At 63.2% G+C, this 56243-nt stretch carries 53 protein-coding genes (2 of these 53 cut by a window edge); 27 read left to right on the top strand and 26 right to left on the bottom strand.

All coding sequences use genetic code 11. The features are described from left to right. The 4 genes from FJV77_RS02265 to FJV77_RS02250 all read left to right on the top strand — a co-directional run. Positions 1–212, top strand: partial view of a cytosine deaminase gene (locus FJV77_RS02265; RefSeq protein ID WP_246691113.1) — the 3' portion only. 1099 nt of this gene lie to the left of the window's left edge; 212 of the gene's 1311 nt are visible here — the last part of the coding sequence; its start codon lies off the left edge, out of view; its stop codon occupies positions 210–212. Next, complete coding sequence (locus FJV77_RS02260; RefSeq protein WP_142865223.1) at positions 212–1615, top strand: FAD-binding oxidoreductase; 1404 nt, start codon at positions 212–214, stop codon at positions 1613–1615. The genes FJV77_RS02265 and FJV77_RS02260 overlap by 1 nt, the downstream gene beginning before the upstream one ends. A 229-nt stretch (positions 1616–1844) precedes the next feature. Then, complete coding sequence (locus FJV77_RS02255) at positions 1845–2426, top strand: NAD(P)H-dependent oxidoreductase (RefSeq protein ID WP_142865222.1); 582 nt, start codon at positions 1845–1847, stop codon at positions 2424–2426. Further along, entirely contained in the window at positions 2426–3013 is a 588-nt protein-coding gene (locus FJV77_RS02250) for an NAD(P)H-dependent oxidoreductase (RefSeq protein ID WP_142865221.1), read from the top strand. Before FJV77_RS02255 ends, FJV77_RS02250 begins: the two co-directional genes overlap by 1 nt. Before the next feature lie 145 nt (positions 3014–3158). Here FJV77_RS02250 and FJV77_RS02245 read toward each other — a convergent pair whose 3' ends face one another. Genes FJV77_RS02245 through FJV77_RS02225 form a run of 5 tightly spaced genes read right to left on the bottom strand, consistent with a single transcriptional unit; the run spans position 3159 to position 10705 of the window. Next, complete coding sequence (locus FJV77_RS02245) at positions 3159–5621, bottom strand: FAD-dependent oxidoreductase (RefSeq protein WP_142865220.1); 2463 nt, start codon at positions 5619–5621, stop codon at positions 3159–3161. After that, positions 5618–6799 (bottom strand): pyridoxal phosphate-dependent aminotransferase, encoded by a 1182-nt coding sequence (locus FJV77_RS02240; RefSeq protein ID WP_142865219.1) that lies wholly within the window; start codon positions 6797–6799, stop codon positions 5618–5620. The genes FJV77_RS02245 and FJV77_RS02240 overlap by 4 nt, the downstream gene beginning before the upstream one ends. Then, entirely contained in the window at positions 6799–7698 is a 900-nt protein-coding gene (locus FJV77_RS02235; RefSeq protein ID WP_142865218.1) for a homocysteine S-methyltransferase family protein, read from the bottom strand. Before FJV77_RS02235 ends, FJV77_RS02240 begins: the two co-directional genes overlap by 1 nt. Next, the gene (locus FJV77_RS02230) at positions 7695–10148 is read right to left on the bottom strand and encodes an FAD-dependent oxidoreductase (protein ID WP_142865217.1); all 2454 of its coding nucleotides are present in this window, start codon (positions 10146–10148) and stop codon (positions 7695–7697) included. The genes FJV77_RS02235 and FJV77_RS02230 overlap by 4 nt, the downstream gene beginning before the upstream one ends. 14 nt (positions 10149–10162) lie before the next feature. Next, the gene (locus tag FJV77_RS02225) at positions 10163–10705 is read right to left on the bottom strand and encodes an XRE family transcriptional regulator (protein WP_185970177.1); all 543 of its coding nucleotides are present in this window, start codon (positions 10703–10705) and stop codon (positions 10163–10165) included. Between the two features lie 283 nt (positions 10706–10988). Between FJV77_RS02225 and FJV77_RS02220 the strand changes: the two genes are divergently transcribed. Further along, positions 10989–11693, top strand: a complete 705-nt coding sequence (locus tag FJV77_RS02220) for a nitroreductase (RefSeq protein ID WP_142865215.1) — start codon at positions 10989–10991, stop codon at positions 11691–11693. Positions 11694–11715: 22 nt separating this feature from the next. Here the strand turns inward: FJV77_RS02220 and FJV77_RS02215 are convergent, their stop codons facing one another. The 5 genes from FJV77_RS02215 to FJV77_RS02195 all read right to left on the bottom strand — a co-directional run bounded on the left by FJV77_RS02215 (position 11716) and on the right by FJV77_RS02195 (position 18472). Next, a complete protein-coding gene (locus FJV77_RS02215; protein ID WP_142865214.1) occupies positions 11716–13158 on the bottom strand; it encodes an MFS transporter in 1443 nt (480 codons plus the stop codon). Between the two features lie 158 nt (positions 13159–13316). Further along, complete coding sequence (locus tag FJV77_RS02210; protein ID WP_142865213.1) at positions 13317–13919, bottom strand: sarcosine oxidase subunit gamma; 603 nt, start codon at positions 13917–13919, stop codon at positions 13317–13319. After that, positions 13912–16908, bottom strand: coding sequence for a sarcosine oxidase subunit alpha (locus FJV77_RS02205; RefSeq protein WP_142865212.1), 2997 nt, complete (start codon positions 16906–16908; stop codon positions 13912–13914). The genes FJV77_RS02210 and FJV77_RS02205 overlap by 8 nt, the downstream gene beginning before the upstream one ends. Next, positions 16905–17201, bottom strand: coding sequence for a sarcosine oxidase subunit delta (locus FJV77_RS02200; protein WP_142865211.1), 297 nt, complete (start codon positions 17199–17201; stop codon positions 16905–16907). Before FJV77_RS02200 ends, FJV77_RS02205 begins: the two co-directional genes overlap by 4 nt. Positions 17202–17212: 11 nt before the next feature. Continuing rightward, positions 17213–18472, bottom strand: coding sequence for a sarcosine oxidase subunit beta (locus tag FJV77_RS02195; protein WP_142865210.1), 1260 nt, complete (start codon positions 18470–18472; stop codon positions 17213–17215). A gap of 184 nt (positions 18473–18656) precedes the next feature. Between FJV77_RS02195 and FJV77_RS02190 the strand changes: the two genes are divergently transcribed. The 14 genes from FJV77_RS02190 (at position 18657) to FJV77_RS02125 (ending at position 36003) form a co-directional block, all read left to right on the top strand. Continuing rightward, the gene (locus tag FJV77_RS02190; RefSeq protein WP_142865209.1) at positions 18657–21146 is read left to right on the top strand and encodes a mechanosensitive ion channel family protein; all 2490 of its coding nucleotides are present in this window, start codon (positions 18657–18659) and stop codon (positions 21144–21146) included. A 144-nt stretch (positions 21147–21290) separates the two neighbouring features. Further along, positions 21291–21554 (top strand): hypothetical protein, encoded by a 264-nt coding sequence (locus FJV77_RS02185; protein WP_023670370.1) that lies wholly within the window; start codon positions 21291–21293, stop codon positions 21552–21554. 208 nt (positions 21555–21762) lie between these two features. Beyond that, entirely contained in the window at positions 21763–23196 is a 1434-nt protein-coding gene (locus FJV77_RS02180) for a UbiA family prenyltransferase (RefSeq protein ID WP_142865208.1), read from the top strand. Between the two features lie 2 nt (positions 23197–23198). Next, complete coding sequence (locus tag FJV77_RS02175; protein WP_142865207.1) at positions 23199–24566, top strand: FAD-binding oxidoreductase; 1368 nt, start codon at positions 23199–23201, stop codon at positions 24564–24566. 107 nt (positions 24567–24673) lie between these two features. Beyond that, positions 24674–25108 carry an EamA family transporter gene (locus tag FJV77_RS02170; RefSeq protein ID WP_112565444.1) on the top strand — a complete coding sequence of 145 codons (435 nt, stop codon included), beginning with the start codon at positions 24674–24676 and terminating at the stop codon, positions 25106–25108. Next, the gene (locus tag FJV77_RS02165) at positions 25105–26112 is read left to right on the top strand and encodes an NAD(P)-dependent oxidoreductase (RefSeq protein WP_142865206.1); all 1008 of its coding nucleotides are present in this window, start codon (positions 25105–25107) and stop codon (positions 26110–26112) included. The genes FJV77_RS02170 and FJV77_RS02165 overlap by 4 nt, the downstream gene beginning before the upstream one ends. A gap of 68 nt (positions 26113–26180) precedes the next feature. Beyond that, a complete protein-coding gene (locus tag FJV77_RS02160; protein ID WP_246691128.1) occupies positions 26181–27611 on the top strand; it encodes an aspartate aminotransferase family protein in 1431 nt (476 codons plus the stop codon). A 15-nt stretch (positions 27612–27626) separates the two neighbouring features. Then, positions 27627–28862, top strand: coding sequence for a hypothetical protein (locus FJV77_RS02155; protein WP_142865204.1), 1236 nt, complete (start codon positions 27627–27629; stop codon positions 28860–28862). Continuing rightward, complete coding sequence (locus tag FJV77_RS02150) at positions 28859–29617, top strand: FkbM family methyltransferase (protein ID WP_142865203.1); 759 nt, start codon at positions 28859–28861, stop codon at positions 29615–29617. The genes FJV77_RS02155 and FJV77_RS02150 overlap by 4 nt, the downstream gene beginning before the upstream one ends. Positions 29618–29772: 155 nt before the next feature. Further along, positions 29773–32334, top strand: coding sequence for an FAD-dependent oxidoreductase (locus FJV77_RS02145; protein ID WP_142865202.1), 2562 nt, complete (start codon positions 29773–29775; stop codon positions 32332–32334). A gap of 101 nt (positions 32335–32435) precedes the next feature. Next, entirely contained in the window at positions 32436–33284 is an 849-nt protein-coding gene (locus FJV77_RS02140; protein ID WP_142865201.1) for a DUF1194 domain-containing protein, read from the top strand. A gap of 98 nt (positions 33285–33382) precedes the next feature. After that, positions 33383–34333, top strand: coding sequence for an ABC transporter substrate-binding protein (locus tag FJV77_RS02135; RefSeq protein WP_142865200.1), 951 nt, complete (start codon positions 33383–33385; stop codon positions 34331–34333). Positions 34334–34435: 102 nt separating this feature from the next. Continuing rightward, positions 34436–35209, top strand: coding sequence for an ABC transporter permease (locus FJV77_RS02130; RefSeq protein ID WP_142865199.1), 774 nt, complete (start codon positions 34436–34438; stop codon positions 35207–35209). Beyond that, positions 35206–36003 (top strand): ABC transporter ATP-binding protein, encoded by a 798-nt coding sequence (locus FJV77_RS02125; protein WP_142865198.1) that lies wholly within the window; start codon positions 35206–35208, stop codon positions 36001–36003. Before FJV77_RS02130 ends, FJV77_RS02125 begins: the two co-directional genes overlap by 4 nt. 10 nt (positions 36004–36013) lie before the next feature. Here the strand turns inward: FJV77_RS02125 and FJV77_RS02120 are convergent, their stop codons facing one another. The 3 genes from FJV77_RS02120 to FJV77_RS02110 all read right to left on the bottom strand — a co-directional run bounded on the left by FJV77_RS02120 (position 36014) and on the right by FJV77_RS02110 (position 37971). Continuing rightward, positions 36014–36952 carry a GlxA family transcriptional regulator gene (locus tag FJV77_RS02120; RefSeq protein WP_348643807.1) on the bottom strand — a complete coding sequence of 313 codons (939 nt, stop codon included), beginning with the start codon at positions 36950–36952 and terminating at the stop codon, positions 36014–36016. Between the two features lie 341 nt (positions 36953–37293). Next, positions 37294–37428 (bottom strand): hypothetical protein, encoded by a 135-nt coding sequence (locus FJV77_RS33220; RefSeq protein WP_112565447.1) that lies wholly within the window; start codon positions 37426–37428, stop codon positions 37294–37296. A gap of 357 nt (positions 37429–37785) precedes the next feature. Continuing rightward, positions 37786–37971, bottom strand: coding sequence for a hypothetical protein (locus FJV77_RS02110; protein ID WP_142865196.1), 186 nt, complete (start codon positions 37969–37971; stop codon positions 37786–37788). Between the two features lie 203 nt (positions 37972–38174). Here FJV77_RS02110 and FJV77_RS02105 point away from each other — a divergent pair, with 203 nt between their 5' ends. Next, on the top strand, positions 38175–39074 hold the full coding sequence (locus FJV77_RS02105; protein WP_023670389.1) for a LysR substrate-binding domain-containing protein: 900 nt from the start codon (positions 38175–38177) through the stop codon (positions 39072–39074). Positions 39075–39134: 60 nt separating this feature from the next. Here FJV77_RS02105 and FJV77_RS02100 read toward each other — a convergent pair whose 3' ends face one another. From FJV77_RS02100 to FJV77_RS02050, 12 genes are all read right to left on the bottom strand, one after another. Further along, the gene (locus FJV77_RS02100) at positions 39135–40100 is read right to left on the bottom strand and encodes an alpha/beta hydrolase (protein WP_142865195.1); all 966 of its coding nucleotides are present in this window, start codon (positions 40098–40100) and stop codon (positions 39135–39137) included. 251 nt (positions 40101–40351) lie between these two features. After that, on the bottom strand, positions 40352–40525 hold the full coding sequence (locus FJV77_RS32195; RefSeq protein ID WP_185970170.1) for a hypothetical protein: 174 nt from the start codon (positions 40523–40525) through the stop codon (positions 40352–40354). A gap of 185 nt (positions 40526–40710) precedes the next feature. After that, the gene (locus FJV77_RS02095; protein ID WP_142865514.1) at positions 40711–42840 is read right to left on the bottom strand and encodes an ASKHA domain-containing protein; all 2130 of its coding nucleotides are present in this window, start codon (positions 42838–42840) and stop codon (positions 40711–40713) included. Next, positions 42791–43765, bottom strand: coding sequence for a methyltetrahydrofolate cobalamin methyltransferase (locus tag FJV77_RS02090; protein ID WP_142865194.1), 975 nt, complete (start codon positions 43763–43765; stop codon positions 42791–42793). The genes FJV77_RS02095 and FJV77_RS02090 overlap by 50 nt, the downstream gene beginning before the upstream one ends. Positions 43766–43842: 77 nt before the next feature. Next, positions 43843–44934, bottom strand: coding sequence for a methylenetetrahydrofolate reductase (locus tag FJV77_RS02085; protein ID WP_142865193.1), 1092 nt, complete (start codon positions 44932–44934; stop codon positions 43843–43845). Further along, the gene (locus tag FJV77_RS02080; protein WP_142865192.1) at positions 44931–45527 is read right to left on the bottom strand and encodes a methylenetetrahydrofolate reductase C-terminal domain-containing protein; all 597 of its coding nucleotides are present in this window, start codon (positions 45525–45527) and stop codon (positions 44931–44933) included. Before FJV77_RS02080 ends, FJV77_RS02085 begins: the two co-directional genes overlap by 4 nt. Further along, the gene (locus FJV77_RS02075) at positions 45520–45822 is read right to left on the bottom strand and encodes a virulence factor (RefSeq protein WP_142865191.1); all 303 of its coding nucleotides are present in this window, start codon (positions 45820–45822) and stop codon (positions 45520–45522) included. Before FJV77_RS02075 ends, FJV77_RS02080 begins: the two co-directional genes overlap by 8 nt. A 277-nt stretch (positions 45823–46099) precedes the next feature. Continuing rightward, a complete protein-coding gene (locus tag FJV77_RS02070) occupies positions 46100–46615 on the bottom strand; it encodes a GNAT family N-acetyltransferase (RefSeq protein ID WP_142865190.1) in 516 nt (171 codons plus the stop codon). Beyond that, complete coding sequence (locus FJV77_RS02065) at positions 46603–46869, bottom strand: DUF6290 family protein (RefSeq protein ID WP_142865189.1); 267 nt, start codon at positions 46867–46869, stop codon at positions 46603–46605. Before FJV77_RS02065 ends, FJV77_RS02070 begins: the two co-directional genes overlap by 13 nt. 56 nt (positions 46870–46925) lie before the next feature. Next, on the bottom strand, positions 46926–47708 hold the full coding sequence (locus FJV77_RS02060; protein WP_142865188.1) for a formyl transferase: 783 nt from the start codon (positions 47706–47708) through the stop codon (positions 46926–46928). 120 nt (positions 47709–47828) lie between these two features. Beyond that, a complete protein-coding gene (locus tag FJV77_RS02055) occupies positions 47829–48404 on the bottom strand; it encodes a DUF4893 domain-containing protein (protein WP_142865187.1) in 576 nt (191 codons plus the stop codon). A 115-nt stretch (positions 48405–48519) separates the two neighbouring features. Next, the gene (locus tag FJV77_RS02050; protein ID WP_142865186.1) at positions 48520–49149 is read right to left on the bottom strand and encodes a DUF1638 domain-containing protein; all 630 of its coding nucleotides are present in this window, start codon (positions 49147–49149) and stop codon (positions 48520–48522) included. Positions 49150–49214: 65 nt separating this feature from the next. Between FJV77_RS02050 and FJV77_RS02045 the strand changes: the two genes are divergently transcribed. After that, complete coding sequence (locus tag FJV77_RS02045) at positions 49215–49355, top strand: entericidin A/B family lipoprotein (RefSeq protein WP_112565267.1); 141 nt, start codon at positions 49215–49217, stop codon at positions 49353–49355. 88 nt (positions 49356–49443) lie between these two features. Here the strand turns inward: FJV77_RS02045 and FJV77_RS02040 are convergent, their stop codons facing one another. Next, a complete protein-coding gene (locus FJV77_RS02040) occupies positions 49444–50142 on the bottom strand; it encodes a cobalamin-binding protein (RefSeq protein ID WP_013531175.1) in 699 nt (232 codons plus the stop codon). 261 nt (positions 50143–50403) lie between these two features. Between FJV77_RS02040 and FJV77_RS02035 the strand changes: the two genes are divergently transcribed. From FJV77_RS02035 to FJV77_RS02010, 6 genes are all read left to right on the top strand, one after another. After that, the gene (locus FJV77_RS02035) at positions 50404–51978 is read left to right on the top strand and encodes a trimethylamine methyltransferase family protein (protein ID WP_142865185.1); all 1575 of its coding nucleotides are present in this window, start codon (positions 50404–50406) and stop codon (positions 51976–51978) included. A 95-nt stretch (positions 51979–52073) separates the two neighbouring features. Further along, positions 52074–52751, top strand: coding sequence for a hypothetical protein (locus FJV77_RS02030; RefSeq protein WP_185970176.1), 678 nt, complete (start codon positions 52074–52076; stop codon positions 52749–52751). 112 nt (positions 52752–52863) lie between these two features. Next, on the top strand, positions 52864–53595 hold the full coding sequence (locus FJV77_RS02025; protein WP_142865183.1) for a dienelactone hydrolase family protein: 732 nt from the start codon (positions 52864–52866) through the stop codon (positions 53593–53595). A gap of 160 nt (positions 53596–53755) precedes the next feature. Continuing rightward, a complete protein-coding gene (locus tag FJV77_RS02020) occupies positions 53756–54934 on the top strand; it encodes an NAD(P)/FAD-dependent oxidoreductase (RefSeq protein WP_142865182.1) in 1179 nt (392 codons plus the stop codon). Positions 54935–55159: 225 nt separating this feature from the next. Further along, positions 55160–55720, top strand: a complete 561-nt coding sequence (locus FJV77_RS02015) for an RNA polymerase sigma factor (RefSeq protein ID WP_142865181.1) — start codon at positions 55160–55162, stop codon at positions 55718–55720. A gap of 2 nt (positions 55721–55722) precedes the next feature. After that, a protein-coding gene (locus tag FJV77_RS02010; RefSeq protein ID WP_142865180.1) for a VWA domain-containing protein crosses the window boundary here: on the top strand, positions 55723–56243 show its beginning. It continues 1618 nt past the right edge of the window; 521 of the gene's 2139 nt are visible here — the first part of the coding sequence; it begins with the start codon at positions 55723–55725; its stop codon lies beyond the right edge, outside the window.

The raw sequence follows: 56243 nt of genomic DNA, 5'->3' as shown, positions 1-56243 counted from the left end.
CGGTGGCGGCGACGCCGGCCAAGGTGATGCGGCTCGATGGTGCCGGCACGCTAACTGCCGGCGGCAGCGCCGACTTCATCATCTTCAAAGGGCGGAGCTGGACGGAATTGCTGTCGCGGCCCGAATCGGATCGCATCGTCGTGCGCGACGGCAAGGCGATCGACCGCCAATTGCCCGACTATGCCGAGCTCGACGAACTGATGGTGGACTAATGGATGTTTCGGCGCTCAAACGCGATCTCGATGGGATAAAGCTCGATGACAATCCGGCCATCGTCCAGCAGAAGAGCCGCGACTTCTACTGGTACAGCCCGGTGCTGAAACAGCAGCTCGACCATGTCACCGGCGACTTGATCGTGACGCCGAAGAACGAGGCCGAACTGATCCGCGTGCTCGCCGCCTGCCACCGGCATGGCGTGCCGGTGACGCCGCGCGGCAGCGGCACCGGCAATTACGGCCAGGCGATGCCGCTATCAGGCGGCGTGGTGCTCAATCTGGCCGAGATGAACGAGATCAAGGCCATCGCGCCGGGCCGCGTCGTCACCGGGCCGGGCGCGATCCTCGCCGACATCGACAGAGCGACGCGGGCGCATTCCGGGCAGGAGCTCAGGCTGTCGCCCTCGACCTACAACACGGCGTCGATCGGCGGCTTCATCGCCGGCGGGTCAGGCGGCGTCGGCTCGATCAATTTCGGCGGCTTGCGCGATTTCGGCAATGTGCTGCGCCTGCGCGTCGTCACCATGGAGGCCGAGCCGAAGGCGCTCGAACTCACCGGCGAGGATCTGCACAAGGTGACCCACGCCTATGGCACCAATGGCATCATCGCGGAAGTCGAGATGCCGCTGACGGCGGCCTATGAGTGGATCGACGTCATCGTCGGCTTCGACGCTTTCATGCCGGCAGCCCGTTACGGCAATGCGCTGGCCTGTCAGGACGGCATCCTGACCAAGCTGATCACGCCGATAGCCGCGCCCGTGCCGCAGCTCTATTTCAAGCGGCACCAGAAGTTTTTCAGGGAAGGGCAGAGCATCTGCGTGGCGATGGTTGCAAAGCATGGGCTCGACGCTTTCCTCGCGTTCACCCGTCGCGCCGGCGGCGAAATCATCTTCAATGCGGCAACAGTAACGGACGAGGAGAAGAAGGGCCTGCCGCCGGGCTTCGAACTGGCCTGGAACCACACCACGCTGCGGGCGCTGCGCGTCGATCCCGCGATCACTTACCTGCAGTCGCTCTATCCGTTTCCCAACCAGCTGGCGCTGGTCGAGAAGATGGATGCGATGTTTCCGGGCGAGGTTTTTTCGCATCTCGAATTCGTGCGGCTCGACGGCAATATCACCTGCTTCGGCTTGCCGCTGGTCAAATTCACCACGGAGGCGCGGCTCGACGAAATCATCCGGCTGCATGAGGAGAATGGCTGCCCGATCTTCAACCCGCATCGCTACACGCTGGAAGAAGGCGGCATGAAGCAGACCGACGAAATCCAGCTCGCCTTCAAGCGCGAGACCGATCCGCAAGGCCTGCTCAACCCCGGCAAAATGATCGCCTGGGAAAATCCGGATTATGACTATCGCTCGGGCCGGACTTTTTTGTTCAAGGGCCTGCAAAGGGCAGGGTGATGAGAGGGTTGCGCGCGCCCACCCCCCTCTGGCCTGGCGATTGGCGAAAGCTGCGGCGACGTCGAATCTCCCCCCTTGAGGGGGAGATGGCCGGCAGGCCAGAAGGGGTCGGTTCGGTTGGCGCGACGCGGTCCGGCATTTCGAAGAAAAAGAAAGTTGGCGTTCCACGCGAGACGACCCCCTCTGTCGCCTTCGGCGACCCTCCCCCTCAAGGGGGGGAGATTCTCCCATGAAAGTCCTCGTCCTCCATGCGCATCCGGTGGAGACCAGCTTCAATGCCGGTCTGCACCGCGCGATCGTCGAGCGGCTGACGGCGGCCGGCCATGACGTCGATGACTGCGACCTCTATGCCGAGGATTTCGACCCCAGGCTGACGCGCGGGGAGAGGCTGGACTATCACAACCAGCGCAGCCCCGCGGACCCGGCCGCACCCTATGTCGAGCGCCTGCTCAAGGCCGAGGCGCTGGTGCTGTCCTACCCCGTCTGGAATTATGGCTTTCCGGCCATCCTGAAAGGCTTTTTCGACCGCGTCTTCCTGCCTGGAGTGTCGTTCAAGCTGGTCGACGGCAAGGCGCAGCCGTCGCTGCACAACATCGGCAAGCTCGCGGCGATAACCACCTATGGCGGCAGCCGGTTCCGCGCCATGCTGATGGGCGATCCGCCACGCCGGCTGGTCAAGCGGATGCTGCGCGCGACGATCAAGCCCGGCGCTTCCGTGTCCTATCTCGCGCATTATTCGATGAACCTGTCGACCAATGAGACGCGGGCGGCCTTCATGGCCAAGGTCGCGGCCGGGATGGATGAATTCTGATGCGCGTGCTGGTGGTCTATTGCCATCCGGTGCCCGAAAGTTTTTGCGCGGCCATCCGCGACACAGCGGTCGACGTGCTGAAGGCCCGTGATTGGGAGGTTCGGGTGCTCGACCTCTATGCGGAAAAGTTCGATCCGGTGATGGGAAGCGAGGAGCGGCGCGTCTACAATGACCGCGCGCCTCAGGATCCCGCGCTGAAGCCGCATTTCGAGCATCTCGCCTGGGCGCAGGCGATCCTCTTCATATACCCGACCTGGTGGTACGGCCTTCCGGCGATGCTGAAGGGCTGGCTCGACCGGGTGTGGGCGACCGATGTCGCCTTCAAGCTGCCGGCGGGCAAGGGACGGATCCAGTCGCTGATGACCCATGTCACCAAGGTCGGCGTCATCACCACCTGCGGCGCGCCGACCTGGTGGAGCGTCGTCGTCGGCCAGCCCGGCCGCAAGACCTTGCTTCGCGGCATGCGCGCGCTGTGCGCTCGCCGCTGCCGGACGTTTTTCCTGGCGCATTACCTGATGGATGCCTCGACGCCGAAAAGCCGGGCAGCGTTTCTGGGGAAGGTGCGGGCGAAGCTTGAGCGGTTTTGAGGTTAGCCTTCTTCGCCCCGTTTACGGGGAGAAGATGCCGGCAGGCAGATGAGGGGCAGAGCGAACTTTCGAATGCTAGCGCCGCCCCTCATCCGGCCCTTCGGGCCACCTTCTCCCCGTGAACGGGGAGAAGGAAGAGGGCGCGCTACATCTTCGTCCGTTCCGCCTTCGGGTCGTACATCGGCTTCAGCGAGGCCTCGGCCGCAAAACGCTCGCCGGCGATCTCGATCTCGTAGGATGAGGAAAGCACGTCCGCCTCGCTCTCGCCCTTGCTTGGCACATAACCCAACCCAATTGCGCTGCCAAGATAATGGCCGTAATTGCCTGAGGTGATCGGGCCGACGATCTTGCCGTCGCGCAGGATTGCCTCATTGTGGAAGAGCAGGGGCTCCGGGTCTTTCAGGCGGAACTGCACCAGCCGGCGTGACAGGCCGGCGTCCTTTTTCTTGAGCACGGCGTCGCGGCCGATGAAGTCGCCCTTGGCGGTCTTGACCGCAAAGCCGAGGCCGGCTTCCAGCACATTGTCCTCGTCGGTGATGTCGTGGCCGAAATGGCGGAAGGCCTTTTCGATGCGACAGGAATCCAGCGTATGCAGGCCGCAGAGTTTCAGGCCGACATCCGCGCCGGCCTCGTCGATCGCCTCGAAGACGTGCGCTGCCTGATCGGTCGAGACATAGAGTTCCCAGCCGAGTTCGCCGACATAGGTGACGCGGTGGGCGCGGGCGAGGCCCATGCCGATCTCGATTTCCTGGAAGGTGCCGAACGGATTGTTCTCGTTGGAGAAATCGTTGGGGCTGACCTTCTGGATCAACTTCCGCGCATCCGGCCCCATCAGGCAGAGCACGCTTTCAGCTGCGGTCACATCGGTGATGACGACAAATTCCTCGCCGACATGCCGGCGCAGCCAGGCGAGGTCGCGCTGCAGCGTGGCGCCGGGAACGACGAGGAAATAGGTTGTCTCCGACAGGCGCGACACGGTCAGATCGCTTTCGATGCCGCCGCGCTGGTTGAGCATCTGGGTATAGACGATCTTGCCCGGCGCCACGTCCATGTCGTTGGCGCAGAGTCTTTGCAGGAAGGCGCAGGCGTCGCGGCCCTCGACGCGGATCTTGCCAAACGAGGTCATGTCGAACAGACCGACCCCGTTGCGGACCGCCAGGTGCTCCTCGCGCTGGTTGCCGAACCAGTTCTGCCGCTTCCAGGAATAGCGGTATTCGCGCTCCTGTCCCTCCCGGGCGAACCAGTTGGCGCGCTCCCAGCCGGCGACCTCGCCGAACACGGCGCCGCGCGCCTTCAGATGTTCGTGCAGCGGCGAGCGCCTGACATTGCGCGACGTCGCCATCTGCCGGTAAGGAAAATGGTCGGCATAGAGAAGGCCGAGCGTTTCGGAGACGCGCTCCCTGAGATAGCGGCGGTTCTTCTGGAACGGCTGGGCGCGGCGGATGTCGACTTCCCAGAGATCGAACGGCGCCTCGCCATCGTTGATCCATTGCGCTAGCGCCATGCCGGCGCCGCCGGAGGAGACGATGCCGATCGAGTTATAGCCGGTCGCCATCCAATATCCCGATAACTCCGGCGCCTCGCCGAGATAGTAGCGGTCGTCCGGGGTAAAGCTTTCGGGGCCGTTGAAGAAGGTATGGATGCCGGCTGTCGCCAGCATCGGCATGCGGTTGACGCCCATTTCGAGGATCGGCTCGAAGTGCTCCATGTCCTCGGGCAACTGGTCGAAGCAGAAATCCTCGCGGATGCCGTCCATGCCCCAGGGTTTGGCCACCGGCTCGAAGGCGCCGAGCATCATCTTGCCGGCATCTTCCTTGTAGTAGGCGCATTCGTCGGGAACGCGCAGCACCGGCAGGCGACCGAGGCCGGTGATGGGCTCGGTGACGAGGTAAAAATGCTCGCAGGCATGCAGTGGGATGGTGACGCCGTTCTGTGCGCCGAGCTCACGCGCCCACATGCCGGCGCAGTTGACGACGATGTCGGCCTCGATCGTGCCCTGGTCCTCGCCTTGCGCCCACGACACGCCGGTGACGCGGCCGGCCCTGGTGTGGACCTTGGTGACCTTCACATTCTCGACGATGGTAGCGCCGCGCTGGCGGGCGCCCTTGGCCAGCGCCATGGCGATGTTGGCGGGATCGCACTGGCCGTCGAGCGGCAGGTGCACGGCGCCGACGACATCGGCCACGTTGAGATGCGGATACATCTGTTTGACTTCGTTCGGCGAAATCTCGCGCACATCGACATCGAAGGCGCGAGCCAGAGATGCCTGCCGGTAGATCTCGTGCTTGCGCTCCTCGGTCAGCGCCACGGTGATCGAGCCGACCTGGCGCATGCCGGTGCCAACTTCGGTCTCGGCCTCGAGCTTGACGTAGAGGTCGGCCGAATACTTCGCCAGCCGCGTCATGTTCTGCGAGCCGCGCAACTGGCCGATCAGGCCCGCGGCATGCCAGGTCGTGCCCGATGTGAGCTGCTTGCGTTCGAGCAGCACGATGTCGGTCCAGCCGAGCTTGGCCAGATGATAGGCGACCGAACAGCCGGAAACGCCGCCACCGATGATGACCGCCCTCGCTTTACCAGGAATGGCTTTGGTCGGGACTGTCTTGGTCATGCGGCCTCGCGGCGATAGCTGGATGCGAAGCGGCGCAGGCGTAGTGCTGCCTCCTTAAGAACCGGTTCAGGCTGGCAGAGGCTGATGCGGATATGGCCCGCGGCGGCATGGCCGAAGCTGGAGCCAGGCATGACGCCGACATTCTCCTTGTCGAGAAAAGCCCAGGCGAATTTCTCGTCGTCGGGCTCGACGGCAGAGATGTCCAGCATGACATACATGCCGCCCTCAGAGCCGTGCACGCTGACATTGTTCATGCCGCGCACCGCATCGAGCAGGACGGTACGCCGGGCCGCATAGCGTTCGGCAATTTCCTTGACGCCGTAGCGGTTCTCCAGCGCCTCGGCGCATGCGATCGAGATGAAGGCCGGCAGGCCGTAGGTCGTCACCAGGTTGAGGTTGGTCAACAGCGTGATCATCTCAGCCGGGCCGGTCAGCCAGCCCATGCGCCAACCGGTCATGCCATGGCTCTTGGACATGGAATTGATGACCAGCGTGCGCTCGGCCATCCCGGGCAGGCCGCGGGGCGAGATGTGCTCGCCACCGCCCAGCGTCCAGTAGACCTCGTCCGACAAAAGCCAGAGATCATGCTCGCGGCAGATTTCGGCCAGTTCCTCCAGCCGCTCGCGCGAATAGACAGCACCGGTCGGATTGTTGGGCGTGTTGATCAGGATGGCGCGCGTGTTGGGCTTCAGTGCCGCGCGGATCCTGTCGGCGCGTGGCTGGAAGCCGTCCTCGGCTGGGGTCTCTACTACGGTGAAGCTGGCGCCGGCGGCGCTGAACGTGTTGGGGTAGGTGGCGTAGTAGGGCGCCACGACGATGGCGTGGTCGCCCTGGTCGAGCACGGCCTGCACGGCGGCGTAAAGTGCTGCCTGGCCGCCTGGGGTGGCGATCACCTGGTCGGGGCCGGTCTCGATGCCGGTGCAGGCGGTCGATGCCGCCGCCATTGCCCTGCGCAGGCGCGGAACACCGGGAAGCGGGGTGTAGTGGTGATTGCTGCCGCGCACCGCCGTCACGCAGGCTTCGATCGTCTGGCTCGGCGTGTCGAAATCATGGTCGCCGACCGACAGCATGATGATGTCCTGGCCGGCCTCCTTGCGGGCCCAGGCCTCGGTGTGAACCTCCCAGCCATCCTTGCCTGAAGGCACGATGCCGGAAATGCGCTTTGACGGTCTGGGCATCATTGAACTCCCGAAATCTGGTAACCGGCCTGTTCGAGCCGGTCACGCAAGGCAGCGATGTGGGCAGGGCCGACTTCGCAGCATCCGCCGACGATGCTGGCGCCGGCCCCGACCCAGCCGAGCGCCTGGTCGGCATAGGCATCAGGACCAAGGTCGTGGCGGGCGTGCAGCACATCGACGGTGCCGCCATGCTTGAGCGCTTCGGTAGAGGTGAAGCCGTTGGCATAGGCGCCGACCGGGCCGCCGAGATCGATCAACTCGGGCAGTGCCGCGGCGATCGCTTCGGGCCGACAGCAATTGACCAGCCGTGCTGCGAGCTGCAGGCCGTCGAGTGCACGGGAGGCCGTGGCGATCGCTTCGCCGCTTCGCAGGCGCGGGGTACCGTGGTCAGCCAGCGTCCATGACACCCAGACCGGCTTGCCGCTTTCCGATGCCGCCGTGACGGCCGCGCGCGCTTCATCGGCGGAGGCCATGGTTTCGCACAGAAAGAGATCGACGCCGTCCACCTGCTCGGCAACGATGCGGCGGTAGATGTCGAGTGTGTCCTGATAGGAAATGGTCAGTGCCGGCGCATAGCTGCCGAACAGCGGCGACAGGCAGCCGGCGATGGTTGCCTCTCCGGCTTGCTCGCAAGCTTGCCTTGCAAGCTCGATGCCGCGCTTCTGCAGCGGCTTGAACAGTTCCTCCGCGCCCTCGCGCGCCAGCCGCTCCGGCGTGGCCGAATAGGTGTTGATGGTAATGACGCGCGCGCCGGCACGGATGAATTCCGCATGCAGGTCGCGCACCAGATCCGGTTCGTCGATCAGCACCCTGGCCGACCACAGCGGCGTCGGCTCGGATTTGCTGCGGCGGACCAGCTCCTGGCCCATACCGCCATCGGTGAGAATAACAGTCTTCACGCCCGCAGCCTCTCGTTCTTCGGATCCCACAGCGGCTCATCCTTCTGCACGACCGCCTTGAAGCGGTCGCCGAAGATTTCAATCTCGATGGCGGTATCGGGCTCAGCCAGGTCGGCGCGCAGCATGCCGAGCGCGATCGACTTGTCGATACGATGACCCCAGCCGCCCGAGGTCGTCTCGCCGACGATCTTGCCGTCATGCCACAGTGTCGACACCGACGGCGCGTCGCAATCGCCGGGGTTTTCGACGACCAGGGTGACGAAGCGCTTCTTCACGCCTTGCTGCTTCTCGTTTTGCAAGGCTGCCTTGCCGCGGAAGTCGGGCTTGTCCCATTTGACGAAGCGCTCGAGCCCGCCCTGCAGGATCGTGTAGTCGGTCGACAGGTCTCCCTTCCAGGTGCGGTAGCCTTTTTCGAGACGCAGCGAATCCAGCGCATACATGCCGAACGGTTTCAGCCCATGTTTTTGTCCCGCCGCCCAGACGGCATCGAAGATGGCGGCGGTGTCTTCCACCTTGGTGTGGATTTCCCAGCCGAGTTCGCCGGCAAAGGAGACGCGCACAAGCTTCGCCCAACGGTCGGCGATCGTGGTTTCCTGATGCGTCAGCCAGGGCAGCGAGAGATCCGCGTCGCAGACCTCGGCCAGGATCTCGCGGGAGTTGGGACCGGCGAGGATTTGCGTCGAATAGTCTTCGGTCCTGTCGGTGAGCGTGAAAGCCGCGTCCCTCGGCATGCGCAACTTCAGACATTCGAAATCGTGCCACTGCGCTACCGCCGCGGTGATCAGCGTCATCTGCTCTTCGGCATGGCGCACCACCGACATCTCGGTGACGATGCGGCCCTTGTCGTCGGCGAAATAGACGAGGCCGATGCGGCCGGGCTTGGGCACCAGGCCGGTGACCTGCAGCGCCAGCCATTCGGCTGCGCCAGGGCCTTCGAGGTTGAAGCGCGAGAAGCCGGGCAGGTCCAAGATGCCGGCGGCATCGCGCACCACCAGACACTCCTCGCGGACGCGGTGTTGCCAGGGTCCGTCGCGGCGGAAGGTGAGCGTCGCTTCCTCGGACGTGTCATCGCCCGGCTGCGCATACCAGGTGGCGCGCTCCCAGCCATTGTAAGCGTCAAACTGGGCGCCGAGCGCCTTGATGCGATCGTGGATCGGGGACAGCTTGCGGTCGCGGCCTGCCGGCCAGGCGTGGCGCGGGAACTGGATGGCGTATTCGTTGCCGTAGATCTCCATGCCCTTGGCGACGCTGTAGTCTTGTGCGGCGGCAAAGGCGGTGAAACGGCGCGGATCGCAGGACCACATGTCCCATTCGGTCTGGCCCTGCGTCACCCATTCGGCCAGCACCTTGCCGGCGCCGCCGCCCTGCGCGATGCCGAAGGTGAAGACGCAGGCCTCGAAAGCGTTGGGGACGCCCGGCATCGGCCCGATCAGCGGGTTGCCGTCCGGCGCGTAGGGGATCGGTCCGTTGATGACCTTGGACAGGCCGGCAGTGCCGAGGATCGGTACGCGGGCGACGGCGTCGGCGAGATAGTGCTCGAGACGGTCGAGATCGTCGGGGAACAGCTGGAAGGAAAAATCCTCCGGCATCGGATCGTTATGCGTCGCCCAATGCGCGCGGCAATTGCGCTCATAGGGGCCGAGGTTCATGCCGTTCTTTTCCTGGCGCAGATAGTAGGAGGTGTCGACGTCGCGCAGCAACGGCAGCTTCTTGCCCTGTTCCTTCGACCAGGCCATCAGTTCGGGGATTTCCTCGAACAACATGTACTGATGGCTCATCACCATCATCGGCACGTCGCGGCCGAACATTTTGCCGACTTCAGCGGCACGGTAGCCGGCGGCGTTGATGACGATCTCGCAGCGGATCTCGCCCTGCGGCGTCTCGACCACCCACTCGTCATTCTCGCGGCGCACGCCTGACACGGGGCAGAAGCGGACGATCTTGGCGCCCATGTCGCGCGCGCCCTTGGCCAACGCCTGCGTCAACTGTGCCGGATCGATATCGCCGTCGCTCGGGTCGTAGAGCGCGCCCTTGAGATCATGCGTTTCGATAAAGGGGTAGCGGCGCTTGATCTCGTCGGGGCCGACAATGTCGATGTCCATGCCCTGGTAGCGGCCCATGCCCTTGGCGCGCTGGAATTCCTGCATGCGCTCCTTTGAGTGGGCGAGCCGCAGCGAGCCGGTGACGTGATAGTTCATGGGATAGTCGACCGCGTCGGCGAGACCGCGATAGAGCTCGGTCGAATAGCGCTGCATGTTCATCAGCGACCAGGAGGACGAAAAGGTCGGCACATTGCCGGCGGCATGCCAGGTCGAGCCCGATGTCAGTTCGTTCTTTTCCAAGAGCACGCAGTCGGTCCAGCCCGCGTTGCAAAGGTGGTAGAGCGAGGAGGTGCCGACGACACCGCCTCCGATGATCACCACGCGTGCCGTGGTCGGCAAACCGGCCATATCAACCCCCTCATTCAATAAACAGGTGGTGAAACCACCCAGATGACCACGGCCGGCTCGGTGCCGGGATTGCGCCAGCGGTACGGCTTGCGCTCGAAGCGGAAGGAATCGCCTTCGACTAGACGGTGCCAGACGCCGGCGATCTCGATCTCGAAAATGCCCGAGGCGATGTAGCCGGCTTCCTCGGTCGGCCGCAGCTGCTCGCTCTTCATCTCCGCGCCCGGCGCGAAGATCGAGCGCACCATCTCGAAACTACCGCCGAGATCGGGCGATAGAAGCTCCTCCACCAGGCCGGATTCGCTTGTGCCAAGCGTGCGCCGGCTGCCTGCGCGCACGACAACGCCGCGCTCCTTCTCGATCGGCACATCGTGGCTGAAGAACAGGCTGAGCGGCACGCCGAACAGGTCGGCGAAGGCCCTGAGGTCGCCGAGTGAAGGGATCGACAGCCCGCGCTCGACCTGGCTGACCCAGCCGACTGAGCGGCCTAGCTTCAGCGCGATCTCGGCCAGCGTCAGCCCGCGCGCCTTGCGTAGCGCACGGATATCGCTCGCCAACAGGCGCTCGTCAGGTCCCTGCAATGTTCCTGTTATAGCTGGGGGCAAAACGCTCACATGATGAAAATCTGAAAGTGAATTTCATGAGAGGCCACGCTCGTGAAAAAATCAAGGGGATTTTCATGAGGCCACAAGATTTGCTTGCACGATTTTGACGGTTCATGCAAAGGCTCGGCCACGAAAGGCGGGTGTGGGGACGTCCGGTCGGCGACCAAGGATTGAAATCTGCGCAAGGTCTTCTCCGATAGCCGCAACGGCTCTCCGGGTATGCGCAAAGGGACGGCCCATGTTGGAAAAGAACGCCCTGAGCGCTGAGGAAGCCGCTGTTGTCGACGAGGCGATCCTGACGCGTCGCTCCGTGCGCGCGTTTCTGCCCGATATGGTCGATGATGAGACGATCCGCGCCATCCTGTCCGTCGCCGCGCGGGCGCCTTCGGGCACCAACATGCAGCCCTGGCGCGTCTATGTGACCAAGGGCGAGGTCAAGCAGCAGATCACGGACGCCATTCTCAATTCCGGCATTCGCGCCGAAAAGGCCGATTGGGACGAGTATCGCTATTATCCCACCCAGTTCTTCGAGCCTTATCTCACTCGCCGGCGCGCCAACGGCTTCGGGCTCTACGGCGCGCTCGGCATCGGCCGCCGCGAGGTCGACAAGATGCGCGCCCAGCACGACCGCAACTTCGTCTTCTTCGATGCGCCGGTCGGCATGATCTTCACCATCGACCGGCGGCTGAACCAGGGCTCGTGGATCGACTACGGCATGTTTTTGCAGAACATCATGGTGGCGGCGCGGGGCAGGGGCCTGCACACCTGCCCGCAGGCGGCCTTTGCGCCCTATCACCGGCAGATCCGGCCGGTGCTCAACATTCCCGACGAGGAGATCGTCGTCTGCGGCATGGCGCTCGGCCATGAGGACACGTCCAAGCCCGAAAACGACTTCCGCACCGATCGCGTGCCGCTGGAAGAGTGGGTGACGTTCAGCGAGTAAGGCGAGCTTCGGCTTACTGGTTCTAGTCTACGCCCAATTGCGCGCCGTGGCCGCTGACATGGGCGCCGTCCTGCGGCGTCAGCTTGAGATAGGCAATCAGCGCGCACAGCGTGATGACGCCCTCGACCACGAACAGGATGCGGAAATCGTTGGTCACGGCCGGCCCGCCGCCGGCCAGGAACGACAGCAGTGCAGCTGCCAGGCCGACGCTGATCGCCACCGCCAGCTGCCAGCGAATGTAGTAGGGGGCGCTGAAGCGGGCGAGTTGGTCGGGCGCAATGTCGGAATAGGCGAGATTGCCCGTCGAAGCCCATTGCGCCGAGCGCAGAACACCGAAGGCGAAGATATAGGCAAGCACGATCCAGACCGGCGTGGTTGCCTCTATCAAGGCGAAGCCCGCAACCATGGCGGCGACGATCGGCGTGTTGACGACCAGCACGCGGCGAAAGCCGAAGCGGTTGAGCAGGGGCGGCATGAAGACACGCATGATCAGCGAGCCGATCGCCGCGACGAAGGTCAGCGAGCCCGCCTGCACCGCGCTCATGCCGAAGCCGAGCTGGAACATCAGCGGCAGCAGGAAGACGACGGAGCTGAGACCAATCGTGTCCAGCCCGCCGCCGGTGAGGAAGGAGATGCGGAAGGTGCGGATGCGCAAGAGTTTCAGGTCAAGCAAAGGGTTGCGGGCACGCAGGCAGTAGAAGGAGGCAACCATCAGGATAACGATCGCCAGCGATAGCTCGGCCGCGATCATGCTGCCGGTGGCATCCTTGGCGGCAAGCGAATCCATGCCGAAGACCAGCAGGACCATGCCGGTGCCGACCAGCAGGAAACCCGGAAAATCGAACGGCGTGCGCACCGGTTTGGTGACCGTCGGAAACAGCGAGGCGGCAAGGACAGCCGCCGCCAGCGCGAACGGTACGTTGATGAAGAAGATCCAGCGCCAGGAGATGTAGGTGGTCAGCGCGCCGCCGACGAGCGGCCCCACAAGCGGTCCGGACTGTCCGGCGAGCGATATATACATGTTGATCTTCAGCGTCCGGCTGCGCGGGAAGGTCGACAGGATGACGACCTGGCCGAGCGTCCCCATCAGGGCGCCGCCGAACCCTTGCAGCGCGCGGGCGCCGACCAGCGTCCAGATGTCGTTGGACAGCCCGCAGAGCGCCGATGACGCCGCGAACACCAGCAAGGCGAAGCAGTAGACATTGCGCAGGCCGAAGCGGTCGGCGGCCCAGCCGCCGAGCGGCATCGAGATGATCAGGCTGGCGACATAGACGGTGATCAGCAGGCCGAGCTGGCTGGGCGGGCGGCCGAGGCTTTCGCTGATACCGGGCAGCGCGGTGACCACGACATTCTGGTCGAGGCTGGTCATGAACACGCCGCAGGCGACCGTCAGCGGCAGTAGGAGCAAGGCTCTGGCCGACACATCGGCGCGATCCGTGGCGCCGGCGGATAGTTCTGCGGTCATGGGGATGTTCGAACCAAACGACTATGCCGACTCTGAGACGGGATTTCTTGATCCCTTGGACCGGTTGGGCGGTCACATCTTCTACCATGGGCGCACGCGGCAGGATTCTCTAGCGGCAGAACCGGCTGGCCTTGATGCCAGAACGGCTATTCGGCCACCTACTGCACCTCGTAGCCGACTTCCTCACTGGCGTGACAAAGCGCCTTCCAGAACGAACGGGCGAAGGAGCGGAAGACATAGATGTCGAACTGGTCGGCGCCGGTGCGCTGGATCTGGGCGAAGACGTCGTGATGCGTGGTCGAGCGGCCGGCGCCGACGGGGAAGGCGGGCAGCGCGAAGTCGATGGCGAAGAATTTCGCCAGCACCCATTCGGCCTTCGGCCCGGCGATGCGGATGGCGGTGCGGCCATGCGACAGGTCGGTGACGGTGCCAACGGCCGGGGTGACGGTCTTGGCAAAGGCCGAAGCCAGCCCCTCGGCTTCATCGACGACCGTGAATTTTCCGGGCGCGAAGCCGAATACGGCCTTGCCGTCCTTCGCGACACCGCCGCCGGCGCCATCGGGCAGAGCGAGGCCGGTGACACTGCGGATAGCGGCCATGAGCTTCTTCTCCTCGCCCGGCCATGCGGCGAGCTGGAGGATCGAGCCCGGCCTGGTCTCGGTCAGGATGACATCGACGCCATGCTCGAAATTGCCATGCGAGCCCGGATGAAATACCGGCTCGAGCGGCGAAAGGCGTTCGGGTGATTGGCGCTCAGCCATGCATGCGGCTCCCGTCCGGGTCGTAGAAATGGTTGGAGACGATCTCGACCGGCCCGAAACGCTTGCGCAGCGGATCGGAAACGAAGGCGCGCGTGCCGTGCCGCGCCTTGCCGCCCTCGACCAGCGCCAGCGCGATGTGCTTGCCCAGCGCCGGTGAGTAGCAGCAGGCGGTGATGTGGCCGAGCGAATCGTGCGGGTTGGCCTCGTCCAGCTCCGCCACGATGTGGGCGCCGCCGTTGAGCGGCAGATTGTCTAGCGAGACCAGGCCGACCAGCTGCAGCCGGTCGGGCGCGATCAGGCCTTCGCGGTCCATCATCGCCGAGCCAATGAACGGCTTCTTCTTCGACAGCATCCAGTCGAGATGCAGGTCGCGCGCCGTGGTGCGGCCGTCGATCTCGGCGCCGGTGACGTGGCCCTTTTCGATACGCATCGTGCCCAGCGCCTCCAGCCCATAGGTGACTAGGCCGAACGGCTTGCCGGCTTCGACCAGCGCTTCCCAGACATGGGTGCCGTGGCCGGCGCCGGAATAGACCTCGAAGGCCATCTCGCCGGAGAAAGACAGCCGGCAAATCATCACCGGAACGCCGGCAATTTGCCCGTGCACGATGCCCATGAAGGGCAGGGCTGTGTTGTCGACGGCAGTGCCGGTGACGCAGGCGGCAAGGATAGCCCGCGCCTTCGGCCCGCCGATGGCGGCACCCGCCCATTCGTCGGTCACCGAGGTGACGTGCACCTTGAGATCCGGCCAGATGACGTCGAGGAAATATTCCAGATGCTGCATCACCTTGCCGGCGTTGGCCGTGGTGGTGGTCATCAGGAAATCCTGTTCGGCGAGCCGCCAGGTGGTGCCGTCATCGAAGGCGAGGCCATCCTCGCGCAGCATGAGCCCATAGCGGGCCTTGCCGACGGCAAGCGTGGAAAACATGTTGGTGTAGACGCGGTCGAGGAATTCGGCCGCATCCGGTCCCTGCACGGCGATCTTGCCCAGCGTCGAGACATCGACGATGCCGGCACTTTCGCGCGTCGCCTTGGCTTCGCGGACATAGGCCTGCTCGATCGTTTCGCCGGCATGGCCGTAGATCATCGGCCGGAACCAGAGGCCGGCCGAATACATCGTCGCGCCATTGGCCAAATGCCAGTCATGCATCGGCGTTAGCCGCTCTGGCTTCAAATCGCCGAAACGTTCGGCGGCGAGCGAGCCGATCGACACCGCCGAATAGGGCGGACGGAAGCGCGTCGTGCCGACTTCCGGGATCGGTTTGCCCAGCGCCTCGGCCATGATGGCGAGGCCCGGAACATTGGAGTTCTTGCCCTGGTCGGTCGCCATGCCGAGCGTGGTGTAACGCTTCAAATGCTCGACCGAGACAAAGCCTTCGCGATGCGCCAGCCGCACGTCCTCGGCGGTCACGTCATGCTGGAAGTCGACAAAGCTTTTGCCTTTCGCCCTGATCTCGAACACCGGCGCCGGATTGGGATCCCCAGGGGCTGCTTCGACATCGGGCAAGGCTGCCGGCGCGCTTGCGCCGCCTGCCGCGGACAGGCCGGCGGCGCGGCCCTCATTGATGGCCTCGACGGTCGAAAAGCTGCCGTTGAAAGCGCCGGCGCCGATCCAGCGCTGTTGCGTTGGCTTCGGCGGCAGGAAGGCCTGGCGGTCGGCGTTCCATTCTGCCCTGGCGCCAGCCTGGCTGGCGAGATGGATGGTCGGCGACCAGCCGCCCGACATCAGCAGGCAATCGGCGTGGATGCTGCGGGCGTCTCCGCTCAGCGTGCCGGAGTTCATGTCGAAGCGCTGCACCTTGAGACCGGAGAGCGCCTTGCCGCCCTCGGTGGCGACCACGGCATGGCCGGAGAGGATTTCGGCTTCGGCCTCGGTGGCCAGGCTGCGCATCTCAGAGGAAAGCTCGGGGCGCACGTCGACGATGGCGACAATAGCCGCGCCGGCCTCCTTCAGCGCCAGCGCCGAGCGATAGGCGGCGTCATTGTTGGTGAACAGCGCGATCCTGTCGCCGGGCAGAACGCCATAGTCATTGGCGTAGCGCTCTCCGGCATGCGCCAGCATTACGCCCGGCCGGTCATTGCCGGGGAACACCAGCGGCCGTTCGAACGAGCCGGTGGCCAGCACCACCGTTTTGGCGCGGATCGCCCAGTAGCGATGGCGCGGCTCGCCCTTCCCAGGCACTTCCTTGTGGTCGGTGACGCGCTCGAGCGCGGCCAGTGTGTTGCCGTCATAATAGCCCCACACCGTGGTGCGCGGCAGGAGGCGGACCGTGTCGTGGCCTTCGAGCTGGCTGACGGTGCGCGCCGCCCAGTCGGCAGCCGGCGCGCCGTCGATGGTCTCGCCCGACCAGTTGGCCGAGCCGCCGAAACGCGGCTCGAGTTCGGCCAGGATGACGCGCGCGCCCTGATCGGCTGCGGCCTTTGCAGCCGATAGGCCGGCCGGGCCGGAGCCGACCACCAGCACATCGCAAAACGCGTTCATGCGCTCGTAGCGCGAAGTGTCGGCGGCAATGCCGGCTCTGCCGAGACCAGCGGCGCGGCGAATGAAATGCTCGCAGAACATCCAGAAGCGGGTGCCTTTGAGCGGGCCGAAGACCGGACCCATGAAGGTCTTGTAGTAGAAGCCGGCGGCCAGGATCTTGCCGCCGAGCTGATTGATGGCGTTGACGTCCCAGGCGAGCGAGGGAAAGCGGTTCTGGCTGACGGCCACCAGCCCGTCATAGATCTCGACCATGGTTGCGGCGATGTTCGGCTCGCGGACTTCGCCGCGCAGCACCGTCACCAGCGCGTTCGGCTCCTCGACGCCGGCGGACAGCAGGCCGCGCGGGCGGTGGTATTTGAACGAGCGCCCGAACAGCGTGACGCCGTTGGCGAGCAGCGCCGAAGCCAGCGTGTCGCCGGCATGGCCGGTGTAAGGCGTGCCGTCAAATGTGAAGCGGATGGTGCGCAGCCGGTCGATGCGGCCGCCGGTTTCGGTGCGGCGCGGGCTCACGACTTGCCCCCCGCCTTGTGCCGGGCGGCGGCATTGTGGTCGCCGCGCGCGAAACTGGTGCTGGAAATCTCGTGCGTGACCGTGTTGCGCACCATCCGCAGATGGGTGCGGCAACCGCCGGAGTGCTGCCAGATCTCATTGTGGTCGCCGGCCGGGTTCAGCCGGTCGTAGACATAGGCGTTCCAGGCGTCGAGATCCTGCGAGTTGGGCTGCGGGCGCTCGCGGTTGCCGTCGCCCTGATAGGTGAATTCGATGACGTCGCGCGGGCCGCAATAGGGACAGGTGATAAGCATTTGTTTGAACCCTAGTGCAGCCGGGGCGTTGCGCCCTGGCCTTTGTCGTCGATCACCAGCCCGCGGTAGAAGCGGTCGAGCGTGAAGGGCGCGTTGAAGTCGTGCGGCTCGTCCTTGGCGATGGTGTAGGCAAAGCACCAGCCCGAGGCCGGCGTCGCCTTGAAGCCGCCATAGCACCAGCCGCAGTTGAGATACATGCCCGGCAGCGGCCCGGTGGTGATGATCGGCGAGCCGTCCATCGACATGTCGCAGACGCCGCCCCAGGAGCGCAGCATGCGCACACGGGCAAGGCCGGGAAACAGCGCCAGCATCTCGCTCATCACCTCGTCGACGATGGGAAGATTGCCGCGTTGGGCGTAGCTGTTGTAGCCGTCGATGTCGCCGCCATAGACGAGGCCGCCCTTGTCGGACTGAGACATATAGAAATGACCCATGCCGAAGGTCAGCACCGTATCGATGAAGGGTTTTAGCGATTCGGTGACGAAGGCCTGCAGTACATGGCTCTCGATCGGCATCCTGTCGACGCCGGCAAGCTGCATCACCCGTCCGGTGCTGCCGGCAACCGCCACGGCAACCTTCTTGCCGCGGATTTCGCCGCGCGTCGTCTGCACGCCGGTGATGCGGTCGCCATCGCGCAGGAAGCCGGTGACCTCGCAATTCTCGATGATGTCGACGCCGCGCCGATCGGCGCCGCGCGCATAGCCCCATGCAACAGCATCGTGGCGGGCGGTGCCGGCGCGCGGCTGCATCAGCCCGCCGACGATGGGAAAGCGCGCCGAGGCCGAAACGTCCAGCGCCGGCACCAGCCGCTTGATTTCGGCGGTGCTCATCAGTTCGGCGTCGACGCCGAGATGCCGCATGGCGTTGCCGCGCCTGGCATAGTCGTCGAACTGGGCGGGCGTGTGGGCAAGGTTCAGGCAGCCGCGCTGCGAGAACATGACGTTGTAGTTGAGGTCGTGCGACAGGTTCTCCCACATCTTCATCGAATGTTCGTAGAAGCGGGTGTTGGAGGGCAGCAGGTAGTTGGAGCGCACGGCGGTGGTGTTGCGGCCGACATTGCCGGAACCCAGCCAGCCCTTCTCAAGCACCGCGACATTGGTGATGCCGTGCTCCTTGGCCAGGTAATAGGCCGTCGACAGGCCATGGCCGCCGCCGCCGATGATGATGACGTCGTAGGAAGCCTTGGGGTCCGGCTTGCGCCAGGCCGGCTTCCAGTCCTGGTTTCCCTTGAGCGCGTTCGTGAGAAGCGAAAGGGCTGAATACTCCGCCATTCTTCATGCCATCCTTGGTGCGATGCGGCAGACTATAGAGCAGGCGGCGGGCGCAAAGCCAAGATTGCGCCATGGCTTTTCGACTGGCCGACTCCGCGATGCGATGGCTTGCCCCGCGATATAGCCGTCTTTATCAAGGACAGGGTTTTTGAATGCCTTTGCCGCCCGTGAGTCGCCAATAGTCATGCTTTTGAGATTGCTTCGCCTCATTTTGGCTTTCACGCTGATCATTTCGGCGTCGCCTTCGTTCGAGGCGATGGCGCAGGCGCTGGGCCAGGGCTCCGCCGGCTTGATCACCGATCAGCAGAAGGTCATCCAGGGCCTGACGGCCAAGACCGACGGTCTCGAGAAGAAATTACAGCAGGACGGCCAGGACGATGCCTCCCTAGTCGATATCCGTCTGCAGCTGGAGGATCTGTCGCGGGCGGCGCTGACCAGTGCGCTGGCGTTCCGTTCGCGGCTCACCGACATCAACAATCGCATCGAAGTTCTGGGTCCGCCGCCGGCGGCGGGCCAGCCGCAGGAGCCCGACATCGTGACCGGCGAGCGCCAGGCGCTGGCATCGGAAAAGGCCGAGATCAACGCGGTCGTCGCCAGCGCCCAGAACCTGTCAATCCGCATCAGCGGGCTGATCGACAGGATCGGCAATATGCGCAGCGAGCAGTTCCGCAACTTTTTGACCAAGCACTACGCACTGTCCGACGCGCTGAGCCCGCAGGTATTCTCCGACGCTCAGGACGAATACGCCAACTTTTACAAAGCGGTGTCGTCCTGGCTGAGCTTCGCTTTCAAGTTCAAGTTCAAGGCCATCCTCGCGGCGACCTTCACGTCGCTGGCTCTGGCCGCGATCCTGCTGGTAGGTGGACGCCGCCTGTTCGGGCGCATCTTCGAAGCCGATCCGTCGGTCGAGGACCCCACCTATCTCAGCCGCCTGTCGGTGGCGTTCTGGTCGACCTTGCTGCCGACGCTGGCGGTTGGCGCCTTCCTCGTTTCGACTGTCTTTCTATACAATTATTACAATGTCCTGCGCGGCGACATCGGCGTCTTCCTCAACGCGCTGGCTGCCGTCATCGCGGTGGTGTTCTGCGTCAACCGCCTGACCAATGCTGCGCTGGAGCCACGGATGCCGAACTGGCGCCTGATCCAGGTCGAGACCGGCCCGGCGCGCTGGCTGGTGCGGCTGACGACGGCCATGGCGGTCGTCATCGGCGTCAACAACTTTCTGTCGATAGTCAACGACAAGATGGGTTCGCCATTGTCGCTGACCATCGCCAGAAGTTTTGTCGCCACCCTCATCGTCGGCGTCATCCTGATTCTGATGGCGTTGCTGAGGCCGTACAAGGGCACCGACGGAAGCTGGCGCCCGTGGCCGGCTTGGCTACGCTACACATCCGTTGCGCTGGGCCTATCCACGATTACGGCGGCGCTCTTCGGTTATATCGGCCTTGCAATCTTCGTCTCGCTGCAGGTCGTGGTCACCGGCACCATCCTGGTCACCGCCTATATCGGCTTCCTGTCGGCGCGCGAGATCGGCGAGGAGGGCGGTTTCGCCGGCACCTCGATCGGGCGCTGGCTGTCGACCAATGCCGGCTACGAGGACACCGCGCTCGACCAGCTCGGCCTGGTGGTCAGCGTCGCCATCAACCTGATGATCGTTCTGGTGTTCCTGCCTCTGATCCTCTTTATGTGGGGGTTCCAGCCCGGCGACATCCAGGCTTGGGCCTACAAGCTGGCGACAGGCATCACCATCGGCTCGGTAACGATTTCGGTCACCGGCATCCTCAGCGGCATCGTGGTCTTCATCATCGGCTATTTTCTGACCCGCTGGTTCCAGGGTTGGCTCGACGGCTCGGTGATGGCGCGCGGCAAGGTCGATACCGGCGTGCGCAATTCGATCCGGCTGGCGGTCGGCTATGCCGGCGTCGCCGTTGCCGGCCTCGTCGGCATCTCGGCGGCGGGTATCGATCTCTCCAACCTGGCGCTCGTTGCCGGCGCACTTTCCCTCGGTATCGGTTTTGGCCTGCAGAATGTCGTCTCCAACTTCGTGTCCGGCCTGATCCTGCTGGCCGAGCGGCCATTCAAGGTCGGCGACTGGATCGTCGCCGGCGACACCTCAGGCACCGTCAAGAAGATCAGCGTGCGCGCCACTGAGATCGAGACCTTCCAGCGGCAATCGGTGATCCTGCCCAACTCGAACCTGATCAACAACGCCGTCGGCAACTGGACGCACCGCAACAAGCTGGGGCGTGTGGAGATCAAGGTCGGCGTCGCCTATGGCAGCGACGTCAAGCGGGTGCACGCCATCCTGGTCGAGATCGCCCGCGGCCATCCGCTGGTGCTGAAGAACCCGGAGCCGTTCGTGCTGTTCACCAATTTCGGTGCGGCAGCCCTTGAGTTCGAGATCCGCGTGTTTCTTGCCGATGTGCTGAACGGGGCCATCGTGCAGAACGATATCCGCTTTGCCGTGCTCGATGCGTTTGGCGCCGAGCACATAGAAATCCCCTCGACGCCGCGCGCGGAGGTCAAGGTCAAGCAAACCGAGGCATGGCCGCTCGACGACGACAAGATCGAAGTCGAATTCGCCGAGAAGGAGCAGGCGGAGGCCGAAGCCGCCGCCGAGAAGGCGCGCCTGGCCAAATCGGGCCGCAAGGCACGCAAACCCGATCCAAGCTAGGGCCCGGGCTCCTCCCAAACCAATTGCGGCATGAATGCGGCATTCAGTTGCGGTTCAGCTTGCATCTCATATAAGCTCACATGCAAAGGCGAGAATGCCTTGCCAAATGCAACAGAGGCGGTGTGGAAACACCGATATTGCAAAATGTGGAAGTCGCTTGTCGTCGCCATCGCTCTTACCGCAGCGAGTGGCTCGGCCTTTGCCGCCAGCGCGGTCAACAAGGACGCTGAGACCCGTACGCTGATCGTGACGGAAGGCGGTGGCAAGACGGAGCTGGCGCTGGCCGCCGGCGAGACCGTGGAATTCTGCCCCAACGGCTGTTTCGTCACCTTGCCCAATGGTGACCTCGAGGCCCTGACCGGCTCGGAAACGGTCGAAATTTCGGGTGGCGTCGCTCGCATCAAGTAAAGTCGGCGGGCAGTTCTTGCAAAGGCCGGGCAAATGCCCGGCCTTTTATTGTTGGTGGTAGTGATTGCTTAACAATGACGCGGGAAATATCGTCGCGCCTACCAGATGCAACCAGGCGTTTTAACGTTCACTACGCCGTTCCGCCGCTATACCCTTACGAAGACGCCGAAACACGGCGCGACGGGTTTATAAGCAGGACAGGACAGACATGGATGCGCGGTCGGAAAAGAACGCAATCCCGCTTGCGGTCGACCTCGACGGCACGCTGATTGCGACCGACCTTTTGTGGGAAGGCCTGTTCATCCTTCTCAAGAAGAATCCGCTCTATATCTTCCTGGTTCCGTTCTGGCTGGCCGCCGGCCCGGTGCGGCTGAAGCAAGCCATCGCCGACCGCATCGACATCGATCCGGCCTCGCTGCCCTATCGCGAAGGACTTCTGCAGCGCCTACGGGCTGAGCATGCCGACGGCCGCAAGATCGTGATGGCGACCGGTACGCCACGCAAGTTCGCCGAGGCGATTGCCGCCCATCTGGGCATCTTCGACTATGTGCTGGCGACTGACGGTCCACACAACATGACCTCAGGCCGCAAGCGCGACGCGCTCATCGCCGCCTATGGCGATGGCGGTTTCGACTATGCTGGTAACAGCCGTCACGATCTCAAGGTTTTCGAAGCCGCGTGCGACGCCATCGTCGTGGCGCCCGACCGCCACGCGAAGCGCTGGCAGACGGCGCATAGCGCCGAAATGGTGCCTGCGCCAAAAAGGACATTGAAGACATTCGTCAAGATGCTGCGGATGCATCAGTGGCTGAAGAATTCGCTGATCGCGGTGCCGATGGTGCTGTCGCACGAATACTTCAACGCCAACATGATCTGGCAATGCATGCTGGCGTTCGTCTCCTTCAGTGCGGTGGCTTCGGCCATCTACATCCTCAACGATTTCTTCGACCTTGCGCTCGACCGCAAGCACCCGACCAAACATAACCGGCCGTTCGCCAGCGGTGCGCTGTCGATCCCGTTCGGCCTCGGCGCGATGGCCGCCCTGTTGGCGATCGGCATCGCCGCCGGGCTGCTGCTGCCGATTGAGTTCCTGGGTGTGCTCGCCGGCTATATCGTGGTGACGACGGCCTATTCGCTGTCGTTCAAGCGCATGCTTCTGGTCGACGTGCTGACGCTGGCCGGCCTCTACACGGTGCGCGTGCTGGCAGGCGCTGCGGCGACCGGCGTCGAGGTATCGTTCTGGCTGCTCGCCTTCTCGATTTTCTTCTTCCTGTCGCTGGCGCTGGTGAAGCGCTATGTCGAACTGCGCACCACGGCCATTCCGGTGGGCGAGCGCATTGCCGGGCGCGGCTACCGCATCGAAGACCAGGAGATCGTCGCCCAGGCTGGCATGGCGTCGGCCTTCTCCTCGGCGCTGGTGCTGGCGCTCTACATGGACAGCGCCGCCGTGCGCGAACTCTATCCGCATCCCTGGCTGGTCTGGCCGCTGGCGCCGATCGTGCTGTATTTGACCATGCGCGTCTGGATCCTGGCGCGCCGCGACGAGATGAACGACGATCCCGTCGTCTTCATCATCCGCGACTGGCGCAGCCAGATCATCGTGGCGATCGGCGCAGCACTGCTGGTCGCCGGAGGCTGGTAGGCATGGCGGGCGAACGGTTCCAGAGTTTCGGCCGCGCCACGCCGGCCGCAAAGCGAACCATCGCGGCCGATACGGCTGTTGAGCTGATGAAGAGCGGCAAGGCGAAGGCAAACGGCTTGCTCGCCTACGGCAACGGTCGCTCCTACGGCGATTCCTGTCAGAACGACGCCGGCGCGGTCGTCGATATGCGGCCGCTGAACCGTATCGGCGCCTTCAATGCCGAGACCGGCCTGCTCGAGGCCGAAGCCGGTGTGTTGCTGTCCGACATCATTGCGCACGCCGCACCCTACGGCTTCTTTCCGGCGGTGGTTCCGGGCACCCAGTTCGTGACCCTTGGCGGCGCCATCGCCAACGATGTCCACGGCAAGAACCATCATCGGCGCGGCACCTTTGGTTGCCATGTCGAATCGCTGACGCTGCTGCGCTCCGACGGGCGGACCTACACCTGCTCGGCAACCGACAATGCCCGGCTGTTTGCGGCGACGATTGGCGGCATGGGGCTGACCGGCCTGATCCTGTCGGCCTCGATCCGGCTGATGCGGGTGCCTTCGCTCGACATCGTCGAGACGGCAGCGCGGTTTGCCGATCTCGGTGAATTCTTCGAACTGGCGGAGGCCGCCGACCAGGCCAATGAATATGCCGTCGCCTGGATCGACCAGCTGGCCGGCGGCCATGGCCGCCGACGCGGTTTGTTGTTGACCGGCAATCATGCCGAACATGGCTCGCATGCGGCGTCTCGCGCCGGCTCGCGCCTTTCGGTGCCGATCCAGCCGCCTTTCAATGTGCTCAACCGGCCGTTCCTGACTGCCTTCAACGCCGCCTACCGGTGGAAGAAAGGTCGCTCATCAGAACCGCGCCAAACCGGCTATCAGGGCTTTTTCTTTCCGCTCGACGGCATCGGTGACTGGAACCGGCTCTATGGCCCCAAAGGTCTCTACCAGCACCAGAGCGTGGTGCCGGAAAATGCCGCGCGCCAGACCGTGCCGGCGTTGCTCGACGCGGCACGGCGGGCAGGGCAGGGCTCCTTCCTCACCGTGCTGAAGCGCTTCGGGTCGATCCGCTCGCCGGGTCTGCTGTCATTTCCGCGGCCCGGCTTCACGCTGACGCTCGATTTCCCCAATCGCGGCGGCAGGACGCTGGCACTGCTTGGCGAACTCGACAGCATCACGGTTGCGGCCGGCGGCGCGGTCAACCCTTACAAGGATGCGCGCATGAGCGCGGAGACTTTCGCCGCCTCCTTCCCGGATTGGCAGCGGTTGGAAGCGCTGCGCGACCCGGCGTTCATGTCCAGTTTCTGGCTGCGGACAGCGAAAAAACTCGCCATGCGGCTGGGGCGCGTCGAGGCGGCGGAACAGGTAGAATTCGAATAGTTTATGGTAAATAGACCGTAAATTCCAGGGTAATTCAAACATTGCCGTGGCTTCACGAAATGTTTGCAGGTTGGTAGTAGGACCGTGCCAAGTGGCGGATGGAAAATATGAAATATATCGTCTTTATTCTGTTCACAGTCATGACCAATGCCGCCGCGCAGTTGATGCTGAAGCAAGGCATGATGTCGCTCGGCCCGATCTCGTTCGAAGGCACTAACCCGCTTCTGAAGCTCCTGCAGATCGTCTTCAGCCCTTGGGTGTTCCTCGGCCTGTGCACCTTCGTCATCTCGATGGCATCGCATCTCTATGTGCTGTCCAAGGTCGAGCTCAGTTTTGCCTATCCGTTCCTCAGCCTTGCCTATGTCGCGGTCGCGATCTTCGCCTATTTCATCTTTCGCGAGGACCTCAACGCCTGGCGCATTGCCGGCATCGCCTTCATCTGCGTCGGCACTGTGCTGATTGCGCAAAGCGGACGCGGGCATGACGATCAGACGGCTTCCATTGACCCCGACAAGATCCAGACAAACGAGATCGTTCGATGAGACATGTAATTTTCGGCGGTGACGGCTTCGTCGGCCGTCATCTTGCCCCGAAGCTTGTGGCCGACGGTGAAGAGGTCGTCGTTGCCGACATCGTCAAGAGTGACCTGCCGCATTATCGTTCGGTTCGCTTCGTCACCTGCGATGTCACCGATCCGGCCTCAGTGGCCAAAGTCGGATTGAAGGCCGACGACATGGTCTACAATCTGTCGGCCAAGATGCTGTCGCCGATCCAGGTGCGGGCCAAGCGCCACGACTTCTTCTTCCCGGTGAATTTCCACGGCACCGAACACATCATGCAGGCCATGGGCAAGGCCGGCGCACCGAAGCTCGTCCACTACACCACCGACATGATCTACGGCCACACGGTGACCCAGCCGATGACCGAGGAGCATCCGGTCGCGCCGCTCGGCGAATATGGCTGGTCGAAGCAGAAGACCGAGGAGCTCGCCGCCGAATGGCGCAAGCGCGGCATGTCGATCTCGCTGTTCCGGCCGCGCCTGATCATCGGCCCCGGCCGTCTCGGCATATTGGAAAAACTGTTCAAGCTGATCGACTGGAACCTTCCGGTGCCGATGATCGGTTCGGGCAAGAACCCCTATCAGTTCATCTCGGTGTTCGACTGCGCGGAGGCCGCTCGCGCGGCCTGGAAGGCCGGCGTGCCCAACGAGGCCTATAATCTGGGCTCGCTCAATCCGCCGCCGGTCAGGAAACTGCTCGGCGACCTGATCAAGCATGCCGGTTCGAAATCGCTGCTGATCCCGACGCCCGGCTGGGCGGTCAAGCGCACGCTCGACCTGCTCGATCTCATGAACATGCCGATCATGGATCCGGAACAATATCTGATCGCCGATGAGGAGTGCGTGCTCGATGTGTCCAAGGCCGAGCGCCAGCTCGGCTGGGTGCCGCAATATCGCGACGAGGACATGCTGATCGCCGCCTACAGCGAGTACCGCGCCAAGAAGGACGGCCTTGCCGTGAACGCCAATCATGTCCCTGCCGAATAAGATGGGACGACCAGGAGAACTCCGAGATGACCGTCATGGCCAAGCCTGAGCAGACGAACGCGCGCACCATGGTCAATGCGCCGGCGCTATCGCCCACCGCTATTGCCAAGCCCGAACTGATCAGCGTCGAACAGGCGAAGTCGATGGATCTCGCCCGCATGACGGACCTGTTCAAGGCGCATCTCAACCCGGGCCAGCTGCATTTCATGAAGCTGCTCGGCTTCCACAAGATCAAGATCGAGCGCGCAGAAGGCATGTTCTACGTCGACCAGAACGGCCGCAAGATTCTCGACTTTTTCGGCGGCTTCGGTTCGCTCGCCTTTGGTCACAACCATTCGCGCATCCTGGAGGCTCGCCGCAAGTTCCAGGAGGAAAAGCGCCAGGAAATCGCCATCGCCTTCATGTCGCAATATGCGGCCGCACTTGCGCACAACATCGCCAAATGTTCGCCCGGCGATCTCGACATGGTGTTTTTGGGCTCGTCCGGTTCGGAAGCAATGGAGGCAGCGGTGAAGCTCGCCGAGCGTGCTGCCGGTCCTAAGCGTCCCAAAATCGTCTATGCCGAGAACTCTTTCCACGGCAAGACCAAGGGTGTGCTCGGTATCACCGACGGCCAGCTCTACCGCGCCGACTTTAAGGTAGCGGACAATACGGTGCGCATCCCGTTCGCCGACATCGAGGCGGTCGAGCGCCTGTTCCGCTCTGATCCTGAGGTCGGCGTCATCGTGCTCGAAACCATCCAGGGCGGCGGCGGCATCATCCAGGCAGAGGCGCAATACTGGCAGAAGCTGCGCGCGCTGTGCGACCAGTATGGCGTGCTGTGGGTGGCCGACGAAGTGCAGTGCGGCTATGGCCGCTCGGGCCGCTTCTATGCCTTCGAGCACTACGGCGTCGTGCCCGATGTGACCGCGCTGGCCAAGTCGCTCGGCGCCGGCAAGGCGGCGGTCGGCGCGATGATCGCCCGGCGCGAGGTTTACATGAAGGCCTATGGCACGCCGAAGACGGCGATGATTCATGCCATGGCGACCTTCGGCGGCATGGGCGAGGCCTGTATCACCGCGATCGAGGGCATCAACGTGCTCTATGACGAGGGGCTGATCGACAATGCCGCTTCGACCGGCGACTATTTGCTGCAGCGGCTGCAGGCGCTGAAGGAAAAATATCCGAAGATCATCAAGGACGTGCGCGGCAAGGGCTTGATGGTCGGGCTCGAGTTCCACGACTTCTCGCAGACCTTGCCGATGGTGTTGCGTCCGATCGTCAGCGTGCTCGACGACAAGCTGAAGGGCTCGCTGTCGGGCTTCGTCGGCGCGCTGCTGCTGCGCGACTATGACGTGCTCGTCGCCTTCACCGAATACAACCGCAACGTCATCCGCCTCGAGCCGCCGCTGATCTGCCAGCGCGAGCATGTCGACCGTTTCGTCGATGCCTTCGACAGCCTGCTGTCGCGCGGTATCGTGTCGATCGTGAAGGATTTCGTCAAAAGCCAAGTCCGTTAAGTCCTGAGCCCGACGATGCTGAGCAAGTCTCCCGCCTCGCAAAACACACTCGACCGGCTGACGGTGGCCGCTCTCGCGTGGGGCGAGGGGAATTATGCGCGATGGGCGGCGCCGATCGGCGCGATCGCGTTTTCGTTCTACATCCTGCTCACGGCCTTTACCGCCTGGACGATGCCCGACGCCAATTGGGACATGCTGCCCTATCTCGCCATCGCTGAGGAAGGCAACTATCCCGATGCGCAGGCGTTGCATGACTACGCCTACAGCGCGGTCAAATCCGGCGTGTCGGCCGCCGACTACAAGGCGTTGACCGACGATGGTGGCGGCTTCCGCAGCCATATGGCTGAAAATGCCGCCGACTTCCAGTCGCTGCTTGGCATGTACCGGATCAAGTTCCTCTACGCCAAGATGCTGTCGACAATGAGCGCGCTGATGTTGCCGGTCGAGGCGATGCGGCTGCTGCAGGTGGTCTCGGAGCTGCTGTTCGGGGCGATCACGCTGCTCTGGCTGCGAACCGAAGGCGCGCTGGCGCTGGCGCCCGTGGTTGGCGCGGTGCTGATCGTGGCCGATTTCGGCGATGCGGCACGCGCCTTGACGCCGGATCTGTTGTGCTCCACACTGTTCCTCGGCGGGCTGCTTGCCTATGTGCGTGGCCGCGAAGTGGCAACGGCTATGTTGCTCTTCCTCGCCTTCATGGGGCGGCCGGACAATATTGTTTTCCTGGCCATTTTCGCTGTGCTGCTGCTGGTTTTCCGGCAACGGGCATGGGGCGTGCTCGCCGGCTTTGCCGCGTCCTTCATAGCTTATTTCGCCATCTCGCACTGGGCGCACCATCCTGGCTGGTGGCCGCATCTGTGGTTCTCCAGCATCGAGCAGCACTACAATATGGACGGCTTCGAGCCGCCGTTTTCGGTCGGCGCCTATCTCAAAGCGTTTGCCGCATCCTTCATTCGCGCCATCAGCATCAACAGCTGGGTCGGCGTCTGCGTGCTCGCGCTGGCCGGGTGGTTTGCGCTCAGCCGCGCCGGCTTCCAGCTCGAGCGCCGCGCCGGCATTCTGCTGGCAGCACTTGTACTCGGCGTGCTGGCCAAATTCACCGTCTTCCCAATCCACGACACCCGTATCTATTTCCCCAACCTTTTGCCGCCGTTCCTGCTGCTGGTGGGGCCGATCATGGCGCTGTGGGCGTCGGCAAGCCCAGATGGAAGGCGGTCCATCACCTTGCAGGCCATACCAGGAGATAAGCCTTGAGTTCTGTATCCGGCCTGGCGCGCATTGCCCTTTCGCTTGGCCTGCCCGCCGGTCTGCTCGATCGCGGACCGTCGCTGCGCGGCACGAAATTCCTGGCCAAGGCGGCGCTGAAGGCGCGCTTTAGCGGCGGCGGGCAACCGTTCCAGATGGTCAACGTCGGCGCTTGCGACGGCGCGCTGTTCGACGACGTCACCCCGTGGCTGCATCGCATCCCGCGGGCGCGGGCCGTGCTGGTCGAGCCGATCCCCTACAATCAGAAGCGGCTGCGCGCCAACTACCCCGACACGGAACGCTTCATTATCGAGCCGGTCGCGGTGACGAAGACCAAGGGCACGATCACCGTCCACACGTTCGATGCCGCAGCGCTTGAGGCCGGCACGCTGCCGATCGAGTTCATAGGCTGCTCGTCGGTCACCGACACCAATTTGATGTCGGGCAAGAATGCCTGGGGCGAGGCCGATGCCAATTTCAACAAATTCGCGCCGCATCTCAGGGACATCGAGGTGCCGTCGGAAACGCTGCAGACGCTGCTCGATCGCAACGGCATCACCTGCATCGACGCCTTTCTGGTCGATTGCGAGGGCGCCGACTGGATCGTCTTCGAGCAGCTCGACCTCATGCGCTATCGTCCGGGCATGATCAAGGTCGAGGTCGGCGCGCTGCCTGCCCCGGAAATCGGCCAGGTCGTGGTCAAGCTGAAGACCGCGGGCTATCAGGTCGGCTTCCAGGCCGAGGACATCTGGGCCTTCGCCTGAGATAGATCGCCACAGACGACACGCCGGCGCGCTGGGTCGCGCCGCATCTGCGACGTGTCGCAAACAGGCGGTAGCTCCATCCGCGTCGTCTGCATATTGTGCGCCATTCGAACGGGCGCGGACGCGCCCGCTTTATTCCTTTGGAGCAGCGGTCAATGGCAGAGTTTCCGAAACAGGCGAAGGTCGTCATCGTTGGCCTCGGTGGTATTGTCGGCGCATCGATCGCCCATCACCTGATCGAACGCGGCTGGACCGACATTGTCGGCATCGACAAGTCAGGCATCCCGACCGATATCGGCTCGACCGCGCATGCCTCGGACTTCTGCTACACGACGAGCCATGATTTCCTGTCCTGCTGGACGACGCTCTATTCCATCGATTTCTACGAGAAGATGGGCCACTACGCCCGCATCGGCGGCCTCGAAGTGGCGCGTGTCGGCGACGACGGCCGCATGGACGAGATCAAGCGCAAGATCGCTTCGGCCAAATCCTTCGGCACCCGCGCCCGGCTGATCGAGCCAGCCGAGATCAAGGAAAAATTCCCGCTGGTCGAAGAGTCCATGGTGCAGGGCGGACTGTGGGATCCGGATGCCGGCCTGGTCATTCCGCGCTCGCAGACTGTCGCCGGCAAGCTGGTCGACCAGGCGGAAGCGTCGGGGAAACTCAAATCCTTCGCCAACACGCCGGCCAAATCCCTCATCGTCGAAGAGGGTCGCATCAAGGGCGTCGTCACCGACCGTGGCACCATCATGGCCGACTATGTCGTGGTCTGCGCCGGTATCTGGGGCCGGCTGATCGCCGAGATGGTCGGCGAAGACCTGCCGGTGATGCCGATCGACCACCCGTTGACCTTCTTCGGTCCCTACAATGAGTTCGCCGGCACCGGCAAGGAGATCGGCTGGCCGCTGCTGCGTGACCAGGGCAATTCGGCCTATATGCGCGACACCGGCGATCCCAAGACCGCCGAAGGCGGGCAGATCGAGTGGGGCTATTACGAGGAGACCAATCCGCGTCTGTGCCATCCGCGCGACCTCTTGGAAAAGGATCAGGCGCGGCTGTCGCCGTCGCAGCGCGACCTCGACATGGAGCAGATCCTGGCGCCGCTGGAACGTGCCATGGAGCTGACGCCGATCCTCGGCGAACTCGGCTACAATGAAAGCCATTCCTTCAACGGCCTCTTGCAGGTGACCGCCGATGGTGGCCCGTCGATGGGCGAGAGCCAGAAGGTGAGGGGTCTGTGGTACGCCGTCGCCATCTGGGTCAAGGACGGGCCCGGCATGGGCAAGCTGATCGCCGACTGGATGACCGACGGCCGCACCGAGATCGACCATCACGCGATCGACTATGCGCGCTTCTATCCACACCAGACCAAGGAACATTTCATCTGGGATCGCTGCACCGAAACGGCGATGAAGGTCTACAATCCGGCGGTGCATCCGCGCGAGCCGTTCTCCAAGGGCCGCAACATCCGCCGCTCGCCGTTCTGGGAGCGCGAGAAGGAACTCGGCGGCTACTTCATGGAGCTGGGCGGCTGGGAGCGTGCGCATGGCTACGCCGCAAACGAGCACCTGCTGGAGAAGTATGGCAACCGGGTTCCCGTGCGTGAGAACGAATGGGACAACCGCCATTTCTGGCGCGTCTCCAATGCCGAGCACCTGGCGATGAGCGAGGATTGCGGCATCGTCAACCTGTCGCATTTCTCGATGTATGACATCGAGGGACCCGATCATGTCGCGCTGCTTGAGTGGCTGTGCGCGGCCAAGATCGGCGGCGACAACAACATAGGCAAAGGCATCTACACCCACTTCCTCGACGAGGAAGGCATGGTGCGCGCCGACTTCACGGTGATCCGCATGGCGGATCGCTGCCGCTTGATCGATGGCGCCGACGCCGGCCCGCGCGACTTCCGCTACATGCAGCGCACCGCGCAGGACAAAGGTTTTGATGTCACCATCACCGACGTGACGGAGAAGTTTGTCACCATCGGCATCTGGGGTCCGAACGCCCGCACGACGCTGCAGAAGGTGGTCGAGAATCCGGACGGCCTGTCGCTCGAGAACTTCCCGTTCGCGGCGATCAAGCCGGTCAGGATCGGCGGCAGGGATGTCACGGCCTTCCGCATCTCCTATGTCGGCGAGCAGGGTTGGGAATTGCACATGCGCTACGAGGACGGTCTCGCCGTCTGGGATGCGCTGCGCTCGACCGGCGTGATGCCGTTCGGCGTCGAGACCTACGCCAACACGCGGCGCATGGAAAAGAGCCTGCGCCTGCAGAACGCCGATCTTCTGACCGAGTATAATCTGCTCGAAGCCGATCTTGCCCGCCCGAAGGTCAAGGAGAACGATTTCTGCGGCAAGGCGAAGCACGTGGAGTACCGTGCCCGCGAGCACCAGCCAGCGATCCTGTGCACGCTGGTGATGACCGAGAACGTCGATTCCAAAGGCGTCGCCCGCTATCCCGTCGGCACGATGCCGGTGATGGATCCGAAGACCGGCGAGACGCTGGTCGATGAACTCGGCCGCCGCTCATTCACCACCTCCGTCGCCTATGGCCCGACCATCGGCAAGAACATCGCGCTCGCCTATCTGCCTCGGGCCTATGCCCAGGAAGGCCGTAAGCTCAGTGTCGAGTATTTTGGCGAGACCTATCCCGTCGAGGTTGCCGGCGTCGGCTACAAGCCGCTCTACGACCCGGAGAATTTGAAGCCGAGGAGCTGATCCCAGCAGAGAATCGGCGTAGGGGGAATCCTGAATGCAGAGCCCGGCTCATGGCCGGGCTTTTCCCTTTGTCAGCCGCTGATTCTCGCTTACCTTGCGGCATGTCTGCTTTTTCGCGCGCAAGACATTTCCTCTCAGGCAGCGCCGCACTGGCGCTGGTGCTTTGGCTGACACCACCGATCCATGCCGCCGAGCCGGTCGATGTCGAGCTGGTGCTGGCCGTCGATGTGTCGCTGTCGATGTCGCCCACCGAACTCGAAATCCAGCGTCACGGCTATGCCGCGGCACTGACCCACGACAATGTGCTGCAGGCTATCGCCGACGGCGCCTACGGCAAGGTCGCCGTGACCTACGTCGAATGGGCGGGCGCGACCACGCAGCTGGTCGTCGTGCCGTGGACCGTGATCGCCAGCCGGGCCGATGCCGAGCGGGTGGCGGCGCAGCTTTCCGCCCATCCGCCGGCCAGCGCCCGGCGCACCTCGATTTCCGGCGCGCTGGAATTCGGCAGCGACCTTTTTGCCGAAAGCGGCTTCCAGGGGACAAAGCGCGTCATCGATATTTCCGGTGACGGGCCCAACAACCAGGGCGCGCCCGTCGACGTCGCCCGCGACGCCGTGGTCAAGCTAGGCATCATCATCAACGGTCTTCCGCTGATGACGCGCGGCGGCGGGTTCGGCGGCGCCTATGATGTCAACAATCTCGACCGCTACTACAGCGACTGCGTCATCGGCGGGCCCGGATCCTTCATGATCCCGGTCAATGACTGGACGCAGTTTCCCGAAGCCATTCGCCGCAAGCTGGTGCTGGAACTGGCCGGCCCCGCTTCGCCGCAATGGGCGAGGCAAGAGGCCGAGCATCCGCCGGTGGTGCTGGCGCAGGACCGGCCCACCGACTGCCAGGTCGGCGAAAAAATGTGGCGCGACCGCAGCTGGATGTTCGACGCCCGCTAGACCTTTGGCCCTTGCCGCAATGCAGCATCAGTTTCATTGACAAGCCCATGGGCGTCTGTGACACAATTCCCCATCCGAAAAAAACAAGGGGAACTGACATGAACAGGACCATCGTCTTCGCCGCGGCATTGGCGCTTGCAGCGGGATTGTCCGCTCCGGCCAAGGCCGCCACCTCGGTGACCATCGGCATCAGCGGCTGGACCGGCTTTGCGCCACTGACGCTCGCCAAGCAGGCGGGTATTTTCGAGAAGCATGGCCTCGACGTGACCTTGAAGAAGGTGCCGCAAGCAAGCCGTCCGCTCGCCATTGCCAGCGGCGACCTGCAATGCGCCGCGACCACGGTCGAAACCTGGCTGGTGTGGAACGCCAGCGGCGTTGTCACCAAGCAGATATTCCAGCTCGACAAATCCTATGGCGCCGACGGCATCGTCGTGCGCAACGACATCAAGACGGTCGCCGATCTCAAGGGCAAGAATGTCGCGTCGTCGGCGCCGGGCACCTCGCCCTATTTCATGCTGGCCTGGGTGCTTAACAAGAACGGCATGTCGACCAAGGATGTGACCGTCGTCAACCTTGAACCGGATGCGGCGGCGCAGGCCTTCCTTGCCGGGCAGAACGATGCCGCCGTCACCTACGAGCCGTTCATCTCGGCGGTGCGCGACAAGACCGATCAGGGCCACATATTGGCGACCACACTCGACTATCCCATGGTGCTCGATACGGTCGGCTGCACGCCCGAGTTCCTCACGGCCAACCCCGACGCGGCCAAGGCTCTGGCCGACAGCTATTTCGAGGCGCTCGATCTGATCAAGGCCGACCCGCAGAAATCCTACGAGATCATGGGTGCCGACGTGAAACAGTCGGCCAAGGAATTCGAGGATTCAGCGAAGTATCTGAAGTGGGCGGACAAGGCGGAGAACAAGCAGTTCTTCACGAAGGAATTCCAGGATTTTTCCAAGACCGCCGGCGAATTGCTCCTGCAGATGGGGCTGATCAAGGAAGCCCCCGATGTCGCCACGCTGGCCGACACCAGCGCGGTGTCGAACTGATAGCCCGGCCGTTGACTGTTGCGCGGCGGCGCGAGCCCCCCCCTTCCCAGACAAAGCGCGGATTTGAGCAGGGGACCATTTGAAGATGCGGACGATCTGACGATGCGCCCCTTGCATCCAGTGTCGCCGGGCCTGCGTACCGTGCTCGGCTTTTCCTTCTTCATGTTGTTCGTCGCCTTCTGGGCGTGGATCACGTTTGGCGGCCACGTCAACCGCATCTTCCTCGCCGACCCATTGTCGATGCTCAGGGACGGCTGGCGGCTGCTGGTCGAAGACCGCTTCTGGCTCGACATACTGATCACCATCTGGCGCGTCTTCGGTGGCTTTGTGCTGGCTTCGATCGTCGCCGTGCCGATCGGCATCGCCATGGGGGCGTGGAAACCGGTGGAGGCGTTTCTGGAGCCGTTCGTCTCCTTCGCCCGTTACCTGCCGGCCTCGGCCTTCATTCCGCTGCTCATCCTGTGGGCCGGGATCGGAGAGCTGGAAAAACTGCTCGTCATCTTCGTCGGCTCGGTGTTCCAGATCATCCTGATCGTCGCGTTCAAGGTCGGCTCGACGCGGCGCGATCTGGTCGAAGCCGCCTATACGCTGGGTTCGACCAACAACGGCATCGTGCGCCGTGTGATCCTGCCGGCCAATGCGCCGGAAATTGCCGAGACGCTGCGGCTGGTGCTCGGCTGGGCCTGGACTTACGTCATCGTCGCCGAACTGATCGGCTCGTCGTCCGGCATCGGCTACATGATCATCAACAGCCAGTCGCGGCTGGCGACCGGGCAGATCATCTTCGGCATCATCGTCATCGGGCTGATCGGCCTGTTGTCCGATTTCGCCTTCAAGGCGCTCAACCGCTGGCTCTTTCCGTGGAGCCTGGCTTGAGCAAGCTTTTGATCGAAGGCGTCTCCCGCACCTTCGCCGGCGTGCGCGGCGGGCAGCCGGTCAGGGCGCTGATGCCGGTCGACCTTTCAGTCGCAGCAAACGACTTCATCACCATTCTTGGGCCTTCCGGCTGCGGGAAGTCGACGCTGCTCAGGATCGTCGCCGGGCTTGAAGCGGCGAGCGAAGGCCGCGTGCTCCTCGACGGCAAGCCGGTGACGCGGCCGGGTCCGGACCGCGGCATGGTGTTCCAATCCTACACGCTGTTTCCCTGGCTGACGGTGGCGCAGAACATAGCCTTCAGCCTGCGCGAGCGGGGAATGGCCGAGAGCGAGCGAAACGGGATCGTCGCGTCCTATGTCGATCTCGTCGGGTTGAAAGGCTTCGAGAACCATTGGCCGAAGCAGCTTTCCGGCGGCATGCAGCAGCGCACCGCAATCGCCCGAGCGCTCGCCAACGATCCCGAGATCCTGTTGCTGGACGAGCCCTTCGGCGCGCTCGACAACCAGACGCGCGGCCTGATGCAGGAGCTTTTGCTCGGCATCTGGGAACGGCGCAAGAAGACGGTGCTGTTTGTCACCCACGACATCGAGGAGGCGATCTTCATGGCCTCGCGGGTGATCGTGATGAGCGCGCGGCCCGGGCGCATCAAGTCCGATGTCGCCATCGATCTGCCGCACCCACGCCATTACACGCTGAAGACCAGCCCGGAATTCTCCGCGCTCAAGGCGCGGCTGACCGAGGATATCCGCGTCGAGGCCATGCGCACGGCCGAGGTGCAACCGGCCGAGGCCTGATCCTTTCGGATCAGGCGGCCAAAAGCTGTTTGCGGTCGACGCGCTCCTGCTGCGGCGAGCGGGCGTAGAGCTCGCGATAGCATTTGGAGAAATGCGAGGCCGAGACGAAGCCGCAGGCGACCGCTACCTCGACCACCGGCATCGACGACTGGATCAAGAGGTGCCGGGCGCGGTCGAGGCGGATTTCGAGATAGTAGCGGGCAGGGGACCTGCCCATCTCGGTGCGGAACAGGCGCTCGATCTGGCGGCGCGACAGGTCGACATGGTCTGCGATTTCGATCAGCGATAGCGGCTCGGAGAGGTTGCCTTCCATCAGCTCGATGATGGTCAGCACCTTGGAGTTCTGCACGCCGAGGCGGGCGCGCAACGGCAGGCGCTGGCGGTCGGTCGGGCTGCGCACGCGGTCGGTCAACACCTGCTCGCAGACGCGGTTGACCAGATTGTCGTCAAAGTCGTCGCCGATCAGCTTCAGCATCATGTCCAGTGCTGCCGTGCCGCCGGCGCAGGTGTAGATGTTCTGGTCGATTTCGAAGAGGTCGGCAAAGACGTTGGCCTTCGGGAAGGCCTCGGAAAAGCCCGGCAGGTTTTCCCAGTGGATGGCGCAGCGCTTGTTGGAGAGCAGGCCGGCGGCGGCAAGGATATGCGCGCCGGTGCAGAGGCCGCCGACGGCGACGCCTCTGTTATACTCCTCGCGCAGCCAGGCGAAGGCCGACCTGTTCTGGTAGCGCTCGACATTCACGCCGCTGCAGACAATGGCCATGTTCGGCCGGTCCGGTCCGGCCATTTTCTTGCGCTCTTCCTCGAGCGAGGTGTTGACCGCGCATTCGACGCCATTGGAGGCGCGCACCGGCTTGCCGTCGATGCTGGCGAGGCGCCAGCAATAGGCCTCATAGCCAAGCATGCGATTGGCCGAGCGCAGCGGGTCGAGCGCCGTCGCAAAGGCGATCATGGTGAAGTCGGGGACGAGGAAGAATACAAACGATCGCTTGATCGGATGCTTTACGGCGTTCAAGGGAACCTCACGCAGCCATGGCGCGAACAGGATGTCGCGAACAGCATAGCGTCATCAGGAAAAACCATTCCTGTCAATTGGCTAGGCGTCCAAGCGGCAACTAAATTTGCGACATGGGTCGCAAATGGGCAATGGTCCGGGACGATGGGCACGGGCTGCCGCCGGATTGAGCATCGCTATATAGGCTTCAGAACGAAAAACGCCGCCTCGGACAAACCGAAGCGGCGCTGTTATCGACTTTCGGCAGCGGCAGGGAGCGCTGCGCGGTAGCCGTTATCTCAGGCGACGAAGCCGAGGCGCACCGCATTCATGGCGCCGGTCTGGCCGGGCATGGTGTTGGCAAGGCGCTGGCGCTCGAGAGCGGTCGTCAGGTTCATTTCGCGGCGGGGGAAAAGGCGGGCAAAAAGCTTCATCATCATCTCCTATCGGTTGCTCAGACGGGTCGCCTTCGCTTGATGGAGTGGGGCAGCTCGTTTGCTGACGGTGATATAGGCGGGTGTGAGCAGAAACTAAATCGCAAATGCGAAGCGCTTGATATGAAAAGCGACATCAATTGCGACATTTTTCGGCAGACTGCCCGAGATTTGTGATTATTTACAAGGCATTAATGGAAATTTGAGCTGCTATGCAGCTTGCTCATATGCGCCATGCAAGGGCGACATGGCTCTGAAAATCATTTGAGTGCAAATAAGTTAGGCCTGCGGGTAAAACAGAGAAGGCCTGCCGGGCTGGTCCGCGCGGCAGGCCTTCAGCACATGGTACACAATGGTTTACTTTGCTCCAGCCCAGGATCCGACGGCGTAGCGTGCACCGGTCTTGGTGTCGGCAGCTTCAGGCCAGCCGATATCCTTCTGCAGTTCGATCGGCAGCGAGCGGATCGCACGTTCGGTCTGGAAGCGGGCGCGGGCCGCGCTGAACTCGGTCGCAAGCCGACCGATGGATGACAGGATAGACATTTCATTCTCCTTTGGATGTGGCACGTCCCGCATGAACGCGTTCTGTGACCGGGATATTCCGCATCGAATGCAATTTCGTGTCAGGAGCTTTTCGATCCGGGGCACGTCCTGCCTTCGATGGAGTTGACTATCCTCCCAATCTGATGTTCAATCAAACGAAATGGAATGATGCTTCACATCAGAAAAATTGAAGGTCGATCCCGATGAACGCCCCCCTTAATCACCCGCTGCCGCTGCTCGATCTCGACGTTTTGCGCACCTTTGTGGCCATTGCCGAGACCGGTAGCTTCACCACTGCGGCCAATGCGGTGTTCCGCACGCCGTCGGCGGTCTCCATGCAGATCAAGAAGCTCGAGGACATTCTCGGCCGCTCGGTCTTTGCGCGCGATGCGCGCTCGGTGACGCTGACCACCGATGGCGAAATGCTGCTCGGCTATGCCCGCCGGTTGTTGTCGATCAACCGCGAGGTGGTGTCGAAGTTCATCATCCCCGAGATCGTCGGCGTAGTGCGGCTTGGATCGCCGGACGACTACGGCGAGCGCGTGCTGCCGCATGTGCTGAAGCGTTTCGCGCAGTCGCATCCATCGATCGCTGTCGACGTTACCATCGACCAGAGCAGCAATCTGCGCCGCCGCATGGACGACCGCGCGCTCGACATCACGCTGTTGACCAATTCCTACAAGACCAGCGCGCTCGGCGCCGAGGTGCTGCTCACTGAGCCGATCGTCTGGGCCGGCGCCAAGGGCGGCAGCGCGCATCTGCGCGAGCCTTTGCCGGTGTCGCTGTGGGAAGAGGGCTGCGCCTGGCGTGCCGGCGCGCTCGATGCGCTGAGCCGCGAGGGCCGCAACTACCGTATCGCCTATATGAGCGCGCACACGGCCGGCCAGCGCGCCGCCATCATGTCGGATCTCGCGGTCGCACCGCTGCCGAAGTCGTTCCTCGGCAACGACATGGTCGAGCTGTGCCCGAAGGACGGCATGCCCGACATCGGCACCTACAATCTGGCGATGGTGGTATCGCCGGACGCCAGCGCGCCGGTCAAGGCGGTCGCCGACCATATCCGCGCGACCTTCGAACTGTTCCGGGAAACCGGGAAGTTCTGACAGTTCTTTGTCTGCCGCAACTCCGGACGGAAAACCGCTATACACTTTTCCTGGAGTTGCTTATTCCGCTGCTTCGGCAGGGCGCGCCGCGAAGGCGGTTCGCGCTCTGCGCCGCGCGGTTGCGCGCCGCTTGGAGGGCTCACCGGCGAGGAAAGTGACGATGCTGTCCCTGGCGCGACGCGCCTCCGGCATCTCGATCAGCGGCCAGACGTGGAACATGCCTTCCTCATAGACGACGTCGATATCGACGCCGGCAGTGCGCGCCTTTTTGGCGAAGATCAGATTGTCGGGGCTGAGCAGGTCGTGCGAGCCGGTCAGAAGCAGGGTCTGCGGCAGCACCGAGAGGTCGCCGTACAGCGGGCTGATATGCCAGTCGCTGCGATCGATGCCGGCGCTGTACATGCGGATCGCTTCCAGCCCGCCGGGAATGCCGAGCCACGGATCGTTGCGTTCCGCCTCGAACACTTCCGGGTTGGACAGCGACATGTCGAGGCCGGGCGAGATCAGCACGTGGCGCGATGGCAGGGGCAGGCCTTCTTCGGCCGCCATCATGGTCAGCACCACGGCCATGTTGCCGCCGGCGGAATCGCCCATGAAGACGATGTCTTCGGCATCCGTCTCGCCCAGCATCTGGCGGTAGACGCCGCCGACCATGCCGAACATGGCGTGGAAATCGTGTTCGGGCGCGATCGGGTAGATCGGTATGGTGAGGCCGAAACCCAACCGTTCCGCCATCTCGGCGATCAGCCCCCAATGATAGGAGGTGATCTGAAAGACAAAGGCGCCGCCATGCATGTAGAGGATGCGCCTGCGCTCGCCGGCCTTCGGCGCGATCTCGTAGACCGGGAAGCCGTCGACGCTACGCTCGGTGATATGGAGGCGCTCGCGCAGCAATGCCGGAGGATGGTGGTCCTCGGTCTTGCGCGCATAGGCGATCCAGCGCTGCAGGTTTTCGGGGCTGGCAAATGCCTTCTTCCGGCTGTGCCGGAGGATGAACGAAACGAGATGGCTTTTGAAACTGGGCATTCGCGTACACAAGCTCGGCCGCAGCCGACTAAGAGAATTCCCCCACTATTTCGAAGATCGTGCCTCCAGCCGAAATGTCAAGATTTTGGCCAACGCAACACGGTTGTTTGATCGACCGAGTTAGCGGTTTTCCCGCAAATGGGCTCAGCGCCGCGGCAGCAGCGCGGCGCGCAGCTTGATGTCAGGCGCAGCCGGGACCACGCGGCGGTCCCGGCGTTTTGTCAGCAATTTGCATTTGTCGGCGAAGGTCATCAGCGGCCCGAGCCCAGGATCAGGCGCGTCAGGTTGGCCTGGGCGTCGATGCGCGGCGACACGGGCCAGCCAATGTCCTTCTGCACTTCGGGCGGCAGGCTGTTCATGGCACGCACGGACTGGGCATGCTTGATGGCGGCACGAAAACGGCCGAGGCTGTCGAACATCGACATCTTCATTCTCCTTTGAAGCGTTGTGACGGCGCAATAGTCCGGCCGCCTTTCGGTGTCCGTTAAATGCTTCACGTCTGTATCAGGTGGATTGCGCGAAAACAGCGCTTGGGTTTCCAGATCGGGGCGATCTGGAAACATTTGCATGCAAACGAAATTGAAAGAATTCGCCGGCCTTGGCGGCCGGCCTATTCCCGGCTGCGCCTGGCCGCGTGGCCTTCGCGGGAGCGCCGGCGTGGGGCGGCGTCGCCGGCGACGCCATCCTCGCTGACGGTCTTGCGTGGCGGCAATTTCACCGCCGCCGACAGTTTCGGGAACGGGTCGACCTTGTTGGGCAGCGCCATGGCATAGACGAAATGCTCCTGGAATTTCGGTTCCAGCGCGGTCTCGATCTTCTCGATATGGCTGACCGTGTCCTCGATTTCGCGGCGGTAGCCGCGATTGAGCAGCGCCATGCGGGCGCCAGCGCCGGCGGCGTTGCCGACGGCTGACACCTTGTCGAGGTCGCAGTCGGGGATCAGGCCGAGCACCATGGCGTATTTCGGGTCGATGAAGGAGCCGAAGGCGCCGGCGAAATGAATGCGGTCGACGTGCTCGGTGTTCTGCTTTTCCATCAACAGCTTGGTGCCGGCATAGAGCGCCGCCTTGGCGAGCTGGATGGCGCGCACGTCGGTCTGGGTGATGGTGATCTTGGGTTCGCCTTCCTTCAGCACATAGGAGAAGGTGCGGCCATTGGCGGTGACACGCGGCGAACGTTCGGCCAGCGACCCGTCGACGACGCCATCCTCGGAGATGATGCCGGCGAGGTACATTTCGGCCACGATCTCGATGATGCCGGAGCCGCAAATGCCGGTGACGCCGGTGGCCTGCACGCTGTCGAGGAAGCCGGGTTCGTCGGACCACAGTTCCGAGCCGATGACACGGTACTTCGGTTCCAGCGTGTCGGGATCGATGCGCACGCGCTCGATCGCGCCGGGCGCGGCGCGCTGGCCGCCGGAGATTTCAGCGCCCTCAAAGGCCGGGCCGGTGGGTGAGGAGGCCGCGACGACGCGCGTGCGGTTGCCGAGCACGATCTCGGCATTGGTGCCAACGTCGACGATAAGCATCATCTCGTCCTGGCGGTGCGGGCCTTCCGACAGCGTCACCGCGGCTGCGTCGGCGCCGACATGGCCGGCGATGCAAGGCAGCATGTAGAGGCGGGCGCCCTGGTTGAGCTTCAGGCCGATATCCGAAGCCTTGATGCGCACGGCACCCGAGACAGCTAGCGCGAAGGGGGCGCCGCCGAGCTCGGTCGGATCGATGCCGAGGAACAGGTGGTGCATGATCGGATTGCCGACGAAGACGCTGTCCAGGATGTCATTGCGCTGGACATTGCCTTCGGCGCAGACCTTGTCGACGAGGCCCGAGATCGCTTCGCGCACGGCGACCGTCATGCCTTCGCGGCCGTCCGGGTTCATCATCACATAGGAGACGCGGCTCATCAGATCCTCGCCGAAGCGGATCTGCGGGTTCGACGTGCCTGACGAAGCGGCGACGCGGCCAGACAGCAGCGACACCAGATGCATGGCGATGGTGGTCGAGCCGATGTCGCAGGCCAGCCCATAGGCCTCGTTCTTGAGGCCGGGCCAAAGCGCGATGACGCGCGCGATGTCGCTCTCGGCATCTTTGTGGATGGCGGCGGTGGCGGTCCAGTTGCCCTTGCGCAAAATGCCTTGCACCTGCGGCATCAGGTAGAAATCGAATTCGAGGTTTTTAAAGCCCCAATCCTTCATCAAGGCGGTCTTCAGGCGGTCGAGATCGCCGAGCGGTTTGTGCATGTCGGGTTCTTCGATCTCGACGTAGCACATGCGGATCGCCGCATCGCGGGCGATGACGCGGGTGTCGGCATCCTTGCGGATGGTCTGGGCATTGATGACGGTGTCCTGCGGCACATCGATAACGAGATCGCCGAGGATCTGTGCCGAGCAGGAGAGGCGGCGGCGTTCGGGCAGGCCGCGCACGCGCTCATAGCGCTCTTCCTTGGCGCCCTTCTGCGAAATGTGGTCGTTGGAGGAAACGATCTTGTGCTTGGCGAAATTGCCTTCCTGCACCTCGATCTGGCAGCGACCGCAAGTGGCGCGGCCGCCGCAGACGCTTTCGACATAGACGCCGAGCTGGCGCGCGGCATCCAGCACCGGTGTGCCGACAGGAAACCGCCCGCGCTTGCCCGACGGCATGAACAGCACGAGCGGATCGGTAATGTTTGCAGGCGAGTTCACGATTGCGCGCTTATCCTCGACCCATCCGGGCTTCGCGGCCGCCACGGCGGCGGCCACCATTGGCAGCGGCATCGCCCGGCGCGTTGACCTGCGTCGGCGCGGCAACCGCCTGGCCGCCTTCGGCCGGCTTGTAGTCCTTGTAGGTCCTGATCCAGTTGGTGCAGTTCTCGTCAGTGCCGTTCAGCACATTGGCGCCGCGCACGGCTTCCATTTCCTGCGGCCGCACCGGGTTCATGATAGCGCTCGTCATGCCGGCGCCGATCACCATCGGGATGAAGGCGGCGTTGATGCCGTGGCGGTGCGGCAGGCCAAACGAGATGTTGGAGAGGCCGCAAGTGGTGTTGACCTTGAGCTCTTCGCGGAGCCGACGCAACAGCGCGAAGACCTGGCGGCCGGCATCGCCCAGCGCGCCGATCGGCATCACCAGCGGGTCGACGACGACATCATGCGCCGGGATGCCGAAATCGGCGCAGCGCTCGACGATCTTCTTGGCGACGGCAAAGCGGACGTCCGGGTCCATCGAAATGCCGGTCTCGTCATTGGAGATGGCGACGACCGGCACATTGTACTTCTTGACCAGCGGCAGGATGGCTTCGAGCTTCTCCTCTTCGCCGGTGACGGAGTTGACCAGCGGACGGCCCTTGGCGACCTTCAGTGCGGCTTCGATGGCGGCGCTGACGGAGCTATCGATCGACAGCGGCAAGTCGACCAGACCCTGCACGATCTCCAGCGTCTGCACGAGGAGGCCCGGTTCAGTTTCGTTCGGATTGACCGAGGTGACGCCGGCATTGACGTCGAGCATGGTGGCGCCGCAGGCGGCCTGTTCCAGCGCGTCCTTGATGACGGTCTCGAAATTGCCAGCGATCATCTCGGCGGCCAGCTTCTTGCGGCCGGTCGGGTTGATGCGCTCGCCGATGACGCAAAAGGGCTGGTCGAAGCCAATGATGATCTCTCGTGTCGCCGAGGCGACGATGGTCCGGGTCATGAAGTCTCTCCGCCTGATATAAAGTGCTTCTTTATATCGTGTCTGGTTTCGTTCCAGGGTCTGGTGCTCGGCCGGGCTTAGTGCGCGGTCTTTACCATGTCCACCTGCGTTTCGGTAATCTCGTCATGCAATATGCGGTCGAGCCGGTCGGCGACCATCTGGTCGTCGTGGCGGATCTCACGTTTCCACGGCTGGCGGCCTTTCAGCACGCCCGATTCATCGACGATCTCGGCGACATATTCCTCTTGGCGGTAGGCCATTACATGGATGCCGGAGACGCCTGGGATTTCCTTCACCTCATTGATGATGTCGGTGCAGAGCTGCTTGCCTTCCTTCTTCTGGTCCTGCGCGCCTTCCAGCCGCTTGATGATGGCGTCCGGGATATGGATGCCGGGCACGTTGGAGCGGATCCATTTGGCCGTCTTGGCCGAGGCCAGCGGGCCGACGCCGCACAGGATGAAGACCTTTTCGGTGTGGCCGAGATCGCGCGCCTTCTGCATGAAGGTTTTGAACATAGGCACGTCGAAGCAGTACTGCGTCTGCACGAACTGCGCGCCGGCGGCGATCTTCTTGCCGAGATGGATCGGACGGAAATCGAAGGGCGGCGCAAACGGATTGACGGCGGCACCGAGGAAAATCTGCGGCGGTGTCGTCAGCTTGCGGCCGGACAGGAACTTGCCGTTGTCGCGCATGATGCGGCAGGTTTCGAGCAGCGACATGGAATCCAGATCGAACACCGGCTTGGCGCCGGGCTGGTCGCCGGCCTGCACACCGTCGCCGGTGAGGCACAGCATGTTGGCGACGCCCATCGCAGCACCACCCAGCACATCGCCCTGGATAGCGATGCGGTTCTTGTCGCGGCAGGCGATCTGCATGATCGGGGCATAGCCCATGCGGGTCAAAAGCGCGCAGATGCCGACCGAGGACATGTGGCAGTTGGCACCGGAGGCATCGACGGCATTGATGGCGTCGACCCAGCCGTCGAAGATTTTCGCCCTGTTATAGACGTCTTCGGGATCGGCGCTGTCGGGCGGGTTGAGCTCGGTGGTAACAGCGAATTCGCCCCGCCGCAGCACGCGCTCCAGCCGGCCACGGGAGGAGTGGCCGGGCAGGGGATCGAGCGGCAGGTGGATGCCGGCGGGGTTCTCGTCGCGCTGACGGGCGATCATGCCGAGGCTCCGGTCTTGGGCGCCTGGGCGGCTTCGCGGGCAGTTGCGGCCTGCGCGGTGACCCGCAGCCAGGCTGAGGTTTCGCGCAGCGACTGGTCGACTGGCTTTTGCACGTCGAGGATCTTGTCGCCATGCACCATGTTCTTGGAGCCTTCCCAGGCCTTGACCCAGACGCAGGGCATGTCGGGCTCGACCTCGCAATTGCCATTGGCACGCACGCCGCCGCAGGGGCCGTTGCGCAACTGCTTCGGGCAGTTCATCGGGCACGACATGCCGGTCGAGGACAACACGCACTGGCCGCACATGCGGCAGTCGAACATGAAGCCCTTGACGCGCTTTTCGACGAACTTGATCGGGGCTTCAACGCGGCCATAGCCGATGCCCTTCCAGAGCGGATGCAGCAGCAAGAACATGTCGGCAAACCGGGAATAGAACCATTCGAGCAGGCGCGAATGGCGGATCGACCACAGCCGCACCGCAAACGAGCGCTGCACGCGCCGCTGCGGCGACACGTCGGCCGGCTTGTAGTCGGATTTCGGCGCTGCCTTCTTGACCAGAGTGGCCTGGGTAACCGCCGGTTGGGTCTCAGACATGTTCTTTCCCGCCCGCCTTGACCAGAGCGACCAGCCGCTCGCGGTCATATTTCGCGTCGATGTCGTTGAATGCCTTCTCGACCTCGGCTTCGAGATCGTCGCCGACCGGAACCGGTTCGGCCTTGCGCCATTCGGCGAGATAATCATCCGTGCCGCCGGCGCCGGTGCGCATGGCGCACATGTCGATCGCCTCGGTGAAGCGCAGCGGCAGTTCGCGCTTGGCGTTCTGCCGGCCCCTCTTGACGATGACCTGGGCGGGAATGTCGCGCCAATAGACGACGATCAGATCGGCCATGAATTCTCACTCCCTGTCGAGCGCCGTGCGTCCGCTTGGACGCACGAAGGACGCTCGACCACTCTATTCAGCAGGTGCGAGCATTGCCGGATGCGCAGTGGGGCTGCTTGTTATGGGACGACGCGCGCGCATTCAAAAGCGACGCTATTCGACGTCGCAAAAAGAAAGGCGAGAATCTTTGACTTTGTTGCGGGCTGAGATGGCCTGAGGCGACGGTAAGTGGGGGCCTACAAACCGCCTGGTAGGGTTAAACATCGCCGCTTTTCCAACAGCGTCGTCATTCGTCTTCGAAACCATTTTGTTTCAAATCCGCGACCCGAACAATCATGCTGCGTTTTGGGTCGAATGGGAGATCTTCAAAGTCGAAGGTGCGATAGAACCCTCGTACGGCATCATCGAGCGGATGTGTCAGGACACCGAAGCAGCCTATTTCCCTTGAAAATCGCACCGCGGTCCTCAGGGCGAAGAGAAGAAGCGAGCGTCCGCAGCCATGACCTTGATAGCGCCGATCCACGGCAAGCTGGCCGAGCAAAATGATTGGAATGGGATCGGGGCGGTTGCGTTGTGCTGATTTTGGCAGATGGGCTCGCTCGATTTGACCCGTGCTCAAGGTGACATAGGCGGCGATAACTCCGGTCGCGAGATCACAGATGACGCTGGTACGCGAGGTCCCATCCTGTTGATTACGCCAGGCATGACGGCGAAGCCAGTTGTTGAGCGACTCGCGACCGCAATCGAAGGCGTCTCTGTCGTCATCGGTCGCAAGAGGCCGAGGAGGCGTCAGTCCTGCCATACAGGTCGTGAGGTGGCGAGCTTCCGTAGCCCCGCAAGAGTTTTCGGGGAAGACTTTGCCCACGCCTCGAACTTTTCCCAATCGGCTGCCGGGATCGTCGCGATACGTCCGTCCAGCACCTCCATTTCGGCGGCTTCGACCGCCTTGCGCCGGATGAAGTCGCTGAGATTGGTGTTTGCCTGACTGGCAGCGGCTTCAAGAATGTCACGTTCGTCAGAGGTGACGCGGACGCTGAGGGGGGCCATGTTCGACATCGGCAAAACTCACTTTCTGTATGACAATAGCATACAAAACGTCAGATTGACAGCGCCTACCACACGCCTCGGCGCACACCGGTCCAGAGATAGAACCAGATCGTCGGGTGGTACCATTGTTTCGACGGCAGATCCGGCTTGATGGTCGCCAGCTTGCCGTCCAGCGCATCGCGGACCGCCTCTATACAGATATCGCGCGAGAAGGCCGCCTGGCGCAACGCATAGCTTGAAATGGTGTCGCCGGGCTCAGGCCTGCCGCGCGCCTGTTTCAGCACGTCGCCCGTGTCGACGCCGGCATCGACCAGATGCACCGTGGAGCCGAAATTCTGGGGATCGCCGGAAGCCAGCGCCCAGTAGCCGCCATTCATGCCGCGGTATTTCGGCGCGATGCCGGCATGATAGTTGAGCACCGGGCAAGGCATTTGCGCCAGTGTCTGCCTGGACAACAGCCGGCAGCCGGCAAGCAGCACCACGCCCGGTCGGATATCGGCGATCGCCTGCAGGCAGTCGGGCGCGTTGGCCGAAGCCACGTGGATGATCTTTTGTCCCGGCTTCGGCTCGGTCTGCAATTTCTGCCCGGCAATCAGCCGCGCCGCATGCCTGGCAAAGAAGCGTTTGCCCAGTCTGGTCAGCACCATCGTACCGAGCTGGCCGATGGCGGAAAACCAACCCTGGCGGCAGGCGCGGCCAAGCAGCAATTGCTTTTTGGATTCAGGGCTTTCGAGGATGACGCTGACAGCGCCGAGCCGGTCGGCGATGGCGTTGACGATGGCCCAGATGTGCGGCCCACCTTCGGTGACGACAACGATCGCAGTGCTTTTCCCAATCGCTGAAGCCATGGCGCACCCTCTTGCCGGCGCGCAACCATCTTCCAGTGCGCTGCCTGGCTCAATTCTGTGCCAGGCGGGGTTAAATCTTGATGACCGCGCCAGCCGTCCGGCCGGCGAAAAGCTTGTGTATCAGCGCTTCAATTCCATGATGTCGAGATGCGATTCGTAATAGGGCGCCGGGAATTCGATGCGCCACGCGCTGGCGCTGTTGCGGAAGGCATAGCCGACCTGGTCGCTTTCCAGGCCGCTGCCATAGCGCTTTGGTTTGTTGTCATTGACATAACCGGAACCGAGATAGATGGCGCGCTTTTCGCCATCATCAAAGAAACGGCCCGTGGTGCGCTGCGAGCCACTGGTCTTTTCCAGCCGCCAGCCGAAGCCGTCGTCGCTCACCTTGCATTTGAACCAGCCGTAGATGACCAGCGGACTGATGCCGCCGACCTTGATGGTGCGGCATTGCCAGTTGCCGGTCAGATCCTTGTCGGAAAAGGCGACCAGGGGCTTGGCCAGCAAGGCGTTGAGTTCGCTAACCTCGGCCGGGTCGCCGGCCTTCGCCTCTTCAAGGGCAGCTTTCCGGGTCTCGCCATATTTGTCGAGCCGCGCCTTGTCGGCTGGCGTGATCAACTTCTGCACCTCGCCGTCGGCGTGAGCGGGCAGGGCGAAACAGAGCAGGCCAAGGGCGGCGATCAGCATGCGAGGGGTCATCGGGCTTTTCCATGTTTCAAATGGCTGAATCAGCCTGTTTGCTTGAGGCGCACAACTTATCCGTTCGCGGCGGCCTGTCATCCGTGCTTGAAAGCGTTTCTGCTCGAGAATTGCTTCAGACGTGTGCGGCAGCCTGCGCGAGTTCGCCTGTAAGGTCGCCATAGCCGGTCGCGCGGCGCTCATAGGTGAGGCCGAGCAGTTTCGCAGCCTTCTCGGCAACCTTGTCGAGTTCGGGATCGTCGGTCTGGGCGATGTAGATCAGCTTCTGGTAATTGCCGAAATAGTCCTTGATCAGCTCCGGATGCTTGTCGAGGCCGAGCGGCTTCATGAAGAAGGCGTCGAACTGGCGGCACAGGAAATCGGTCATGTAGAACGACATCATGTCGTCGTCGGCGACCTTCGCATAGGCGTCCATGCCTTGGTAGAAGGCAAAGCAGTGCGGTCCGGCCATGCGCTCGACGCCGTGCTTCTCCAGCACCCGGTCGAGCAGGCCGCCGGTGCCGCAATCGGCATAGCCAACGAAGATATGCTCATAGCCTTCCGCCTTGGCCTTTTCGATTGCCTTGTCCATCGCCGGGGCGATGCGGTCGGGATAGAAATGGAACTCCGCCGGCAGGCAGGTCAGGTCGAGATGGTCGAGCTTGAGCTGCTCCTTGACGGCCAAAACTTCGCGCGCAATCATTCCGCAGGCGATGACCAGCAGCCTGTCGTCTTGATTCGGTTTCGTTTTTTGCATCCTTGCCATGGAACCCGGTCGAAGCGGCCTTCGTTGCTGTGGGGCGAATCTATCGAGAGAGGGATAAACCGTCCATGAAACTGTTACGCGTTGCGCCGATCGCAATCCTTGCCTGCGCCCTGGCGCTTACGGCCTGCGCCAACACCGTCCGCGGCGTCGGCCGAGATCTCAAATCGACCGCGAAAGCCATCGACGACACGGTCACCAAACCCTGACGCCGCTACCGTTCCAATAGCTGGGAACAAAAAAGCCGCGCTGCAAGGCGCGGCTTTCGATTGTTGGCCAGGCGCCTTGCCGAAAAGATCAGGCTGAAGCGCGCACGTTGTGCTTGCGCTTCATGAAGTCCTTGGCGGTCTCGACGGCCACCGCCGCGTCGCGGCAATAGGCGTCGGCGCCGACGGCCTTGCCGAATTCCTCGTTGAGCGGCGCGCCGCCGACCAGCACGACGTAGTCGTCGCGAATGCCCTTTTCCTTCATCGTGTCGATGACGACCTTCATGTAGGGCATGGTCGTGGTCAAAAGCGCCGACATGCCGATGATGTCTGGCTGGTGCTGCTCGATGGCGTCGAGATATTTTTCGACCGCATTGTTGATGCCGAGGTCGATGACGTCGAAGCCGGCGCCTTCCATCATCATGCCGACGAGGTTCTTGCCGATGTCGTGGATGTCGCCCTTGACGGTGCCGATCACCATCTTCCCTTGCTTGGGGGCGCCGGTGGCGGCGAGCAGCGGGCGCAGGATGAACATGCCGGCCTTCATGGCGTTGGCCGACAACAGCACTTCCGGAACGAACAGGATGCCATCGCGGAAGTCCTCGCCGACGATGCGCATGCCTTCGACCAGCGCTTCGGTCAGCACCTTGTAGGGCGCCCAGCCGCGCTCGAGCAGGATGTTGGTGCCTTCCTCGATCTCTTCCTTCAGCCCGTCATAGAGATCGTCGTGCATCTGCTGCACCAACTCGTCGTCGGAAAGCTCGGAGAGGATGATCTCGTCGTCGGACATTTTTCTCAGGCTCCTTGCCGCGCGGGGATGAGATCGCGGCGGCTCAAATTTATCGCGTCAATACCTAACCCGGCGGGGGCGTGTATCCATAGCTGATTTGCGACTTCCCGCAAAAGGAAAGCGACCGCAAATCTATTGGAATTCTTGTCGATTTTGCGACAGGCGTTGGCGCTGGCGGGCCGTTTCGAATAGGGTGCATGGCTACGATCCGGGCGAGAAGCTGCGATATGCGGCCGCAAACGGTTTTTAGGGAAAACGATCATGAGTGAGAACGCGTCAGTCGACCAAGAAGCGTCCAATGCGCGGCGCGGGCGTGCGGCCAGCGGCGGCGCGGCGGCAAGGCGCGCGGCCCGCTCGGGCGGCGGACCGGGCACGCAGCTCACCTACATCAAGCGCAAGATCAACATCTATGAGGTCCTCAACGAGGAAGGCCTGGCGATTATCGAAAACAACACCGATACGGTGCTGGAAGAGATCGGCATCATCTTTCGCGACGACGCCGAAGCGCTGCAACTGTGGAAAGAGGCCGGCGCCGACGTCAAGGGCGAGCGCGTGCATTTTCCCAAGGGTCTCTGCCGTTCGCTGCTCAAGACCGCGCCGCCCATCTACACCCAGCATGCGCGCAATGCAGAGCGTTCGGTGCAGATCGGCGGCAACGCCACCGTCTTCGCGCCCGTCTACGGCCCGCCCTTCGTGCGCGATCTCGACGGCGTCAGGCGCTATGCAACGATCGAGGATTTCCAGAATTTCGTGAAGCTCGCTTACATGGCGCCATCCATCCACCATTCGGGCGGCACGGTGTGCGAGCCGGTCGACGTGCCGGTCAACAAGCGCCATCTCGACATGGTCTATTCGCACATAAAGTATTCCGACAAGCCGTTCATGGGGTCGGTGACGGCGCCGGAGCGGGCCGAAGACACGGTCGCCATGGCCAAGATCGTGTTCGGCGACGATTTCGTCGAAAACAACACCGTGCTGACCAGCCTGATCAACGCCAACTCGCCGATGGTGTTCGATGAAACCATGCTGGGTGCACTGAAAGTCTATTCGCGTCACAACCAGGCCTGCATCGTCACGCCGTTCATCCTTGCCGGCGCCATGAGCCCGGTCACGGTCGCCGGCACGCTCACGCAGGTTCTGGCCGAGGTGCTCGCCGGCGCATCGTTCACGCAGCTGATCCGTCCCGGCGCGCCGGTGCTGTTCGGCACCTTCGCCTCGTCGATCTCCATGCAGTCGGGCGCGCCGACCTTCGGCACGCCGGAACCGTCGCTGGTGTCCTATGGCGCTGCACAGCTGGCCCGCCGTCTTGGCCTGCCGTTCCGCACCGGCGGCTCGCTCTGCGCGTCCAAGGTTCCGGACGCACAAGCAGCCTATGAAAGCGCCAACACGCTGAACTCGACCATTCTGGCCGGCACCAATTTCGTGCTGCATTCGGCTGGCTGGCTCGAAGGCGGACTGGCATCCTGCTACGAAAAATTCATGATGGACATCGACCAGCTCGGCATGCAGCAGAAGTTCGCCGAGGGTGTCGACCTGTCGGAAAATGGCCAGGCGATGGACGCCATCCGCCAGGTCGGCCCGGGCAGCCACTATCTCGGCTGCGACCACACGCAGGCGAATTTCCAGACCGCCTTCTACCGTTCCAGCATCGCCGACAACAATTCCTACGAGCAGTGGCTGGCCGAGGGCGAAAAGACCGCGCCGCAACGCGCCAACGATCTCGCCCGCCGCTGGCTGGAAACCTACGAGGCGCCGTATCTCGATCCGGGCATCGACGACGGCCTGAAGGACTACATCGCGACGAAGAAGGCGTCGATGGCTGACGCCTTCACTTGAAAGGAGCCCGAGTCAGGCGGGGCTAAAGTCGCCAACATCATCCACAAGGAAGTCTGGCGGAGCGCATTCTCCGACCCGGACCAGAAGGGATGATTGTGCGCGACCGGGCTGACGAAATAGCGGCCGCGCTTTCCGCCAACGGCCTCATTCTTCGCGGCTGCGTCACTTTCGCCGAAGGCGAGGAGCCGCCCTCTGGCCTGTCAGGCGCTTTCGCCAAATCAGCCCTTCTGGTGGGGCAGGCGGGTGCGGCACCGTGGCCGCATTTCCTGCGCTGGCGCGAGCGACAACCGCAAACTATCGCCAATCCGCTGGACACGTGGTCACGCCAGGTGATCGGCGCGGTGGCGGAAAAATTTGGCGCGCGCGCCGTGTCGCCATCCGACAGGCCGTATCTGCCGTTCCAGCAATGGGCGATGCGGGCTGAGGGGCTAAAACCGTCGCCGCTCGGTATTCTCATGCATCCGAAGTACGGGCTTTGGCATGCCTATCGCGGCGCGCTGCTGTTCGAGGACGAGATCTCGATTGAGGCGTCTGAGGCATCGATTCACCTTTGCGACACATGTGTCGAAAAACCCTGCATTAAATCCTGTCCGGTCGACGCCTATTCGACTGAAGGGTTTGCCTATCAGTCGTGCCTCGCGCATGTGCGCGGAGCGAACGGTTCGCCTTGCCGGAGCGGCGGCTGCCTCGACCGCAACGCCTGTCCCTATGGCACGGTCTATCGCTATCCCCCTGACGTACAGGCCTTTCACATGGCGGCGTTCATCCGCTGAGGCGACCATCTCCGGCCGGCGATACGGATTTGTGAACGCGGCGGGTCCTGGACTGACTTGCCCAGCCGTCTGTCCCGGATATGTATCGCGCGACACTCAAACGGAGCGGGCCATGGCCAAGCGAGATATCGAGATCGAGACCAAGGATGGCGTGGCCAAAGCGGGGCTGTTTCGCCCAGCCGGCCCGGCGAAGGCAGGCGTGATCCTCTATATGGACGCCTTCGGACCACGCCCCGTGCTCGATGAGATGGCGGAGCGGCTTGCGGGGCACGGCTATGCCGCGCTGGTGCCGGACCTTTTCTATCGCAGTGCGCCCTATGGCCCGTTCGATGCCAAAACGGCGTTTGCCGTGGAGGAGACCAAAGTAGCCCTGATGGCGCTGGTTACCGGCACGACGCAGGACATGACCATCCGCGATAGCGGCGCCTTCCTTGACGCGCTGGCCGCGGAAGGCATTACCGGGCCGGTAGGCATCGTGGGCTATTGCATGGGCGGCGGCCGGGCGCTGAATGCGGCGGCCACCTATCCCGATCGGATCGCTGCCGCGGCGAGCTTCCATGGCGGCAATCTGGCGAGCGAGGCTCCCGACAGCCCGCACCGCAAGGCAGCCTCGATCAAGGCGCGTGTCTATATCGGCACCGCCGGCGTCGACCGCAGCTTTCCGCCGGAGCAGTCGGCGCGGCTGGCCGAAGCGCTCAGGGTCGCCGAGGTCGACCACGTCATCGAGAATTATGTCGGCTCCGGCCATGGCTGGTGCATGCCGGACCACGGCTCCTATGATGAAGCCGGCGCCGAACGCCACTGGAAGCGGCTGCTGGCGTTCTTTGCCGAAACGCTGGCTTGACTTCTTACCGTTGGTGGCCTGCTAGAGCAGTTCACCGTTTCACGGAAACGGCGACCTGCTCTAACTCTTTGTTTTAACGCAATTCCGGACGGAAAACCGTTTCACACTTTTCCTGGAATTGCTCTAGAACACCGCAGGTCGAGCGGGAACGAACAGCCTGATGCAATCCTATGATGTCGTGGTGATCGGCGCCGGTGCGGCCGGGATGATGTGCGCCATCGAGGCAGGCAAGCGCGGCCGCTCGGTTCTGGTGCTCGATCACGCGGCAAAGCCCGGCGAAAAGATCCGCATCTCGGGCGGTGGCCGCTGCAATTTCACCAACATTCATACCAGCCCGAAGAATTTCATCTCGGGCAATCCGCATTTCTGCATCTCGGCGCTTAGCCGCTACACGCAGCGCGACTTCATCGCACTCGTCGAACGCCATGGCATCGCCTATCACGAGAAGACGCTGGGGCAGCTGTTTTGCGATGGCTCTGCGCGCCAGATCATCGACATGCTGGTTTCCGAAATGCAGGACCGGGGTGCGGAACTAGCGGTGTCGACCGAGGTGAGGGATGTCAGCCGGACCGCGGAAGGGTTTACCCTGAGCCTCTCCAGCGGTGCGATCGCATGCCAGTCTCTGGTCGTTGCCTGCGGCGGCAAGTCGATCCCCAAGATGGGCGCGACAGGTTTTGGCTACGAGGTTGCAACACTATTCGGCCTCGCCCTGGTGGAAACGCGGCCGGCGCTGGTGCCGCTCACCTTCGACGCCAGGACGCTCGAACGGCTGGCGCCCTTGGCCGGCAACGCCGTCGATGCCGAAGTCGCTTGCGGCAAGACGCGGTTTTCGGAGGCGATGCTGATCACACATCGGGGCTTGAGCGGGCCTTCCATCCTGCAGATATCGTCCTACTGGCGCGAGGGCGACGAGATCCGCATCGCCATGCTGCCTGGAATGGATGTGGCCGAGCTGCTTCGCGCCGCCCGGCGCGTCAATGGCAGGCAAGCGGTGCAGACGGTGCTGGCAAACCATCTGCCGAAGCGCCTGGCACAAGCGGTCGCCGAGCGCACCGGCATCGACGGCAATCTCGCTGACCTGACAGACCTGCAGATGAAAACCGTCGAAGCCGCCGTCAACGACTGGCGCATCAAGCCGGCCGGCTCCGAGGGCTACCGCACCGCCGAAGTGACGCTTGGCGGCGTCGATACCAACGGGCTCGACCAGAAGACGATGCAGGCGAAATCGGTGCCGGGACTGTTTTTCATCGGCGAAGTCGTCGATGTCACGGGCTGGCTTGGCGGCTACAATTTCCAGTGGGCATGGTCGTCCGGCTGGGTCGCAGGCCAGGTGTGTTGATATTCAGGTGAGGCCGGCCTGCAAACGACGGCTTTCTGTGCTTCCGGTGCTCGCGTACCAAAAGTACGCTCCGCTCCGGTTCTCGAAAGCCACCGTTTTCGGCTCGGCCTGACCTGAATCTCCACACACCTGTCGCGCATGGCGCATCTGGAATCCGTTGCTCCGGAAAAAAATCTTTCCATAACCCCAAGGATTGGCCATTAGCCTTCGTCCAACAGGCAAATGATGGCGATGATGCTGGATGAAAGCGAAGCCTCCGACGCCGAGTTGATCGGGCGGGCGAAGGGCGGAGATAGGGGTGCCTTCGGCAAATTGCTGGAGCGGCACTACGACTTCGTCTATCGCGCCGCCTATCGCTGGTGCGGAAAAAAGGCCGATGCCGAAGACATTGCCCAGGAAGTTTGCGTCCGGCTCGGCAAGGCCATTCGCGACTATCGCGGCGGCGGTGTGTTCACGACATGGCTCTATTCCGTGACGATGAATGCGGCGCGCGACATGATGCGCAAGACCACGCGCGAAAACGTCAAGACCGAGGCGTACGGCGCCTACAGCATGATATCGGGCGAGGCCTCGGCCGAACCCGAAGATCCCACGGAGGCGCTCTGGGCAGCGGTGCGGCAATTGCCGGACAAGCAGCGCGATGCAGTGCTTCTGGTCTATGGCGAAGGTTTGAGCCACGCGGCCGCCGCCGAGGCGATGGCAATCTCGGAGACGACGGTTTCCTGGCACATCCATGAAGCGAAGAAACGGCTGAAGACGTTGATGCGTTCAGCCGGGGAAGTGTGACAATGGTCGACGACAACGAACTCAACAGGCTGCGCGATGCAGCAGTACCGGCGCCGGGCGAGAGCGCTAAGGCACGCGCCTTCGAAGCCGCCATGCGCGCCTATGATCAAGAAAATATTTCTGCCGCCACCCAAGGATCGGTTGGCGGGCTGCGTCTCACAGAGCGAGCACAAAAGCTCTGGAGCGAGATCATGCAAAAGAAACTCATCGCCACGCCAGCCATTGCCGGGCTCGTCGCCCTGCCGATCGCCGGATACGCCACCTTCCACATGCTGAGGGAACAGCCGTCGCCGTTCGGCAACGACGAGAAGATCACCGAAACGCTGGCCGACAAGCCGGCAACCAACGCGCCGGCAAAAGACAAGCAGGCGCCCGAAGGCGACCTGAAGAAGGCCGATGCCGACGCCGAGGTGCGAAGCCGCGACGTCAACGATGCGCTTGTTACGCCGACCGCGCCCCCGAAGACCGAGGCTCCGGCGACGGTGAACCAACGCGAGAGCGGCACTTTGCAGACTTACCAGCA

This window comes from Mesorhizobium sp. WSM4306 (assembly GCF_007003975.1).
In the GTDB taxonomy this organism is placed as follows: domain Bacteria; phylum Pseudomonadota; class Alphaproteobacteria; order Rhizobiales; family Rhizobiaceae; genus Mesorhizobium.
Note: the sequence above shows the minus strand (reverse complement) of the source record. Positions and strands in the feature narration are given on the sequence as shown.

What these genes read in the sequence shown, in the direction of transcription:
- FJV77_RS02105 (WP_023670389.1), top strand. Translation starts at nt 38,175, where the DNA reads ATGAACGCCCCCCTTAATCACCCGCTGCCGCTGCTCGATCTCGACGTT.
- FJV77_RS02240 (WP_142865219.1), bottom strand. Translation starts at nt 6,799, where the DNA reads ATGCCCAGACCGTCAAAGCGCATTTCCGGCATCGTGCCTTCAGGCAAG.
- FJV77_RS02020 (WP_142865182.1), top strand. Translation starts at nt 53,756, where the DNA reads ATGCAATCCTATGATGTCGTGGTGATCGGCGCCGGTGCGGCCGGGATG.
- FJV77_RS02065 (WP_142865189.1), bottom strand. Translation starts at nt 46,869, where the DNA reads ATGTCGAACATGGCCCCCCTCAGCGTCCGCGTCACCTCTGACGAACGT.
- FJV77_RS02095 (WP_142865514.1), bottom strand. Translation starts at nt 42,840, where the DNA reads ATGGTGGCCGCCGCCGTGGCGGCCGCGAAGCCCGGATGGGTCGAGGAT.
- FJV77_RS02035 (WP_142865185.1), top strand. Translation starts at nt 50,404, where the DNA reads ATGAGTGAGAACGCGTCAGTCGACCAAGAAGCGTCCAATGCGCGGCGC.
- FJV77_RS02230 (WP_142865217.1), bottom strand. Translation starts at nt 10,148, where the DNA reads ATGGCCGGTTTGCCGACCACGGCACGCGTGGTGATCATCGGAGGCGGT.
- FJV77_RS02015 (WP_142865181.1), top strand. Translation starts at nt 55,160, where the DNA reads ATGGCGATGATGCTGGATGAAAGCGAAGCCTCCGACGCCGAGTTGATC.
- FJV77_RS02245 (WP_142865220.1), bottom strand. Translation starts at nt 5,621, where the DNA reads ATGACCAAGACAGTCCCGACCAAAGCCATTCCTGGTAAAGCGAGGGCG.
- FJV77_RS02120 (WP_348643807.1), bottom strand. Translation starts at nt 36,952, where the DNA reads ATGATCGCCTTTGCGACGGCGCTCGACCCGCTGCGCTCGGCCAATCGC.
- FJV77_RS02175 (WP_142865207.1), top strand. Translation starts at nt 23,199, where the DNA reads ATGGCGGGCGAACGGTTCCAGAGTTTCGGCCGCGCCACGCCGGCCGCA.
- FJV77_RS02080 (WP_142865192.1), bottom strand. Translation starts at nt 45,527, where the DNA reads ATGTCTGAGACCCAACCGGCGGTTACCCAGGCCACTCTGGTCAAGAAG.
- FJV77_RS02210 (WP_142865213.1), bottom strand. Translation starts at nt 13,919, where the DNA reads ATGGCTGAGCGCCAATCACCCGAACGCCTTTCGCCGCTCGAGCCGGTA.
- FJV77_RS02255 (WP_142865222.1), top strand. Translation starts at nt 1,845, where the DNA reads ATGAAAGTCCTCGTCCTCCATGCGCATCCGGTGGAGACCAGCTTCAAT.
- FJV77_RS02110 (WP_142865196.1), bottom strand. Translation starts at nt 37,971, where the DNA reads ATGTCTATCCTGTCATCCATCGGTCGGCTTGCGACCGAGTTCAGCGCG.
- FJV77_RS02155 (WP_142865204.1), top strand. Translation starts at nt 27,627, where the DNA reads ATGCTGAGCAAGTCTCCCGCCTCGCAAAACACACTCGACCGGCTGACG.
- FJV77_RS02160 (WP_246691128.1), top strand. Translation starts at nt 26,181, where the DNA reads ATGGTCAATGCGCCGGCGCTATCGCCCACCGCTATTGCCAAGCCCGAA.
- FJV77_RS02195 (WP_142865210.1), bottom strand. Translation starts at nt 18,472, where the DNA reads ATGGCGGAGTATTCAGCCCTTTCGCTTCTCACGAACGCGCTCAAGGGA.
- FJV77_RS02200 (WP_142865211.1), bottom strand. Translation starts at nt 17,201, where the DNA reads ATGCTTATCACCTGTCCCTATTGCGGCCCGCGCGACGTCATCGAATTC.
- FJV77_RS02190 (WP_142865209.1), top strand. Translation starts at nt 18,657, where the DNA reads ATGCTTTTGAGATTGCTTCGCCTCATTTTGGCTTTCACGCTGATCATT.
- FJV77_RS02130 (WP_142865199.1), top strand. Translation starts at nt 34,436, where the DNA reads ATGCGCCCCTTGCATCCAGTGTCGCCGGGCCTGCGTACCGTGCTCGGC.
- FJV77_RS02085 (WP_142865193.1), bottom strand. Translation starts at nt 44,934, where the DNA reads ATGATCGCCCGTCAGCGCGACGAGAACCCCGCCGGCATCCACCTGCCG.
- FJV77_RS02215 (WP_142865214.1), bottom strand. Translation starts at nt 13,158, where the DNA reads ATGACCGCAGAACTATCCGCCGGCGCCACGGATCGCGCCGATGTGTCG.
- FJV77_RS02100 (WP_142865195.1), bottom strand. Translation starts at nt 40,100, where the DNA reads ATGCCCAGTTTCAAAAGCCATCTCGTTTCGTTCATCCTCCGGCACAGC.
- FJV77_RS33220 (WP_112565447.1), bottom strand. Translation starts at nt 37,428, where the DNA reads ATGAAGCTTTTTGCCCGCCTTTTCCCCCGCCGCGAAATGAACCTGACG.
- FJV77_RS02090 (WP_142865194.1), bottom strand. Translation starts at nt 43,765, where the DNA reads ATGACCCGGACCATCGTCGCCTCGGCGACACGAGAGATCATCATTGGC.
- FJV77_RS02075 (WP_142865191.1), bottom strand. Translation starts at nt 45,822, where the DNA reads ATGGCCGATCTGATCGTCGTCTATTGGCGCGACATTCCCGCCCAGGTC.
- FJV77_RS02055 (WP_142865187.1), bottom strand. Translation starts at nt 48,404, where the DNA reads ATGACCCCTCGCATGCTGATCGCCGCCCTTGGCCTGCTCTGTTTCGCC.
- FJV77_RS02250 (WP_142865221.1), top strand. Translation starts at nt 2,426, where the DNA reads ATGCGCGTGCTGGTGGTCTATTGCCATCCGGTGCCCGAAAGTTTTTGC.
- FJV77_RS02040 (WP_013531175.1), bottom strand. Translation starts at nt 50,142, where the DNA reads ATGTCCGACGACGAGATCATCCTCTCCGAGCTTTCCGACGACGAGTTG.
- FJV77_RS02180 (WP_142865208.1), top strand. Translation starts at nt 21,763, where the DNA reads ATGGATGCGCGGTCGGAAAAGAACGCAATCCCGCTTGCGGTCGACCTC.
- FJV77_RS02165 (WP_142865206.1), top strand. Translation starts at nt 25,105, where the DNA reads ATGAGACATGTAATTTTCGGCGGTGACGGCTTCGTCGGCCGTCATCTT.
- FJV77_RS32195 (WP_185970170.1), bottom strand. Translation starts at nt 40,525, where the DNA reads ATGTCGATGTTCGACAGCCTCGGCCGTTTTCGTGCCGCCATCAAGCAT.
- FJV77_RS02135 (WP_142865200.1), top strand. Translation starts at nt 33,383, where the DNA reads ATGAACAGGACCATCGTCTTCGCCGCGGCATTGGCGCTTGCAGCGGGA.
- FJV77_RS02260 (WP_142865223.1), top strand. Translation starts at nt 212, where the DNA reads ATGGATGTTTCGGCGCTCAAACGCGATCTCGATGGGATAAAGCTCGAT.
- FJV77_RS02025 (WP_142865183.1), top strand. Translation starts at nt 52,864, where the DNA reads ATGGCCAAGCGAGATATCGAGATCGAGACCAAGGATGGCGTGGCCAAA.
- FJV77_RS02185 (WP_023670370.1), top strand. Translation starts at nt 21,291, where the DNA reads ATGTGGAAGTCGCTTGTCGTCGCCATCGCTCTTACCGCAGCGAGTGGC.
- FJV77_RS02140 (WP_142865201.1), top strand. Translation starts at nt 32,436, where the DNA reads ATGTCTGCTTTTTCGCGCGCAAGACATTTCCTCTCAGGCAGCGCCGCA.
- FJV77_RS02170 (WP_112565444.1), top strand. Translation starts at nt 24,674, where the DNA reads ATGAAATATATCGTCTTTATTCTGTTCACAGTCATGACCAATGCCGCC.
- FJV77_RS02145 (WP_142865202.1), top strand. Translation starts at nt 29,773, where the DNA reads ATGGCAGAGTTTCCGAAACAGGCGAAGGTCGTCATCGTTGGCCTCGGT.
- FJV77_RS02060 (WP_142865188.1), bottom strand. Translation starts at nt 47,708, where the DNA reads ATGGCTTCAGCGATTGGGAAAAGCACTGCGATCGTTGTCGTCACCGAA.
- FJV77_RS02070 (WP_142865190.1), bottom strand. Translation starts at nt 46,615, where the DNA reads ATGGCAGGACTGACGCCTCCTCGGCCTCTTGCGACCGATGACGACAGA.
- FJV77_RS02220 (WP_142865215.1), top strand. Translation starts at nt 10,989, where the DNA reads ATGTTGGAAAAGAACGCCCTGAGCGCTGAGGAAGCCGCTGTTGTCGAC.
- FJV77_RS02045 (WP_112565267.1), top strand. Translation starts at nt 49,215, where the DNA reads ATGAAACTGTTACGCGTTGCGCCGATCGCAATCCTTGCCTGCGCCCTG.
- FJV77_RS02050 (WP_142865186.1), bottom strand. Translation starts at nt 49,149, where the DNA reads ATGGCAAGGATGCAAAAAACGAAACCGAATCAAGACGACAGGCTGCTG.